The 57377-nt window shown below is 68.2% G+C and carries 50 protein-coding genes (2 of these 50 only partly in view); 20 read left to right on the forward strand and 30 right to left on the reverse strand.

The annotated features are described in order from the left end of the window. The 3 genes in view from ptsP to BLS81_RS07875 are tightly spaced (each overlapping or abutting the next) and all read right to left on the reverse strand, a layout consistent with a single transcriptional unit that may run on beyond the window. Positions 1-270: the beginning of a phosphoenolpyruvate--protein phosphotransferase gene (gene ptsP, locus BLS81_RS07865; RefSeq protein WP_093222814.1), read on the reverse strand. The gene continues 2244 nt to the left of window position 1, outside the view; the window shows 270 of its 2514 coding nt (coding positions 1-270); the start codon lies at positions 268-270; the stop codon falls past the left edge of the window. Further along, positions 267-1445, reverse strand: coding sequence for an N-acetylglucosamine-6-phosphate deacetylase (nagA, locus tag BLS81_RS07870; protein WP_093222815.1), 1179 nt, complete (start codon positions 1443-1445; stop codon positions 267-269). The genes ptsP and nagA overlap by 4 nt, the downstream gene beginning before the upstream one ends. Continuing rightward, positions 1442-2512 (reverse strand): SIS domain-containing protein, encoded by a 1071-nt coding sequence (locus BLS81_RS07875; protein ID WP_093222817.1) that lies wholly within the window; start codon positions 2510-2512, stop codon positions 1442-1444. Before BLS81_RS07875 ends, nagA begins: the two co-directional genes overlap by 4 nt. Before the next feature lie 623 nt (positions 2513-3135). On the opposite strand from BLS81_RS07875, the gene BLS81_RS07880 reads away from it, so the two are divergent. The 5 genes from BLS81_RS07880 to BLS81_RS07900 are packed head-to-tail and all read left to right on the forward strand — an operon-like array spanning position 3136 to position 12343. Continuing rightward, positions 3136-5832 carry a TonB-dependent receptor gene (locus BLS81_RS07880; RefSeq protein ID WP_176787071.1) on the forward strand — a complete coding sequence of 899 codons (2697 nt, stop codon included), beginning with the start codon at positions 3136-3138 and terminating at the stop codon, positions 5830-5832. A 37-nt stretch (positions 5833-5869) separates the two neighbouring features. Then, positions 5870-8146, forward strand: coding sequence for an alpha-N-acetylglucosaminidase (locus BLS81_RS07885; protein WP_256326128.1), 2277 nt, complete (start codon positions 5870-5872; stop codon positions 8144-8146). Then, a complete protein-coding gene (locus BLS81_RS07890) occupies positions 8143-9276 on the forward strand; it encodes an acyltransferase family protein (protein WP_093222820.1) in 1134 nt (377 codons plus the stop codon). The genes BLS81_RS07885 and BLS81_RS07890 overlap by 4 nt, the downstream gene beginning before the upstream one ends. Positions 9277-9309: 33 nt before the next feature. Continuing rightward, complete coding sequence (locus BLS81_RS07895) at positions 9310-10971, forward strand: alpha-L-fucosidase (RefSeq protein WP_093222822.1); 1662 nt, start codon at positions 9310-9312, stop codon at positions 10969-10971. Continuing rightward, complete coding sequence (locus tag BLS81_RS07900; protein ID WP_256326129.1) at positions 10964-12343, forward strand: family 43 glycosylhydrolase; 1380 nt, start codon at positions 10964-10966, stop codon at positions 12341-12343. Before BLS81_RS07895 ends, BLS81_RS07900 begins: the two co-directional genes overlap by 8 nt. Positions 12344-12353: 10 nt before the next feature. Here BLS81_RS07900 and BLS81_RS07905 read toward each other — a convergent pair whose 3' ends face one another. From BLS81_RS07905 to BLS81_RS07915, 3 genes are all read right to left on the reverse strand, one after another. Beyond that, on the reverse strand, positions 12354-14474 hold the full coding sequence (locus BLS81_RS07905; protein WP_218123100.1) for a right-handed parallel beta-helix repeat-containing protein: 2121 nt from the start codon (positions 14472-14474) through the stop codon (positions 12354-12356). Between the two features lie 82 nt (positions 14475-14556). After that, positions 14557-16560, reverse strand: coding sequence for a glycoside hydrolase family 97 protein (locus BLS81_RS07910; RefSeq protein WP_093222825.1), 2004 nt, complete (start codon positions 16558-16560; stop codon positions 14557-14559). Positions 16561-16622: 62 nt separating this feature from the next. Next, positions 16623-17627, reverse strand: a complete 1005-nt coding sequence (locus tag BLS81_RS07915; RefSeq protein ID WP_256326130.1) for a glycoside hydrolase family 43 protein — start codon at positions 17625-17627, stop codon at positions 16623-16625. Positions 17628-17800: 173 nt separating this feature from the next. Between BLS81_RS07915 and BLS81_RS07920 the strand changes: the two genes are divergently transcribed. Then, on the forward strand, positions 17801-18100 hold the full coding sequence (locus tag BLS81_RS07920; protein ID WP_093222828.1) for a hypothetical protein: 300 nt from the start codon (positions 17801-17803) through the stop codon (positions 18098-18100). Positions 18101-18151: 51 nt separating this feature from the next. Then, positions 18152-18754 (forward strand): septal ring lytic transglycosylase RlpA family protein, encoded by a 603-nt coding sequence (locus tag BLS81_RS07925; protein ID WP_093222829.1) that lies wholly within the window; start codon positions 18152-18154, stop codon positions 18752-18754. Between the two features lie 12 nt (positions 18755-18766). Here BLS81_RS07925 and BLS81_RS07930 read toward each other — a convergent pair whose 3' ends face one another. Next, entirely contained in the window at positions 18767-19570 is an 804-nt protein-coding gene (locus BLS81_RS07930; protein WP_093222999.1) for a SirB1 family protein, read from the reverse strand. A gap of 163 nt (positions 19571-19733) precedes the next feature. Here BLS81_RS07930 and htpG point away from each other — a divergent pair, with 163 nt between their 5' ends. Beyond that, positions 19734-21620, forward strand: coding sequence for a molecular chaperone HtpG (gene htpG, locus BLS81_RS07935; RefSeq protein WP_093222831.1), 1887 nt, complete (start codon positions 19734-19736; stop codon positions 21618-21620). 75 nt (positions 21621-21695) lie between these two features. Here htpG and BLS81_RS07940 read toward each other — a convergent pair whose 3' ends face one another. Further along, positions 21696-21896 (reverse strand): hypothetical protein, encoded by a 201-nt coding sequence (locus BLS81_RS07940; protein WP_143023320.1) that lies wholly within the window; start codon positions 21894-21896, stop codon positions 21696-21698. Positions 21897-22088: 192 nt separating this feature from the next. Between BLS81_RS07940 and BLS81_RS07945 the strand changes: the two genes are divergently transcribed. Both BLS81_RS07945 and BLS81_RS07950 read left to right on the forward strand, forming a co-directional pair. Then, a complete protein-coding gene (locus BLS81_RS07945) occupies positions 22089-23108 on the forward strand; it encodes an SDR family oxidoreductase (RefSeq protein WP_093223000.1) in 1020 nt (339 codons plus the stop codon). Beyond that, positions 23105-24142: a patatin-like phospholipase family protein gene (locus BLS81_RS07950; RefSeq protein WP_093222834.1), complete on the forward strand. Its 1038-nt coding sequence runs from the start codon at positions 23105-23107 to the stop codon at positions 24140-24142. Before BLS81_RS07945 ends, BLS81_RS07950 begins: the two co-directional genes overlap by 4 nt. A 20-nt stretch (positions 24143-24162) precedes the next feature. On the opposite strand, the gene BLS81_RS07955 is transcribed toward BLS81_RS07950, so the two are convergent. Genes BLS81_RS07955 through BLS81_RS07965 form a run of 3 tightly spaced genes read right to left on the reverse strand, consistent with a single transcriptional unit; the run spans position 24163 to position 27315 of the window. Then, positions 24163-24714 (reverse strand): hypothetical protein, encoded by a 552-nt coding sequence (locus tag BLS81_RS07955; RefSeq protein ID WP_256326131.1) that lies wholly within the window; start codon positions 24712-24714, stop codon positions 24163-24165. Beyond that, positions 24699-25928: an alginate export family protein gene (locus BLS81_RS07960; RefSeq protein WP_093222835.1), complete on the reverse strand. Its 1230-nt coding sequence runs from the start codon at positions 25926-25928 to the stop codon at positions 24699-24701. Before BLS81_RS07960 ends, BLS81_RS07955 begins: the two co-directional genes overlap by 16 nt. Positions 25929-25941: 13 nt before the next feature. Beyond that, complete coding sequence (locus tag BLS81_RS07965; protein WP_093222837.1) at positions 25942-27315, reverse strand: cation:proton antiporter; 1374 nt, start codon at positions 27313-27315, stop codon at positions 25942-25944. 225 nt (positions 27316-27540) lie between these two features. Between BLS81_RS07965 and BLS81_RS07970 the strand changes: the two genes are divergently transcribed. Together BLS81_RS07970 and BLS81_RS07975 are read left to right on the forward strand one after the other, a co-directional pair. Further along, positions 27541-28908, forward strand: coding sequence for an MATE family efflux transporter (locus BLS81_RS07970; protein ID WP_093222838.1), 1368 nt, complete (start codon positions 27541-27543; stop codon positions 28906-28908). Between the two features lie 58 nt (positions 28909-28966). Further along, complete coding sequence (locus tag BLS81_RS07975) at positions 28967-29467, forward strand: DUF4232 domain-containing protein (RefSeq protein WP_176787072.1); 501 nt, start codon at positions 28967-28969, stop codon at positions 29465-29467. Positions 29468-29580: 113 nt separating this feature from the next. On the opposite strand, the gene BLS81_RS07980 is transcribed toward BLS81_RS07975, so the two are convergent. Next, the gene (locus BLS81_RS07980; protein WP_256326132.1) at positions 29581-30168 is read right to left on the reverse strand and encodes a hypothetical protein; all 588 of its coding nucleotides are present in this window, start codon (positions 30166-30168) and stop codon (positions 29581-29583) included. A 121-nt stretch (positions 30169-30289) separates the two neighbouring features. On the opposite strand from BLS81_RS07980, the gene BLS81_RS07985 reads away from it, so the two are divergent. Both BLS81_RS07985 and BLS81_RS07990 read left to right on the forward strand, forming a co-directional pair. After that, positions 30290-30955: a response regulator gene (locus BLS81_RS07985; protein ID WP_093222841.1), complete on the forward strand. Its 666-nt coding sequence runs from the start codon at positions 30290-30292 to the stop codon at positions 30953-30955. Then, positions 30952-32295 carry a sensor histidine kinase gene (locus tag BLS81_RS07990; RefSeq protein WP_093222843.1) on the forward strand — a complete coding sequence of 448 codons (1344 nt, stop codon included), beginning with the start codon at positions 30952-30954 and terminating at the stop codon, positions 32293-32295. The genes BLS81_RS07985 and BLS81_RS07990 overlap by 4 nt, the downstream gene beginning before the upstream one ends. Positions 32296-32344: 49 nt before the next feature. Here the strand turns inward: BLS81_RS07990 and BLS81_RS07995 are convergent, their stop codons facing one another. Next, positions 32345-33199 (reverse strand): MlaA family lipoprotein, encoded by an 855-nt coding sequence (locus BLS81_RS07995; RefSeq protein WP_093222844.1) that lies wholly within the window; start codon positions 33197-33199, stop codon positions 32345-32347. Between the two features lie 292 nt (positions 33200-33491). Between BLS81_RS07995 and BLS81_RS08000 the strand changes: the two genes are divergently transcribed. The 5 genes from BLS81_RS08000 (at position 33492) to BLS81_RS08020 (ending at position 39059) form a co-directional block, all read left to right on the forward strand. Further along, complete coding sequence (locus tag BLS81_RS08000) at positions 33492-34283, forward strand: glycosyltransferase family 2 protein (protein ID WP_256326133.1); 792 nt, start codon at positions 33492-33494, stop codon at positions 34281-34283. A 151-nt stretch (positions 34284-34434) separates the two neighbouring features. Next, a complete protein-coding gene (locus BLS81_RS08005; protein WP_093222847.1) occupies positions 34435-34935 on the forward strand; it encodes an RNA polymerase sigma factor in 501 nt (166 codons plus the stop codon). After that, on the forward strand, positions 34932-35870 hold the full coding sequence (locus BLS81_RS08010; RefSeq protein WP_093222849.1) for a FecR family protein: 939 nt from the start codon (positions 34932-34934) through the stop codon (positions 35868-35870). The genes BLS81_RS08005 and BLS81_RS08010 overlap by 4 nt, the downstream gene beginning before the upstream one ends. Continuing rightward, positions 35848-38154, forward strand: coding sequence for a TonB-dependent receptor (locus BLS81_RS08015; RefSeq protein WP_176787073.1), 2307 nt, complete (start codon positions 35848-35850; stop codon positions 38152-38154). The genes BLS81_RS08010 and BLS81_RS08015 overlap by 23 nt, the downstream gene beginning before the upstream one ends. Before the next feature lie 77 nt (positions 38155-38231). Then, positions 38232-39059 carry a shikimate 5-dehydrogenase gene (locus tag BLS81_RS08020; RefSeq protein WP_093222852.1) on the forward strand — a complete coding sequence of 276 codons (828 nt, stop codon included), beginning with the start codon at positions 38232-38234 and terminating at the stop codon, positions 39057-39059. Positions 39060-39063: 4 nt separating this feature from the next. Here BLS81_RS08020 and BLS81_RS08025 read toward each other — a convergent pair whose 3' ends face one another. Both BLS81_RS08025 and BLS81_RS08030 read right to left on the reverse strand, forming a co-directional pair. After that, positions 39064-40038 carry an SDR family oxidoreductase gene (locus BLS81_RS08025; protein ID WP_093222853.1) on the reverse strand — a complete coding sequence of 325 codons (975 nt, stop codon included), beginning with the start codon at positions 40036-40038 and terminating at the stop codon, positions 39064-39066. Positions 40039-40188: 150 nt separating this feature from the next. Then, positions 40189-40971: a 2-keto-4-pentenoate hydratase gene (locus BLS81_RS08030; RefSeq protein ID WP_093222855.1), complete on the reverse strand. Its 783-nt coding sequence runs from the start codon at positions 40969-40971 to the stop codon at positions 40189-40191. Positions 40972-41081: 110 nt separating this feature from the next. Here BLS81_RS08030 and BLS81_RS08035 point away from each other — a divergent pair, with 110 nt between their 5' ends. Next, the gene (locus tag BLS81_RS08035; protein ID WP_093222856.1) at positions 41082-42119 is read left to right on the forward strand and encodes a LacI family DNA-binding transcriptional regulator; all 1038 of its coding nucleotides are present in this window, start codon (positions 41082-41084) and stop codon (positions 42117-42119) included. Between the two features lie 68 nt (positions 42120-42187). On the opposite strand, the gene BLS81_RS08040 is transcribed toward BLS81_RS08035, so the two are convergent. From BLS81_RS08040 to BLS81_RS08110, 15 genes are all read right to left on the reverse strand, one after another. Further along, the gene (locus BLS81_RS08040) at positions 42188-42403 is read right to left on the reverse strand and encodes a hypothetical protein (protein WP_143023321.1); all 216 of its coding nucleotides are present in this window, start codon (positions 42401-42403) and stop codon (positions 42188-42190) included. A gap of 184 nt (positions 42404-42587) precedes the next feature. Continuing rightward, complete coding sequence (locus BLS81_RS08045; RefSeq protein WP_093222859.1) at positions 42588-43589, reverse strand: NAD-dependent epimerase/dehydratase family protein; 1002 nt, start codon at positions 43587-43589, stop codon at positions 42588-42590. Then, the gene (locus BLS81_RS08050) at positions 43586-44887 is read right to left on the reverse strand and encodes a UDP-glucose dehydrogenase family protein (RefSeq protein WP_093222861.1); all 1302 of its coding nucleotides are present in this window, start codon (positions 44885-44887) and stop codon (positions 43586-43588) included. Before BLS81_RS08050 ends, BLS81_RS08045 begins: the two co-directional genes overlap by 4 nt. A gap of 67 nt (positions 44888-44954) precedes the next feature. Next, complete coding sequence (locus BLS81_RS08055) at positions 44955-46196, reverse strand: outer membrane beta-barrel protein (RefSeq protein ID WP_093222862.1); 1242 nt, start codon at positions 46194-46196, stop codon at positions 44955-44957. A gap of 14 nt (positions 46197-46210) precedes the next feature. After that, positions 46211-47362 carry a glycosyltransferase family 4 protein gene (locus BLS81_RS08060; RefSeq protein WP_093222864.1) on the reverse strand — a complete coding sequence of 384 codons (1152 nt, stop codon included), beginning with the start codon at positions 47360-47362 and terminating at the stop codon, positions 46211-46213. After that, a complete protein-coding gene (locus BLS81_RS08065; protein WP_093222865.1) occupies positions 47362-48363 on the reverse strand; it encodes a glycosyltransferase family 2 protein in 1002 nt (333 codons plus the stop codon). The genes BLS81_RS08060 and BLS81_RS08065 overlap by 1 nt, the downstream gene beginning before the upstream one ends. A 3-nt stretch (positions 48364-48366) precedes the next feature. Continuing rightward, complete coding sequence (locus BLS81_RS08070; protein ID WP_093222867.1) at positions 48367-49515, reverse strand: acyltransferase family protein; 1149 nt, start codon at positions 49513-49515, stop codon at positions 48367-48369. Next, positions 49512-50720: a glycosyltransferase family 4 protein gene (locus BLS81_RS08075; protein ID WP_176787075.1), complete on the reverse strand. Its 1209-nt coding sequence runs from the start codon at positions 50718-50720 to the stop codon at positions 49512-49514. The genes BLS81_RS08070 and BLS81_RS08075 overlap by 4 nt, the downstream gene beginning before the upstream one ends. A gap of 103 nt (positions 50721-50823) precedes the next feature. Beyond that, positions 50824-51693, reverse strand: a complete 870-nt coding sequence (locus BLS81_RS08080) for a glycoside hydrolase family 16 protein (protein ID WP_176787076.1) — start codon at positions 51691-51693, stop codon at positions 50824-50826. 88 nt (positions 51694-51781) lie between these two features. Next, positions 51782-53050, reverse strand: a complete 1269-nt coding sequence (locus BLS81_RS08085) for a glycosyltransferase (protein ID WP_093222871.1) — start codon at positions 53048-53050, stop codon at positions 51782-51784. A 280-nt stretch (positions 53051-53330) separates the two neighbouring features. Next, complete coding sequence (locus tag BLS81_RS08090) at positions 53331-54041, reverse strand: exosortase C-terminal domain/associated protein EpsI (RefSeq protein ID WP_093222873.1); 711 nt, start codon at positions 54039-54041, stop codon at positions 53331-53333. After that, complete coding sequence (locus BLS81_RS08095; RefSeq protein WP_176787077.1) at positions 54038-54931, reverse strand: exosortase/archaeosortase family protein; 894 nt, start codon at positions 54929-54931, stop codon at positions 54038-54040. The genes BLS81_RS08090 and BLS81_RS08095 overlap by 4 nt, the downstream gene beginning before the upstream one ends. Continuing rightward, a complete protein-coding gene (locus tag BLS81_RS08100) occupies positions 54931-55746 on the reverse strand; it encodes a tyrosine-protein kinase family protein (protein ID WP_093222876.1) in 816 nt (271 codons plus the stop codon). The genes BLS81_RS08095 and BLS81_RS08100 overlap by 1 nt, the downstream gene beginning before the upstream one ends. Next, complete coding sequence (locus BLS81_RS08105) at positions 55743-57137, reverse strand: GNVR domain-containing protein (protein ID WP_093222877.1); 1395 nt, start codon at positions 57135-57137, stop codon at positions 55743-55745. The genes BLS81_RS08100 and BLS81_RS08105 overlap by 4 nt, the downstream gene beginning before the upstream one ends. Before the next feature lie 15 nt (positions 57138-57152). Then, positions 57153-57377 carry the 3' portion of a polysaccharide biosynthesis/export family protein gene (locus BLS81_RS08110; RefSeq protein ID WP_093222879.1) on the reverse strand. Its footprint extends 591 nt past the window's final position, so 225 of the gene's 816 nt are visible here — the last part of the coding sequence; its start codon lies beyond the right edge, outside the window; the stop codon is at positions 57153-57155.

Here is a 57377-nt window from a genome sequence, read left to right on the forward strand (position 1 = left end):
CAGCGGCGTGAAACCGGCGCCGCCGAGGCGCACCGTATCGAGTCCGACGTGCATCAACACGACCGGCCCCGCGTCCAGCCGCAACGTCACCGCATGCCCCGCCTCATGGACCGAGACGATCACCCCCGGCGCGGGCGCGTGGAGCGTGTCACCGAGCGGGTCGATCGCGACGCCGTCGCCGAGCAGCCGGTCGGCGAACACCGCATCGGCCACGTCGGCGAGCGGGACGAGCCAGCCGTCGACCGGCGCGACGAGCGTCAGGCGTGTCATCGGCCGGTCAATTCCCCCTGAGCGTGCGCGTCGACCGGCTCGGCGGCGACCTTCACGCCGCCGATCCAGGTCTGGAGCGGTTGGAGATCGGCATCGAGCACGACGAAATCGGCGCGCTTGCCGGGCGCCAGCGTGCCGCGTTCACGATCGAGGCCGAGGAACGCGGCGGGCGAAGCGCTCGCCATCCGGCTCACGAGCGGCAGATCGGCGCCGGTCGCGGCACGCATCGTCCGAACCGCCTGCGCCATATCGAGATGCGCGCCCGCCAGCGTGCCGTCGTCGCCCTGGCACACCCCGTCACGCACCACCATCCGGCGGCCGTTGAGCAGGAACGAATCGTCGCCCGAGCCGACGCTCGGCATCGCATCGGTGACGAGCATCAGCCGGTCGGCGCCCTTGACGCGGAGCGCGACATCGAGCGCGGCGGGCGCGACATGCACACCGTCCGCGATCAGACCGCACCAGATCCGGTCGTCGGTAAAGGCCGCGCCGACGACGCCGGGCGCGCGGTGCAGCAGCGGCGACATCGCATTGTAGAGATGGGTGACGCCGGTGATGCCGGCGGCGAACCCCGCCCGCGCCTGTTCATAGGTGGCGTCGGTATGCCCCGCGCTGAGGATGACGCCCGCCGCCGCGAGACGCGACACGTCCTGAGCCGTCACGATCTCGGGCGCCAGCGTCATCATCACGACGCCGCGACGCGGCGCGCACAGCGCCTCGATGACCTCGCGATCGAGCGCGCGGATCAGCGACGGATCGTGGATGCCCTTGCGCGCGCCGCTGATGAACGGGCCTTCGATATGGACGCCGACGATCCCCGGCACCCCCGCCAGGATCGCCGCGTCGACCGCGTCGAGCGCGGCGCCGATCGCTGCATGCGTGTCGCTGATGAGCGTCGGCAACAAAGCGGTCGTGCCGAAGCGCGCGTGCGCCGCGGCGATCGTCGCCAATCCGTCGATGGTCAGCGCGTTGTTGAACAGCACCCCGCCGCCGCCATTGACCTGCGTGTCGATGAAGCCGGGCAGCAGCCAGCCGCTGGCGAGGTCGATCTCGATGTCGCCCGCGCCGGCGGGCTCGACCGCGCGCAGACGCCCGTCCGCCAGGACGAAAGTGGCGTCGGACAGGATTGCGTCGCCGACCAGGATGTGGCCGCCGTGGATCGTGATCGTGCTCATCGCGTCCGCGTCACTTTGGCGAGATAGGGCGGCTGGTCGGGATCATGGCCGCGCGCCAGCGCGAGCGCGTTGACCATGCGGTAGAAGCTGGCGATCATCACGATCGGCGCGAGTTCGGGTGACACCGCGAGCGCGGGCAGCCGTTCGATCCCGGCGTGCGACGTCTCCGCATTGCTGGCGAGCCAAACCCGCGCGCCGCGTTCGGCGAAGATATCCGCGAGCGCGCGAACGTCCTCGCCGGCGATTCCGCCGGTGTCGAAGGCGATCACCGGGAAGCCCGCGCGCACGATCGCCATCGGACCGTGGCGAACCTCGGCGGCGCTGAACGCCTCGCCGTGGAGCCCGCAGGTCTCCTTGAGCTTGAGCGCCGCTTCCTGCGCGATCGCGAGGCCGTACCCACGGCTGACCAGGAACAGATTGGTCGCGTCCTGCAGCCCGCGCGTCACCGATGACCAATCGAGCGCGAAGGCGATATCGACCAGCGCCGGCAGGGCGGCGAGATCCGCACGCAGCGCCGCGTCGTCGCGCCACGCGGCGACGATCGCGGCGATGCCGGCGAGCGAGGCGATATAGGATTTGGTCGCCGCGACCGATTTCTCCGGGCCGGCGCACAATGGCAGCACGACGTCCGCCGCGTCGGCCAACGGTGAGCCCTCGTCATTGACGAGCGCGACGACCAGCGCACCCGACGCGCGTTGCCGCTCCACCGTCGCGAGCAGATCCGGGCTGCGGCCCGATTGCGAGATGGCGATGCAGAGCGTCGAGACGCCTGCGCCCGCCCGCGCGGGCTGCGCATCATAGAGCGATACCGTCGAGAAGGCCGCCGAGGCGGTGGGCGTGCCGAGCAGCGTTTCGACCATGTATTTCGCATAGGTCGCCGCATGATCGGACGATCCGCGCGCGCAGGTGACGACGATCGCGGGAGCGAGCGCGCGCAGCCGCGCGCCGAGCGTGGCGAGCGTGGCTCGGTTGCGATCCAGAAAACGCGCGATCGTGGCGCCGGCCTCGCCCGCCTCCGCATACATCAGCGTCGCGGCGACTGTCGCGTCGGAGGCGTGGTCCGCCATCTGAAAGCTCACTGAGTACCTCCGCCTGACAGAAACGGCGCCGCGCGTCCAAGGAGACGCCCCGCCCCTCGGGAGGCAGCCGGCATGCGGGGCATTATGCATGGTTCGGATGTCATGACAATGGTATCTTATGTGTATTTTTTAGCGTTCGGCTTCGGGCGGACACGCCATTCCATTTTCGGACGTTGCGGGACGGCCCCGAACGAGTCCCAGCCAAACGACGGGCCGTCGATCGTAACTTTACGTCGCTGACGTTCACATAGTTGATACTTTCTGTGCGATTCGGTGACATATTCCCCTGTCCCCTGTACCGATCTGCCGTAGCCCAGCCCCGGCCGGGAGATGTTCCGCATCCGGCCATCGCCTTGATAGGGCGATTGTTTTCCTCGTGGTTGCGATACCAATTCGCGTTTTCGCTTTTAAATGTTATGTTTTTGTCTTTGTTTCCACTTGACAGGCGGCAGACTTCTCCGTGACACTCGCATTACAGCCGCAGGATTCCGGTGGGGCGAAAACGGGCGGAAGGTCCAGGCGCCGCACGTAACCGACGATAACGCAGAGGGGGTTTGACGATGTACGGTATGCGAGCAGGCAAGCGGGCAATCGGTGCGAGGGAATGGCTGTTGGCGACGAGTTGCGTCGCCGCGATCGCCGCGATCACGCCCGCCGACGCGCAGACGGTGCCGGCCGGCGGCGCGGTGGCGGCGGACGTCGCCGTGCCGGCGGGCGCGGGCGCGCAGAGCGACGAGACGGTCGGCCCCGACATCACCGTCACCGGCTTTCGCGAGAGCCTGCGCTCGGCCGCCGACGCCAAGCGCCGCGACATCCGCATCTCCGACGGCATCACCGCCGAGGATATCGGCAAGTTCCCCGCGCAGAACATCACCGAGGCGATCCAGCGGATCGCCGGCGTGCAGATGTCGAACATCAACGGGCGTGGCTCGACGATCAGCATCCGCGGCCTCGGCGCGCAATATGCGCGCACCACGATCAACGGGCAGACCTTCGCCAGCGCCGACTTCAAGGACGGCTTCCGCTACGACATCATCCAGACCGATCTCGCCAGCGCGATCCAGGTCATCAAGTCGCCGACCGCCGACATGGACACCGGCGGCCTTTCCGGCACGGTCAACATCGATACGGTCAAGCCGCTGGGCTACAAGGGCCCGCACTTCATCCTCGGCGTGAAGGGCTATGACTCGGATTACCGCGGCGGGGTGACGCCGAAGGTCAGCGGCGCCTATGTCAACCAGTTCGCGGGCGGCACGCTCGGCGTGATGGTCAACGTCGGCTTCCAGAAGCTGCGCGACCGCGGCGATTATCTGTTCATCAAGAACTGGTACGATCCCGGCGTGCTGCTGCCCGACGCCTATGTTCCGGGCAACCTGCGCTTCCGCCGCATCGACCGCGATACCGAGCAGTTGATGGCGAGCGGCGCGATCCAGTGGCAGCCAACCTCGAACTTCGAGGTGCTGTTGCAGGGCGAATATTCGAAGGACCACACCACCTACGACACGCGCCAGTTGGTGTTCGGCCGCTGGGCGACATCGGCGGTGACGGTCAACCACGTCGCGAACCGTGTCGCGGACAAGATCTCGATCAGCGACTTCAACGTCGACAACAACGACCAGCCCGAACTGCGCAACCTCGCGAGCCAGGCCTATACCGGCACGATCAACTGGGAACCGGCCGAAGGCTGGAAGATCCACGGCGTCGGCCATTATACGCAGGGCGACGCGCATCTCTATGAATGGGCGTCGATCGACGAGGTCCATTTCGCCGGCGGCGGCACGCTCGACATTTCCGATCCGAGCAACGTCAAGTTCAACACGCAGAGCGTCACCAGCGGCGCGCCCTACACGACCGCCAACCGCACCTGGTTCGCGTTCCTCGACGGCGCCACGCACATCCAGTCCGCCAAGGATACCGCCGGGCAGCTCGACGTGACGCGCGACATCGGCTGGCATGGCGTGAAGGCGCTGGTGTTCGGCGCGAAATATCACCACGAGAGCTTCCAGACCGACGCCTATCGCCATGACCGCGACGGCGACGTGAGCGACCGCGTCACCTACCCCGAATACGCCTATATCCCGGATCTGGCGACCACGGGCGTGCCGGTCACCAATTTCCTCGGCAATGCGATGGGCGTCCCCGGCACGTTCCTGTCGGTGAACGCGCCATTGTGGCAATCGGTACTCGCGCAGCACGGCATCACCGTGCCCGACACGCGCGACTGGCCGAACACCTACCGCGTCGACCGCTACATCCCCTCGGTGTACGGCATGCTCAACATCGACGGCGACCTCGGCGGCAAGCGGCTGCGCGGCAACATCGGCGTGCGGTATGAACACACGCATCAGAACGTCACGACCAGCATCACCAACGGCACCGACAGCAGCGCGACGCTGATCGGGCAGGAGCATGTCGTCCAGGACTACGGCAACGTCCTGCCGAGCGCCTCGTTCGCGCTCGACCTCACCCCCAAGCTGGTCGCGCGGGTCGCGCTCGCCAAGGTGCTGGTGCGCCCGCTGCTCAACAGCCAGACGCAAATGGCGGACACGATCAGCACCTCGACCAGCAGTTCGCGCCCCAGCGTTTCGGTGGCGCAGGGCGAGTCGCGGCTGAAGCCGCTGACCGCCAACCAGGCCGACATCAGCCTCGAATATTATTACGGCGCGGGCAATTCGATCAGCCTCGCCGGCTTCTACAAGGCGGTGAAGAACGGCACCTTCACCCAATTCTACTGCCCGACCTCATACAACGGCGTCGCGCTCAACGGACAGACCACCAACTGCCAGTCGGCCGACCTGCGCACCGACTACAGCTTCAGCCGCGTGCTGAACGACAGCAGCACGATCCACATCAAGGGCGTGGAATTCTCCGCATCGCAGAACTTCGATCCGTTCCTGCCGCTCAAAGGGTTCGGCGCGACCGGCAACATCACCTATGTCGACGCCGACAGCCCGGCGGCGGGCACCGGCTTCCACCTGCGCGACCTTTCCAAGCTGACCTGGAACCTGACGCCCTATTGGGAAAACGAGATGTTCAGCGTGCGCTTCTCGGTCAACCACCGCAGTTCGTACCAGCAGGATGCGGCCGACAGCTTCTTCGTCAACGGCGGCGAAATCCATACGGTGCGCGCACGCACGCAGATGGACCTCGCGCTGGGCTTCACGCCGACGAAGTTCCTGAGCTTCACCGGTGGCATCATCAACCTCAACAACACGCACGAAGACGCGTATCAGACCACCGAGGACACGTTCCAGTTGGCCAGCCGCACGGGCCGGACCTTCTATCTGTCCGCAACCGCCCGGTTCTGATCCGAACGTCCAGCCAAGAAGAGCGATCGCCCCAGCCGTGAGGAGGCCGTTTCCACCCTGTATCTATGGTCTCTTGCTGCTGGCGGCGGCCGGTGCCGCCCAAGCGCAACCCCGCGATACCTTCCCGGCGCGGGAGTCGCTTGGGCGGCTCGGCATTCCCGCCGGTCGGATCACTCTGGCGATCCGGCCGGCGGCAACGCCGTATTACCGGGTGCGGGTGGCGGCGGGCCGGATGACGGTCGAAGGATCGTCCGCCGTCGCGCTGGTACACGGCGCCGCGCAATATCTGCAGAGGCACGGCCGCCTGTCGGTCAGTTGGGAAGGGCGCCGCGTCGCGCCGCTCACCAATCTGCCGGCGGGCGATACCGGACCGGTCGCCTCTGCCTTCACGCTGCGCACATATCTCAACACCTGCACCTTCGGCTATACGACGCCGTGGTGGACGTGGCGGCGATGGTCCGACGAGATTGACTGGATGGCCGCGCGCGGCATCGATACGCCGCTGGCGATGGAGGGGCAGGACTACGTCTGGCGCGCGCTGTGGCGCGATCAGGGGCTGGACGACGCCACCATCGCCGCGGGCCTGTCCGCCGCACCGTTTCTGCCGTGGCAGCGGATGGGCAACATCGCCGGGTATCGCGCGCCGCTGCCGGCGGGGTGGATCGAGAAGAAGCACCGGTTGCAGCTTCGCATCCTCGCCCGGATGCGCGACCTGGGCATGAAACCGATCCTGCCGGCCTTCTCCGGCTACGTGCCCAAGGCGTTCGCGGAGCGGCACCCCGAGGCCCGCATCTACCGGATGCGCGCGTGGGAGGGGTTCGCGCCGACCTATTGGCTCGATCCGTCCGACCCGTTGTTCGCCACGCTGGCGAAGCGGTTCACGCAGCTCTACACGCAGACCTATGGCGCGGGGGACTATTACCTCGCCGATGCCTTCAACGAGATGGTGCCGCCGATCGCTGAGGACGGCAGCGATGCGAGCGCCGCCAAATATGGGGACAGCATCGCCAATTCCGCCGCGACCCGTGCCGCCGCCCTGCCCGCGCCGGTGCGCGACGCGCGGCTCGCGGCATATGGCGAGAAACTGTTCCAGTCGGTCACCGCCGCCGCCCCCGGTGCCACATGGGTGATGCAGGGCTGGCTGTTCGGCGCCGACAAGACGTTCTGGACGCCCGAGGCGATCCGCGCGTTCCTGAGCCGCGTTCCCAATGACCGGATGCTGGTGCTCGACATCGGCAATGATCGCTATCCGGGCATCTGGCGGACGAGCGGCGCGTTCGACGGCAAGAACTGGGTCTATGGCTATGTCCACAATTATGGCGGCAGCAACCCCGTCTATGGCGATCTCGGTTTCTACCGCGACGATCTGGCGGCGCTGGCGACGAGCCCGGTGCGCGGAAAGCTCACCGGCTTCGGGCTGTTTCCCGAGGGGCTGCACAGCAATTCGGTCGTCTATACCTACGCTTATGATCTCGCCTGGGGTGAGGATGCGCGGCGCCCGGTCGCGGAGTGGATCGCGGACTATGCTCGCGCGCGCTATGGAAGCGCGTCGCCCGGACTGATCGCGGCGTGGCGCAAGGTGATCGCGGGCGCATATTCCACACGCTACTGGACGCCGCGCTGGTGGCAGAACAAGGCGGGTGCGTATCTGTTCTTCAAACGCCCGACGCTGGCCGGCGCGGACTATCCCGCCGCGCCCGGCGATCCGGCGGCGTTGCGCGACGGCATCGCCGGCCTGCTGGCCAGCCGGCCACGCCAGCCCGCGCCGCTGTTCACCTACGATCTCGTCGATTTCGCGCGCCATTACGCCAGCCTCAAGCTCGATGCGCGGCTGCGCGGCGCCGTCGCCGCCTATGCGGCGGGCGATGTGACCCGCGGTGACGCCGCCGCCGCCGCCGCCGCGCGGCTGGCGCGGGAGATCGACGCGCTGATCGGCAACCAGCAGGAAACGCTCGGCAGTTGGATCGCGGACGCGCGCGCTTATGGCGACACGCGCGCCGAGAAGGATGCGTTCGAGGAACAGGCCAAGGCGATCGTCACCGTCTGGGGTGGCGAGGGCAATCTCTCCGATTACGCCTCACGCGCATGGCAGGGGCTGTACGCCGGTTACTACCTGCCACGCTGGCAGATCTTCCTCGCCGCGCAACGCAAGGCCGCGCTCGCGCATCAGCCGTTCGACGCGGCGGCGGCCACGGCGGCGGTCAAGGCGTGGGAGCAAGGCTGGCTCAGGGACGGCCGTGTGTGGCCACGGCGTCGCCCGGCGGCACCGCTCGCCGACCTCGGCCGGTTGCTCGCCGATGCGGACCAGCCATGACCGACACGCTCGCCCCTCCCAATCCGCGCCGTTTCACCGCGCTCGATGTGTTTCGCGGCCTCACCATCTTCCTGATGATCCTGGTCAACACCGCCGGGCCGGGGGCGCCGGCCTATCCGACGCTGGTCCACGCCAAATGGTTCGGCTTCACGATGGCCGACGCGATCTTCCCGAGCTTCCTGTTCGCAATGGGCAATGCGATGAGCTTCGCGAGCCGGCGGCGCATCGACACCGCACCGTATCTGGCGCGGCTGTTCAAACGCGGCGCGATCATCTTCGCGCTCGGGTTCCTGATGTACTGGTTCCCGTTCGTCGCGCGCGGCGAGGCCGGCTGGGCACCGATCCCGTTCACGCTGACCCGGGTGCCCGGCGTGCTGCAGCGGCTCGCCTTATGCTATGTCGCCGCCGGCCTGCTGGTGCGCTGGCTCGGCGCGCGCCAGATCCTGATCGCGAGCGCGCTGCTGCTGCTCGGCTATTGGGCGATGCTCGTGTTCCTGTCGCCGCCGGGCATGGCCTATGACAAGTTCGGCACGATCGGTACGCGGCTGGACCTGTGGCTGTTCGGGCCGGGGCACCTCTACAAGAAAGACGGCGGCTTCGATCCCGAAGGGCTGCTCGGCACGCTGCCGGCGATCGTCAACGTGCTGGCCGGCTATCTCGCCGGGCTGGCGGTGCAGCGCGGCGGCGATCTGTCGCGGACGACACGCACGATGGCGGTGATCGGTGTGGCGCTGATCGTCGCCGGACTGGCATGGTCGCCGTGGTTCCCGCTCGCCAAGAAGCTGTGGACCGGCTCGTACGTGCTGCTCACCATCGGCATCGACTGCGTCGCGCTGGCCGCGATCATCGCGCTGGTCGAGATCACCGGCGTGCGGCGGGGCACGCGCTTCTTCATCATCCTCGGCCGCAACCCGCTCGCGATCTATCTGTTTTCGGAACTGTTCGTGACGGCGATCAACATGATCGACACGGGGCCGGACGGCGGCCTTTACGGCTGGATCGGCATCGAACTGTTCCAGCGGATCGCGCCTGGCGCTTTCGGATCGTTGCTGTGCGCCCTTGCCTATACGATGCTGTGCTGGTCGGTAGGATGGTGGATGGACCGCAAGGGCCTGATACTGAAGGCATGAACCGGCGCCGCCGCGCCACGATGGAGGTTTCGCATGATCGTCAATCGTCGTGACGCGATCGGTACGGTCGCAGGTGCCGGTCTCGCCCTGCCGGCGGCGGCGCAGGGCGCGCGCGCGGCCGCCCCCGCCTTCACGCCGGACTGGGGATCGCTGACACAGGGCTATCGCGCGCCCGAGTGGTTCCGCGACGCCAAGTTCGGCATCTGGGCGCACTGGAGCGCGCAGTGCGTGCCGGAGGAAGGCGATTGGTACGCGCGCAACATGTACCTGCAGGGCACGCGCGCGAACAAAGCCCATGTCGCCAAATACGGCCACCCGAGCGAGGTCGGCTATCTGGAGATCATCGGCAAATGGCGCGCCGAACGCTGGCAGCCCGAACGGCTGCTCGATCTCTATGTCGCCGCCGGCGCACGCTATTTCGTCGCGCTGGCGAACCACCACGACAATGTCGATACGTTCGCGTCCTCGCACGGCTGGAACACGACGCGGGTCGGGCCGCGCCGCGACATCATCGGCACCTGGCAGCGCGCGGCGCGGGCGCGCGGCCTGCGTTTCGGCGTCTCGAACCACGGCGCGCATGCGTGGCATTGGCTGCAGCCCGCCTACGGCTATGACCCCGAGGGGCCGCATGCCGGCCAACGCTACGACGCCGATCGCCTGACCGCGCGCGACGGGCGTGACACGTGGTGGGACGGGCTCGACCCGCAGGCGCTCTACACCGGCCGCACCCTGCCGCTGCCGGCCGGAGTCCGCACGATCGCGGAAGCCGATGCCATCCACGCGCGCACCGACGAATTGTGGGTGGAGGAGGCGCCGGCGGCGAAGGCGGTGTTCGTCCGCGCCTGGGCGCAGCGCTGCCGCGAGCTGATCGACCGCTACGGGCCGGATCTGCTGTATTTCGACAATTTCGGCCTGCCCTTCGGGCAGACCGGGTTGGAGGTGGCCGCGCATTTCTACAATGCCAGCCGCACCCGCGCGAACGGCCGGCTGGAGGCCGTGCTCAACGCCAAGATGATGCCGGCCGAGCATCGCATGGGGCTGGTGGAGGATGTCGAGCGCGGCGGCAAGGCGAACATCGAAACCTATCCGTGGCAGACCGACACCTGCCTGGGCAACTGGCATTACGACCGCGCGCTCTACGACCGCGACGGCTACAAGAGCGCGGCGACGGTGGTGCATACCTTGTGCGATGTCGTGTCGAAGAACGGCAACCTCCTGCTCAGCGTGCCGATGCGCGGCGACGGCACGATCGACGAGAAGGAGGAGAAGATCCTCGGTGAGATCGCGGGGTGGATGCGGCTCTATGGTCAGGCGATCTACGGCACGCGGCCCTGGCGGATCCACGGGGAAGGACCGACCAAGCCGGTATCGGGCATGTTCGCCGAAAGCGGGCCGAAATCGCCCTATACGGCGCGAGACGTTCGCTACGTCCGCCGTGGTGACGACGTACACGCGCTGGTGCTGGGCTGGCCCGACGACGGCGTGGTGCGCCTGACGCTGTTCGCGAGCGGGAACGCGGTGGGGCGCGGGCGGATCATGCGCGTGGCGCTGCCCGGCGATCCGGCGCCGCTCGCGTTTCGCCAGACCGACACGGCGCTCGAGGTGACGGTGCCGGCGGCGCGGCGCAACGCGATCGGGGTGGCGCTGGTGCTGTCCGGGAGCGGGCTGACCGAAGGGAGTCTGCCGGATGCGTGACATGCGCCGCGTGGTGGCGTGGGCGGTCGGGCTGGCCATGACCGCACCCCTTGCCGGCGCGGCGGCGCCGCCGCCGGCGGCCCGGTGGGACGCGCCCGGCGCACGCAACCCGCTGTTGCCGGGCTATTTCGCCGATCCCTCGATCGTCCATGACAAGGGGCGATGGTATATTTACGCGACGATCGATCCGTGGGGCGACGACCGTCTCGGCCTGTGGACCTCTGACGATTTCCGCAACTGGACCTTCTCGACCCCGGCATGGCCGACCAAGGCCGCCGCGACCAGCCCGACCTCGGGCGACGCGAAGGTGTGGGCCCCCTCCGTCGTGCGGGCCGCCAACGGCCGGTGGTATATGTACGTCTCGGTCGGGAGCGAGATCTGGGTCGGAAGCGCCCCCTCCCCGGCTGGCCCGTGGTCCGACGCGAACGGCGGCAAGCCGCTGATCCCAGGGAACTTCCGCCCCGGCTATCACATGATCGACGCCGAAGCGTTCGTCGACGATGACGGCACGGCATATCTCGTGTGGGGATCGGGGCTGAACTGGGTCAACGGGCGCTGTTTCGTCGCGCGGCTCGACCGCAGCATGACGAAGCTCGACGGCGCGCCGAGGGATTGCACCCCGGCGCATTATTTCGAAGCGCCGTTCCTCATCAAATCGGGCAAATCCTACCTGCTGACCTATAGTTGGGGCAATACCACCAAGGATACGTATCAGGTGCGCTACGCGGTCGGCACGTCACCGATGGGGCCGTTCACCGAAGCGCCGAACAGCCCGATCCTGGAAACGCATGCCGACCGGCAGATCATCAGCCCCGGCCACCACGCCATCTTCCGCGACCACGGCCGCGCCTTCATCCTCTATCATCGGCAGAGCCTGCCCTGGCCGCCCGCCGATGGCGCGGTGCTGCGCCAGGTCGCGGTCGACGCGCTGACGATCACCGGGGACCGGATCGCGCCGGTGACGCCGACGCATGACGGTGCGGACATTCCCGACACGGCGCGGCGGCGCGATGCCGGGCTCGCGTGGCGCGCCAGCGCGTCGAGCGCGCGCGACGCCGCGCATTCGCCCGAGCGCGCCGCCGACGACTCGTACGCGACCGGCTGGGCCGCACGCGCCGACGATCCCGCACCGTGGTTGCAGGCCGATCTCGGGCGCGAACGGACGCTGCGGGAGAGCCGGTTACGCCCGCTTTTCCCGACCCGCCCGGTGCGTGTCACGCTTGAAAGCTCGCGCGATGGGCGGCATTGGAACACCGCCCTCGCCGAGGTGGCGCGGAACGGCTCGCCGATCGTGCTGCGCCATGCCGTTACGGCGCGTTACCTGCGCCTGCATGTCACGCCGGCGAGCCTGCTGGAGTGGACGATCGAGTGACGCCGCCCCGTCAGGGGTTCAGCCGGGGGTCGATCACCAGGGACTGCCCGCTGCGGAGATCGGCGAGTGGACCCGCGATTCGCATCGGACCGGTCGCCCTGCCGCGAATGTCGGTCTCGATCCCGCCCGGCGCACGCAGCCGGGGCAGACGAGCCGTGGTCGAGACGGTGAGCGTCAGCGTGGCGGGGTCGAACGCGATCCGCGCGTCGGCGGCGAGCGAGGTCCGGTCCCAGCCGTAGGCGCTCCGCCAGCTCGCCAGATCGCTGTACCGCACTCGGCGCCACGCATCGGGCGCGGAGGCGACGGTCTGCGGCTCCGGCAGAATGCCGAGGAAGTCGTTCGGCATGTCGACGTACACATTGCCGTCCGACCGATTGTTCGTGCTGAGGAAGACCATCGCCGACTTGCAGGCGACGAAAATGTTGTTCGCGACCGCGTTGTTGTCCGCGACCGGGCGGCGGCGATCGGGCCGGACAATGGTGAAGACGCCCGCGTTGTCGCACCGGCCGATCAAATTCTGCGCGATGACGAGGTTGCTGCTCGCATTGTCGAAGATGCCCGAGCCCGCGCATCCGCGCTGCCCCGGCGTACCGGGTTCGGCGTTGCGCACGTCCCAGATGATGTTGGTGTCGATCATGTTGCGCGCCGGCGTCATTTCGAAATGGACGGCGGCGCTGACCGTCAGCACGTCGGCGACGACGTTGCGGGTGACGCGGCAATTGTCGTTATCGACATCCCACCACGCCGCATTGGCATGGCGCATGTGACGGATGACGTTGCGGCGGAACAGCATGTTCTTCGCGCGGTGGAACTTGGCGCCCGCCGCCTCCCAGCCGCGTTCCGCATCGGCCCAGCCGCACCATTCGATCAGATTATCCTCGATCAGCGCATCGGTGGTGCCCATGCCGCCGATCCCCTCGACGCCGCAGTAGCGAATGGTGTTGCCGCGCACGACGATCGACGTGCCGGGCTGCGGCGCGCCGGCGCTGTTGCCGTCGCTGCCGATGGCCAGACCGATGCCGTTCGCCCATTCGAACGTATTGCCCTCCAAGATCCAGTGATCGCCGCCGGCGAGCGAGACCATGCCGTATTGCGGAAACGGATAAGCGTTTCCCGCGTGCCGGAAGGTGATCCCCTTGACCCGGATGAAGCCGGTGCCGCTGCGCGCGGGGATGAAGGCTTGCTGGCGGGTGGTGACTTCGATCTGGTGATCGGCGGGCGTGCCCGACGCAAGCCGCACGTACACCGCCGTGCCGGCATGATCGGCCCAGAAGCGCGCGGTGGGCGCGCCGCCGATTTCCTGCATGATCGGCCCGCCGCGCCGCCGCGCCGGCATTCCGTTCTCCGGCACCGCCGCGCGCGTGAAGTCGGGCATCGGCGGCAGATCGGGCATCGCGAGTTCGCGAAGCTGCTCCATCGGCTCGAGCGGTTTGCCATCGACGAACACCAGCCCGCGCCGGCGCAGATACGGCCCCAGATCGGCGGTCGCGCCGTCCAGCCATCCCCATGATCCCATGATGCTGGGGAGCGCGAACGGATTATAGGCATCCGGAAACAATGCGCCGGTGAGGTCGTGGCGCCAGACGGTGACGCCCGGCCCGGCCGGGCTGCCAGGAAAGGGGAAACCGGGCGTGACCGTTTCCTGCTGCCAGCCATCCTTCAGCACTTCCGAGCCGGTGATATAGACGGTGGCGCCCGGTGCGGCTTCGTAGCTTATCATCTGCGCCGGGCTGGTGCCGCCGCGCGCGGGACGGACGCATTCGCGGTAGGTGCCCGCCGCGATGACGACGCGCTCGCCCGGCCGGAGGATTTCGGCGGCCTTGCCGATCGTGCGGAACGGCCGCGCCGCGTCGCCGGGGCCGGCGTCGTCGGCGTTCGACGCGGTGTTGTCGACATAATAGGTCTTGGAGAAGGTCAACGGTTGCTCCCAGCGCCGGAAGCGCGAGCCATCGGGCAGGCGCGCGTCGTCCACGACGGTCTGGCCGCGCGGCGCGGCGGCGGCCTGATCCCAGGCACCGATACCGGCGAGCGCGCCGATCCACGCCGCGCTTTCCAGGAAGCCGCGCCGATCGACGCCCTCGCGCGCATCCGTGGCGGACGCGGCGCTTCGCTGCTCTTGCTCTGAACTCACCAATCCTGCTCCTGTTTTATAGTGCCGGCGCGGCCGGGTTCGTTCGCGAGATGTTGGAGGGTGGAAGGGGCTGGCCCGGCGCCTAGTCGCCCGCCGGCTCCAGCACCATTGCCGCCCCGCCCGATGGCGCGAGGGTGAGTTGGACATGGTCGCGCGACTGGACCAGCGTAGTGGACGTCTTGAGGTGGTTCATATCCGCGCCGTCCTGCCAGATGCGCGCGCGCCAGCGCTTGCCGGCTCCCAGCGTCGCCAGCGGCACGGAGATCTTGCGCCCCTGCTCGTTGGTCATCGCACCGATATACCAGCGATCGCCCTTGCGGCGCGCGAGCACGATCGACTGGCCGATCTCGCCCGAAATGAAGCGGGTCTCATCCCAGCTCGTCGGCACCTGCTTGAGAAAGTCGGCACCGTCGGTCAGCCGGCCATCCGCGCCGATATAGGCGTCCGGGCTGTCCGACAGCATCACAAGCGGTGATTCATAGACGACGTACATGGCGATCGCTTGCCCGCGCGTGGTCTGGACATAGGGGCGCAGCAGCCGGTGCTTGGTCGCGAACTCGGCCGGCGGCAGCGCGCGGAAGCCGCCGGGCGTATAGTCCATCGGCCCGAGCAACATGCGGGTGAAGGGCAAGGTGACGTTGTGCGTCGCGGTGATGCGCGCCCCGAACTTGTTATACTCGGCGCCGAGCACGCCTTCCTGGGTCACGAAATTGGGATAGGTGCGCAGCAGCCCGTCGGGCGGATAGGCGCCGTGCAGATCCACCATCAGGTGATGCGCCGCCGCCTTGGAGAGCAGTTCATGGTAGAATTCGACCATCTCCTGGTCGTTGCGGTCCATGAAATCGACCTTGATGCCCTTGATGCCCCATGCCTCGTACAACGGCAGAGCGGCATCGAGCTGGCGCTGGAGCTGCTTCCATTGCAGCCACACCCACACCCCGACCTTGCGCTCGGCGCCGTATTTGACGAGACCGGGGATATCGACCGCCGGCACGGGCACGGTGACGTCCGCCGGGCGCGGCCCTTCCGAACTGCCCTTGTACCAGCCCTCGTCGATCAGGATGTATTCGAGGCCCATCGCCTTGGCGAAATCGATATAGGCCCGGTAGGTCGCGGTGTTGATGCCAGGATTTGGGACGTTGACGGCCCAGCCGTTCCACCAGTCCCAGGCGGACTTGCCCGGCTTGATCCAGCTCGTGTCCGCGATCGCCGAAGGCGCGGCGAGAAGCTGGACGAGGCTCGATTCGATCAGGTCGCCGGGCCGATTGGCGATCATCACCGTCCGCCACGGCGTCAGCAGCGGCCCCTGCGTGAGCGCGGCGTGCGCGGACACTTTGAACGCGGGGCTGTCGGGAATGTTGTCGCGCCGCGACGTCAGCGCGACGTTGACGCCCAAGCCGGCATCGGCACGCCGCGCGTAATATGCGCCGGGATAGTCGCGTTTGTCGGCCTCGACGATGGCGAAGCTGGTCTCGCCCTTGCCGGTCCGGCACAGCAGCGGCGCGTCATAGAGGTGGAAGCCGCGCATCGCCGACGCCTTGATCGGATCGAACTCGGTCTCGTGCGAATTCTCGAACCGACCGCTGTTCGCGCCCCAGCACGCGTAATCGGCCGGGAAATAGAAGCCGGTCGTCTCCCAATACACGTCGAGGGCGTCGAAGCGGGGCTGCGCAGCGACCACGAAGCGGAAGGCGACGCCGTCATCATATGCGCGCGCGACGAGATCATAGGTGACGCCGTCCTTGCCGCGCGTGAGGTGCAGCACGACCTGATTGTAGCGGTCGGCGACGCGGCTGGCCTTGCCGGCGACCGGAACGTAGGTGTCATTGACCGCGCTCGCCTCCGACGCGGTGACGGCGGACTCGCTGGTGCCGAAACCGCCCTGGCTCGTCACCATTCCGATCGGCGAGGTGGCGATCACTTCGGCGCCGTCGCGCACGACGCGATAGCGCAGCCCGGAGGCCGCGTCGATCTCCAGCCGCGTGCGGCCATCGGGCGAGACCACGACGGGCGGCGTCTGCGCGTTCGCCATCGCCGGCGCGAGCGTGGCGACCGCCGCGAGCAGGATCGGTAGCAGTCTCATCATCTTCCCCCTCGTTCGAATCGCGGCGACGCCGGCCGGCTGTGGCGGCGCGACCTGCCGGCGCCTTACTTGGGCGGCACCGAGACGCCTGCCTCGGTCTGGACCACGGGCTTCATCGTGCCGTCGGGATTGTAATGGAGATATTCGACCGTGACCGCGCGCCGCCCGATCGCCCCGCTCTGGTCACCGATCGCGATGTTCGCATTGTGCAGGAACAGGTACCAATTGCCCTTGAACTCGGCGATGCCGGGATGGATCGTGAAGCTGTACTTGCCCGATCCGGTCAGTTCGCCGCGATACGTCCACGGCCCGGTGATCGCCGGGGCGGTGGCGTAGGAGACATGCTCGTCGCGCTGGGTCGCGCGATCGAGCGACGCGTAGGTGAGATAGTACATCTTGCCGCGCTTATGCAGCCACGGCCCCTCTTCGTAATGCGGCGGCGTGATCTCGGTGATCGGGCCGTCGAGCTCGATCATGTTGGGCTTGAGCTTGGCGATGTAGCAATTGCGGTTGCCCCAGGCGATCCAGGTGGTGCCGTCGGTGTCGGTCAGCACGGTGGGATCGATGTCCTCCCAACTGTGCGGCCCCTTGGGCGTCATCTCGTTGGTGATGAGCGCCGACCCGCGCGCATCGACGAACGGGCCGGTCGGCTTGTCCGAAACCGCGACGCCGATCGCCTTGCCGGGGTGCGTGTTATCGTGTTCGACGGGGGCGTAGAAATAGAACTTGCCGTTCTTCTCGATCGCTTGCGGCGCCCAGGCGTCTTTCTTGGCCCATTTGAAATCGCTGACCTTCATGACCGGGGGGTGCGCGGTCCAGGTCTTCATGTCGGTGGTCGAATAGACCAGCCACTCGCGCATGTTGAACATCTCGTCGCGCTGCGCCTCGTCATGATCGACGTAGAGGTAGAGCGTGTTGCCGACCACGAGCGGCGCCGGATCGGCGGTGAACTTGTCGCGGACGATCGGGTTCGATCCGGGAACCGGCCTCGGCTGATCCGCCGCACCGGACGGCCCCGCCGTCAACGCCGCCAGCACCACGATAGCCGTCGCACCGAATATCCGTCCCATCATCATCCCCTGTTCTTCGTTAGCGTTAACAATAGTCCGACAAAACGCCGCGTCAACAGGTGACGGACCGCGCGCGGGCATCTCGCGAACGACGATTTGTGCGATGATCGCACGGGACCAAATCGGCGCGCGCGCGTTGGCGCTGGCATCATCACGAGACCAGGGAGACTGACATGGCGACGATCACGGCGACCTTCGAAACGCGGCGCGAGGCGGAACTCGCGGTGGAACATCTCGTCCAGGAGCATGATATCGACCGCGACGATATCGTAATCGAGAGCGCGTCGGACGAGAACAGCGCCGGCAGCGAGGCGGGCGGCGCCGATCTCGAGACCGAATTCGAGGACGGCAGCGAGGAGGACGCGGCGTTGAACGGCGGCGTCAAAGTCACCGTCACGCTCGACGATGCGGATATGGCCGAGGATATCGAAGACGTGTTCCACGAGTTCGGGGCGAGCGAACTCCGCGACTGACCGCGCGCGGGACCGCTTTTCGCCGGCGCGGGGCTGGCCTACACTCAACCCATGTTTGGTCTCGCGTTACCCCGATCGACATGTCTCGCCGGCGCGCTCGCGCTCTCCGCATGCGCCGGCGGCACATTCCGACCCCCGAGCGACGTTCCGGTGCGGATCGGCAAACCCTATGTCGTGCGCGGCACGACGTTCGTGCCGGCCGCCGACCCCACCTATGACATGCTCGGCTATGCGAGCTGGTACGGCAGCGAATCAGGCAACCGGACCGCGAACGGCGAGCGTTTCCGCCCCGACTGGATCACCGCCGCGCATACGACGCTGCCGCTGCCGACCTATGTCGAGGTCACGGCGCTCGCCACCGGACGGCGGATCGTCGTGCGGATCAACGACCGTGGCCCGTTCATTCCGGGGCCGCGAATCATCGATTTGTCGCGCGGCGCCGCCGAGCGGCTCGGCATTCGCGCGGCGGGTCAGGCCGCGGTGCGCGTGCGCCGGATCGAGCCGTCCGACGCCGAGCGCCGGCGCTTGCTCAAGGGCAAACCGACCCCCGAGCTTCCGCCGGTGACACAGCCGGTCCTCGATACGCTGCGCCGACAATTCGAGGCCGCCGGGATGACCGTGACCGGGCCGACGCGGCGGGCCGCCGGGCGGTGACGGCCGGCCGCGTCAGGGCGCTACGAGCGCGGTGAGCGTCTCCGCGACGCGGGCGCGCAGTTCGGGGTCGCGCGTCACTTCGAGCAGGGACGTAAGGCTGTTCCTCGCCGCGGCCACGTCGCCGTCGATGCCTTCGAGCCGGGCGCGCTCCCACCATGCCGGCCCATGATCCGGCGCCATCATCGTCATGCGCGTGTAGAGTTCGAGCGCGCGACGCCCCTTCCCCGACCGCTCCGCCCGGATCGCCTGGTTGAGCAGCAGCCTGACCAGAACCGCACGGTTCGGCATGGCCGCTACGTGGCGGACGGCGGGCGACGGGCCGGGGCTCGCCGCCATCAACAGCGCGCCGAGATCCTCCGGTTCCACCAGAGCGCCGCCGCGAAACGGATCGACGATCACCGGCGCGCTCGCATCACCGACCAACACGAGGACATGGCCCGGCACGTCCAGCACGTTGGCCGCCCAGCCGAGCCGCCGCGCGGCGGACACGTACAGGATCGACAGGCTGACCGGCAGGCCGCGACGCCGATCGATCACGCGGATCAGATCGGCGTTCGCCGGATCGTCATAGGTCGCCTGGTCGCCCGCGAAGCCGAACGCGTCGGCGAGCACGGACGACAGCGCCGCCGCGCGCTCGTGCGCGGTGGCGGCGCCCTCGCCGATCGTCTCGAGCCGGACCGCCACGGCTTCGAGCAGGCGGTGGTATGGTCCTTCATCCACATCCGGGTGGTCCAGCCGCGCCAGCGACAGCGCGGCTTCATCGAGCACGATCTCGTCTTCATCGACGAGGCCAAGGCGGATCACATCTTCGAGCATGGCCGATAGATGGGGGCGCGGCCGGCGCGCGCCAAGCCGGGTCGCGGACCCGACCGGCGTGGCCTGAAAACATGACGCGCGATGCCGGGGCGCGACCTTGAAAGGTGCGGGGTCATCGGCCATCTGCTGCGCGACCCACCTTTGGAGATCATTGGGAAACAGCATGACCACGACGACCGAAGCCGCGCCGGAAACCCGTTCCTTCGAAGCCGATGTCGCCAAGCTGCTGCACCTCATGGTGCATTCTGTCTATTCGGACAAAGACGTCTTCCTGCGCGAACTGATCTCGAACGCGGCGGACGCGTGCGAGAAGCTCCGCTACGAGGGGCTGAGCGACCCCGCCCTGCTCGGCGACGACGGCCAGCCGCGCATCACCGTGACGCTCGATGCCGAAGCCCGGCGCCTGACGATCGAGGACAATGGCATCGGCATGAGCGAAGCCGAACTCGCCGATGCGCTCGGCACGATCGCGCGCTCGGGCACCAAGGCGTTCATGGACAAGATCGCCGGCGCCAAGGACGCGCAGGAGAGCCATCTGATCGGCCAGTTCGGCGTGGGTTTCTATTCGGCGTTCATGGTCGCCGACCGGGTCGAGGTGATTTCGCGCCGCGCCGGCACAGATACCGCCGCGTCCTGGGCGTCCGATGGCCTGGGCACCTATACGATCCAGCCGGTCGACACCGCCGATGCGCCGGCGCGCGGCACCCGCGTGCTGCTGCATCTGAAGGAGGACGCGACGAGCTATACCGAGAGCTACACGGTCGAGCGCACCATCAAGACCCAGTCGGGCCATGTGCCGGTGCCGATCTTTCTGAAGGACGCACCGGACGCCGAGCCGAAGCAGATCGCCGACGGCGCGGCGCTGTGGACCAAGCCGAAATCCGAGATCACGGCCGAGGACTACAAGGATTTCTATCGCAGCGCGGCCGGGCAGTTCGACGAGCCGGCGCTGACGCTGCACTACCGCGCCGAAGGGCTGCACGAATATACCGTGCTCGCGTTCGTGCCCGAGACCAAGCCGTTCGACCTGTTCGATCCCGACCGCGCCGGCCGCATGAAACTCTATGTGCGCCGGGTGTTCATCACCGACGAGGCGCAGATCCTGCCGCGATACCTGCGTTTCGTGCGCGGCCTGGTCGATTCGAACGATCTCCCGCTCAACGTCTCGCGCGAGATGATTCAGGAAAGCCCAGTTCTCGCCGCGATCCAGAAAGCCGTAGCGAACCGCGTCCTGTCGGAACTCGACAAGCTCTCGACCAGCGATGCCGACCGCTACGTCAAGCTCTGGGAGAATTTCGGCGCGGTTCTCAAGGAAGGTCTCTACGAGGATTACGCGCGGCGCGAGACGTTGCTCGGGCTCGCGCGCTTCAAGACCACCGCGTCGGGGGGCGAATGGCGTTCGCTCGAGGACTATGTCGGCGGCCTGAAGGACAATCAGACCGCGATCTATTATGCGACCGGCACCGATCTCGATCGTCTTGCCACCTCCCCGCAACTCGAAGGCTTCCGCGCGCGCGGGATCGAGGTCTTGCTGCTCGCCGACCAGGTGGACAGCTTCTGGGTCGCCTCGGGGATGGACTATGAAGGCAAGCCGTTCAAATCGGTGACGCAGGGTCTCGCCGATCTCAGCCTGATCCCGCTGGCGGACGGCGAACACCCGGCCCCAGCCGCTTCCGAGGCGGTGAACGGCTTCATCGCGTTCGTGAAGGAGACGCTGGGTGACGCCGTCGCCGACGTGCGCGCGTCCGATCGGCTCACCGAGAGCGCGGTCTGCCTCGTCGCGCCCGAACATGGCATGGACCGCCAGCTCGAGAAGCTGCTTGCCGGCGCCGGCAGACTCGACGCGGCGGCGAAGCCGGTGCTGGAGATCAACCCGCGCCACGCGCTCATCGAGAAGCTGAGCGGACTCGAGACGGGCGACGCGGACGCGCGCGCCGACGCGGCGCACCTGCTGTTCGACGAAGCCCGGATCGCCGACGGCGAACTCCCGGTCGATCCGCGTGCGTTCTCGGCGCGATTGATGCGCGCGTTGCAGCGCGGCATCGGCTGATCGGGGCGGCGACCGCTCGCCGCCCTGAATAGCGCTTTCGGCCCCGACGCCCGCGTCGGGGCCGGACTCCCGCGCCTATTGGTAGCCGCCGTTTTCCTCGCGTTCCTCGGCGGCCTCTTTCTGGACCTCTTCCATCTCCTCGGCTTCATCGGCCGCGTCGCTGCCGTCCTGCTGCCCGCGCGTGAGGTCGTTCGTCGTCGTCCCGCCGGGGTTCTGCTTGTGGATGTCGTTCGAGGGATCCGCACCCTCGTTCGTGTTCGCTCGATCGTCGGACATGCTACACTCCCATATCGGTGAGCCCTCAACGAGCGGGCGCGCGGATCGGGCCCGGCCGATGCGGAAACGATCGCGCGAAACGATCATGCCCCCTTTCGGCGACGTTGATCGTTGGGGCGACGGGCGCGTCTGCCGCCCGCATCGACCGACACCGCGCGGCGCACGCCGCACCACACCGGCCAAGGACATGACATGGCGATCCAATTGAAGCCGCTCCGCGAGCAGGCGCTCGTCGTGACGGGGGCGACCAGCGGCAACGGCCTCGCGACCGTCGAAGCCGCGACTGCCCAAGGCGCCGCCGTGGTCGCCGTGGCGCGCGACCGTGCCGCGCTCGACGCGCTCCACGAGCGGCTTTCCGCCAAGGGCGCGCGTATCGCCATCTGCGCCGCCGATGTGAGCGACCCCGTCGCGGTCGAGCGGATCGTCACGGTCGCCGTCGCGGCGTTCGGTGGCTTCGATACCTGGGTCAACAACGCCGGCACGGGTACCTACGGGACGCTCGAGCAAGTGCCGATCGCGGACCATCGCCGCGTGTTCGACGTCAATTATTTCGGCGTCCTCCACGGCTCGCTGGTCGCGGCGCGGCATCTGCGGGCGCGCGGGGGCGGCGCGATCATCAACGTCGGCTCGATCCTCGGCGACCGCGCGATCGTGCAACAGGGGCCATATTGCGCGACGAAGCACGCGGTCCAGGCGCTTACCGACACGCTGCGCATGGAACTCGAACAGGCGGGCGCCGGCATTTCGGTGACTCTGATCAAGCCGGGCGCGGTCGACACACCCTTCCCCGAACACGCCCGCAACTTCATGGATGAGCCGGCGCGCTTGCCGCCGCCGCTCTACACGCCGGAGGTCGTCGCCGATGCAATCCTGTTCGCCTGCGCCACCCCGCGCCGGACGCTATATGCCGGTGGCGGCGGGCTGCTGTCCTCGCTGCTCGGACGCGCGGCGCCGCGCCTTACCGACGCGATCATGGCGGTGGCCGGCACGCGGCAGCAACAAGAGCCCGGCGATGCGGGAGACCCGGCGCGGTGGGACAATCTCTACCATCCCCGCGCGAACGCCCTGCGCGGCAGCCGGCACGCCAGCGCGCGGGGTTCGAGCGTTGCGTTGCAGATCCAGAAAGCGGCATCGCCGATGGTGATGCTGGGGATACTGAGCGGGGGAGCGGCGCTGGCCCTCGGCGCGCGCATGATGCGGGCGCGGCGATGACGCCCGACACCGCCGCTCCGAAAGCGGAACGCGACTTCGATGTCGTGCTCGTGCTGAGCGGCGGCAACGCGCTCGGGGCGTTCGAAGCGGGTGTGTACGAGACGCTGCACACGCACGGCCTCCAGCCCGATTGGGTGGTTGGCGCTTCGATCGGCGCGATCAACGGCGCACTGATCGTCGGATCGGCGCCAGACCGAAGGATCGAGACGCTGCGGGCGTTCTGGCGCCCGAACCCGCTGGGCGCGACGGGCATGGCGACGCCGTGGCTTCCATCCGCGATCGAAACCGCCCGACGGACCACGGCGGTCGCCTGGACGGCGGCGGCCGGACGGCCGGGCGCGTTCGGACCGCTTCTGTCCTCGCTCACGCCGTGGACCGACGCCAAGCCGTCCCTCTTCGAGACCGACCAACTCGGCGTCACGCTCGCGCGGCTGATCGATTTCGATCTTTTGAATGCCGGCCCGTGCCGGTTCACCGCGACGGCGGTCGATCTCGAGACCGGAGCCGATGTCGCCTTCGACAGCCGGCACCGGGCGATCGGACCGGATCACATCCTTGCCAGTGCCGCGCTGCCGGTCGTGTTCCCGCCGGTCGAGATCGACGGCCGCTGGATGGTCGATGGCGGGCTGTCGGCGAACCTCCCGCTCGATCCCGTGCTGGCCGATGCGCCCGCGCGGCCGACCCTGTGCATCGCCGTCGATCTCCTGCCGTTGTGCGGGCCGCTGCCGGCGACGCTCGGCGAAGCCGCCAACCGCATGCAGGATCTGATCTTCGCGGCACAATCCCGCCGCACGATCGCACGGTGGCAGGCCGCGTATGACCAGCACGGCGAGAGCCGGTTAGCGTTGCTGAGGGTCGCCTATACCGAGCAGGACGACGAGGTGGCGGGCAAGGCGCTCGACTTCTCTGGATCGACGATCGAGCAGCGTTGGGCGGCCGGGCGCGCCGCTGGCCTGCGTATCGTCGCGCGCATCCAGGCCGGGGCCGTGGCGATCGGCGCGCCGGGGTTGAACGTCGTCGACCTGGAAGGCTGACCCGGCCGCGGCCGCGGCGGCTAGCCGCGCCACCGCCGCATCGCCGCGTCATAAGTGGCCTGGGCCCGCTCGGCCTCGTCGCGCAGCTTCGCGAGCTCCGCCGCCTGGCGCCGTTCGGTCTCGCGCCGTTCGCGGGCCAGCGCCGCCTCGCGCGCGGCGAGCGCGTCGATCTCGCGACGGTGGCGGGCGGCGGCGGCGTCGAGCGCGGCGCGTGCCGCGTCGCGTGGTGCGCGATCCGGTTTGGGCTTCGGCTTGGGCTTGGTGGTGGAAGGCGGCGATGGCTCTACCGCCGCCCGAGGTGCCCGCTTCGGGCGATCGGCGGGAAGCGCGGCGATCTGTTCGGCGGTGGTGCCGCGTGAGCGGCGGATCACCTCGCCGGGCCGCGCGAGCGGCTCGCGGGTGAGTTCGGGATCCTCGACGCGCTCGGCGACCCCGCGCGCGAACAGATCATGCTCGCTGCCCCAGGCCGCCAGCGCCGCTTTTTGACTTGGCGCCGCGACATAGGCGTCATGAAACCCGATGGGGGTACGATAGACCTTGAGTTTCGCCGCGCGCGTCAGTTGAACACCCATTCCACCGACAGCCACAGCTTGTCGGTATCGGTCGCAAACGCGTCGGCACGATAATGCGCGTAGCGTGCGCCGACCGTATAGCGCGCGATCTTCGCCTGCGCGACGACATCCAGTTCGTCACCATAATGGCGCGACATGCGATCGCTGTCGAAGCGGTGGAAGCTCGCGCTGATGCCATAGCCGCTCAGCGCCCCGGCATGTTTCCAATTGGCGCCGACCGTCACATAGCCGTCGCGCACGCCGTCCGGCGGGGTGGTGGCGAACTTGTCGGCCCACCCCTGGAAGCCGAAGATCGACCCGAGCGGCGTCTGCACGCTGGTCAGCGCGCGCCCTGCGGCATCACCGCGCGCGGCGCCGAGCGCCTCGTAGCCGACCGTGCCGCTCAACGCCTTGCGCGACAGGGTCGCCTCGCCGAGCCAATAGGTCGCCGCATAGCGGTTGGGGTTGCGTGCGTAATCGCTCTGCCGTGCGACGCTGGCGATATAGCCGAGCTTCCATGCGCCGCCGAACGTCTGGGTGCCCGCATAGCGTCCGCCATAGGTTTGGCTCGACAGGCGGGCGCCGGCGATGCCGTTCGATCGCTCGTCGAGCAGATAGGCGAAACCCGAGAGCGTGCCGAGCGGCGCCGTATAGGCGACAGTGCCGAACCAGAAATTGCCGTCGATCGCCTGGGGGCGCTCGGGCGTTCCCTGGATACCGGTGATATCGCGCACCGACCAGGAATAGGTCGCATCCACGGCGAGGCGGGGCGACACTGCCCACTGCCCGCGCACCGCATCGAAGGTGCGCCGGTTCTGCCGCCAATTCGCCGAGCCGACGAAGCGCTGGTCGCCGAGTTCGACCAATTGCCGCCCGGCGGTGAGGCCGACGCCGTGATCGGCATAGCGGAGTTGCGCGCGGTTGAGTTCGATGTTCTCCGCATCGCCCACCACCGGCAGCGGCTTGCCGTTATAACCATCGTTATAGTGCGGGCCGATCGCGAGGGTGCTCTCCGACTCGACCAGCGCCGAGAACGGCCCGGTGCTCGCCTGCACGCCGCTGCGCACGCGCAGCGTCACCGCGTCGGCGGTGTCGGCGATGCCCTGCTGATCGACATGTTCGTAGCGCAGCCGCGCGTCGATCAGCGGCTTGAGCACGACATCCTGTGCCCGTGCGGCGGACGCACCCGCCACACAGGCCGCGAGCGCCAGCGCGCCCGCAGCCACGTTCTTCATGCAATTCCCCGATTCAGGCGGCTTTGGCCACCATAAGCGTGTCGAGCGTGCCGATTTCGCCCTCGGCGCGCGCGCGGCGGCCATAGACGAGCTCGAACAGCGGTCCGGCCATCATCGTCGTGACGATCGCCATCAGCACGAGCATCGCGAACAACGTCGGGCCGATGATGCCCTTTTGCAGCCCGATGTTGATGATGATGAGTTCCATCAGCCCGCGCGAGTTCATCAGCGCGCCGATGCCGAGCGCGGTGCGATTGTCCTCCCCCGAGAGCCGCGCCGCCGCCCAGCACGCGCCGAACTTCGCCAGCACCGACACCGCGAGGACGACGAGCGCCACCAGCAGCAGTTGCGGCGAATTGACCATGTCCATCCGCGTGTTCAGCCCCGAATAGGTGAAGAACATCGGCAGCAGCAGCACCACCGCGAGCGGCTCGACCTTGCGCTTCAGCTCGGCGACGAACAGCCCGCGCGGCATGCATGCGCCGAGCAGGAAGCCACCGAAGATCGCGTGGATACCGATCGCGTCCATGAGGAAGGCCGACAGGCAGAACAGGGCGAGCGTGATGGCGAGCACCGACATGCTCATCTCGCCCCGTGCCTCGACCGCCCGGCCGAGCAGAGCGAGCAGCCGCCGCCCGACGAGGAACATGAAGGCGACATAGAGCAGCGCGCCGCCGATCGCGAGCAAGGCGACGCCGGGCCCGCCGCCGAAGGTCGCCAGCACCACCGCCAGCACGCACCAGGACGCGGCATCGTCGAACGCGCCCGCGGTCAGCGACAACGTGCCGAGCGACGACTCCGCCAGCCCGCGTTCGTTGATGATCCGCGCGAGCATCGGAAAGGCGGTGAGCGCGATGCACGCGCCGAGGAACAGCGTGGCGTTGGCGGGGCTGATGCCGGGGGCGAACAGACCGTCGATGCGGGTCAGCCACGGTGCGAGCAGCGCGGCGAGCAGGAACGGCACGATGATGCCCGCCGCCGAGACCATGCTCGCGCTGCGCAGCTTGCTCTGGACGTGATCGAGCCGGAGCGTCAGCCCGACCAGGAACATATACAGGCCCACGCCGAGCTGCGCACCCGCATAGAGCACGTTGCGCGTTTCCTTGGGGAACAAGGCGAGCTGGAAATCGGGAAACAGCAGCCCGAGCAGCGACGGGCCGAGTATGACGCCCGCGATCATCTCGCCGACGACCTGCGGCTGGCCGAGCACTTTCTGCCCCAGCCAGCCGGCCACACGACACGTCAGCAGGATCACCGCCAGTTGCAGGAAGAAATGCACGCTGAAGTCGCCAGGCGTATAACTGCTGGCCGCCTGCACCGCCGGCCCGTGCGGCGAAAGAATTTCCGCCAGCGTTTTCGACAGACTTCCGATCGCGTCCTGCGCCATATCCACCCCCACAGCGTCGGCGTCGCGATCCGTTCACCGCGACGCGGCGCAAGGGACACCAGACTTCGCGGAATCGCAAGCGGGAAATGGTAGCGCTACAGTCATTCGTCCAACCATAGCCGCGCGCATGTTGCCGGTGCGTTGCCGATACTTGACGTTATGTATCTGCTTTCGCTTCGTCATGGCGGACTTGCCCCGATCGCTCGACCCGTCCATCGGCGACGCATGGCACGGGACGAACGACATTGGTGGCGGCGCGAGGCACTGGCGATGGTGGTGCTCGCCTATCCCCTGGTGCTGACCAATCTCGCGCAGGCGCTGATCGCGACGACCGACGTGGTTCTGCTCGGCTGGGCCGGGCCGCATGCGCTGGCGGCGGCGTCGCTCGGGGTGAATCTCGTCAATGCCTGCGTGTTCTTCGGCACCGGCCTCGTCACCGCTGCAGCACCGATGATCGCGCGCGCGCTCGGCGAGCGCAGCACTGCGGTGCGCGACGTGCGCCGCACGGTGCGGCAGGCGCTGTGGGTCTCGGTGACCCTGGTGGTGCCGATGTGGCTGGTGCTGTGGCAGGCCGAGCCGATCCTGCTCGCCTTTGGCCAGCAGCCCGATCTCGCGCATGACGCGGTGCGGCTGGTCCGCCCGATGATGCTCGGATTGCTGCCGCTGATGGGATATTATGTGTTGCGCGCGTTCGTCTCGGCGCTGGAGCGGCCGATCTGGGCGTTCATCATCGGCGCGGCGGCGGTGCTGTTCAACGCGGTCCTCAATTATGCGCTGATCTTCGGACGGTTCGGCCTGCCCCCGCTCGGGCTGTTCGGCGCCGGGCTCGGCAGCGCGCTGTCGAACCTGTGGATGTTCGTCGGGCTCGCCGTCGTGGTCTCGCGGCACAGGCGCTTCCGCCGCTACCACCTGTTCGGCAACTGGTGGCGCGCCGACTGGCCGCGGTATCGCGCGCTGTGGCGGCTCGGCCTGCCGATCGCGGTGACGGTCGGGCTGGAGGTGACGATCTTCAACTGCGCGGTGTTCCTGATGGGGCTGATCGGCGCGCCCGAACTCGCCGCGCACGCGGTCGCTATCCAACTCGCGGCGCTGTGCTTCATGATTCCGCTGGGGCTCGCACAAGCGGCGACGGTGCGCGTCGGGCTCGCGTTCGGGCGGGGCGACGCGGCGGGCGTGTCGCGCGCCGGGCGGGTCGCGCTCGCCATCACGATGGCGGTCATGGCGTGTACCGCGACGATCCTGCTGACGTTCCGCCATCCCCTCGTCGCGCTGTTCCTCGCTTCTAACACGCCGGCCGAGGCGCACGTCGTCTCGCTGGCGGTATCGTTCCTGATCGTGGCGGCGCTGTTCCAGTTCTTCGACGGCGCGCAGGCGGTCGGCGCCGGGATGCTGCGCGGGCTGCACGATACGTTCGTGCCGATGCTGCTCGCGCTGATCGGCTATTGGATCGTCGGACTGGGGACGGCGGTGGCGCTCGGCTTCTGGCTTGGCTGGGGCGGTGTCGGCGTGTGGATCGGACTTGCCGCCGGGCTCGGCACGGTCGCGGTGTTGATGGTCGCGCGCTGGGCGATGCGCGCGCGCCCCGCCGGCTAGTCATCGCGCGTTCACGCATCGCGCTTCAAGCCGGGCACGTAGCTCCAAGGAGACGATGATGCCGCTGATCGCGCTGATGATCGCCGCGCAAGCCCTCACCGGCACGCCGGCCGCACCCGCTTGCCGTCCGGCGCAATTGCGCGTTTCGCTCGATGGACGCGACGGGGCGTTCAACGGCATGTCGCACGCGGGCACCCAACTTTCGATCCGCAACACCGGGCGGGATTGCGCCCTGCCCGCGCTGCCCACGATCCAGTTCCGCGATTCGCGCGGGCGCGTGCTGCCGGCGGTGCGGCGCGCGCCGGTCGGGATGCACCCCGGCCCGGTGATGCTGCCGCTGCGGCTCGCCGGCGGGCACCGCGCCACCACCGATCTGCGCTGGGTGGCGAGGCCGGTGTTCTCGCGGAACCGTGGCGTCCACGCCGCCAGCATAACCGTGAGGATCGGGGCGAGCACAGTGCGCGTGCCGACGACGGCGGTGCTGTATGGCGAGACCGGCAAGAGCATCGGCTTCGAGCAAAGCCCGCTGCATGCCGAAGAAGGCATGGCGGCGGGCTGAAGTCACCCTCACCCTTCCCACCCGGCTGCGCCGGGCGGGCCCCTTCCCTCTCCCATTGGGAGAGGGAGGGAGGCGCCGTAGACGCCGGAAGGGTGAGGGCGAGCCGGCTTCCGTCAGTTCGCGTTCTGCACGGCTGGCGCGGGTGCCGGTGCGGGAGCCGTGGGGCCTGCCGATACTGGTACGGGAGTCGTTCCCGCCTGAGCGACACCAGCCGGCGGCGGCGGGGGCGGCGGGGCGCGATCCGGACCTTCATCGCCCGGGCCGGGGCCATGCGGACCAGGGCCACCCGGACCGCCGGGGCCATGCGGCGGACGTCCGACCGCCACGACCTTGCCCGAAGGATCGACGAGGAACATCGGATGCAGCGTGCCGCGATCGAAGCGGCCCTGCACGCTGACGATCGCCCCCTTCGGCGCGAGCGATCCGTCCTCGACCGCCGGGCCGCCATCGATCAGCGCCTTGCCGGTGCCGTCGTCGATGGTGAACTGATTGCCATAGGTCTCGGCGACGCGACCCTTCACCGTGACGATGCCGCCGTCATCGGCGAGACTCTTGATCGCGACCGCATGGGTCGGCGCCATCGCGATCGACGGCTGGATGGCGTGACCGGCGACCGCACCCGCGGCACCGCCCACGGCGAGCAATACAATGGCGGCGGCGCCGAGGCCTAGCTTGCGGCGTGAAGAGAAAGACGTGGTCATAAGTGTCTCCGTTCGTGGTTGATGTCCGCTTGTACGGCGACCACGCCGACGCAGACTGAACCAGGGCGTTCAGTTTCGGTTTAACCCCGTGGCATAACGCGGCCGGCAAGGAGGCGAGACGATGCGGGTGTTGCTGGTCGAGGACGATGTCGCGCTGGCCGAGTCGATCGCGCGCGCGTTGCGCGCCGAGGCGTTCGCGGTCGATGTCGCCGACAATGGCGAGGATGGCGGCCATCTCGGCGCGACCGAGGCGTATGACGTGGCCGTGCTCGATCTCGGTCTGCCGCGCCGCGATGGTCTGTCGGTGCTCGCCGAATGGCGCGGCGGCGGGCGCACGCTGCCGGTGCTGATCCTCACCGCGCGCGATGCCTGGTCGGACAAGGTGCTCGGCTTCAAGGCCGGCGCCGACGATTATCTCGTCAAGCCGTTCCGCGTCGAGGAACTGGTGATGCGGCTGCGCGCGCTGGTCCGCCGCGCCGCGGGCCATGCCGCGAGCGTGATCCAGTGCGGACCGCTCAGCTTCGAGGCGCAGACCGGCCAGTTCCAGCTCGATGGACTGCCGCTCAAGCTGACCGCGTTCGAATGGCGCGTGCTATCCTGTCTGATGCTGCGCAAGGAAGCGGTGGTCGAGCGGCTCGACCTGCTTGAACGCGTCTACGAAGGCGATGCCGATGTCGATTCGAACTCGCTCGAAGTCATCATCGGCCGGTTGCGCCGCAAGATCGGCGCTTCGTTGATCGAGACGGTGCGCGGCCTCGGCTACCGGTTGACGGCGGGGCCGGCATGAGGCTGCTCCCGCGCTCGCTGGCGGGCCGGCTGCTCGCGACCGCGGCGGTGACGATCCTGATCGCGCTCGCGCTCGCCGCCGCCGCGATCGGCCATGTCCTCGAACGATTCGTGATGAGCGGCCTCGACGACCGGCTCGACGCGCAGATCGCGGTCGTCGCGCGCGCGGTCGGGCCGGACGGCACGCTCGACCCGGCCAAGGCCATCGACTTGCCCCCGTTCGATCAACCGGGCTCGGGCTGGGCATGGGAGGTGATCGGCCCCGGCGCCACGCTGCGCTCCGCTTCCCTCAATGGAACAAACCTACCGCTACCACCAACGCCAGACGATCGGTTCGGCCCAGAGCGGCGCGAGCATATCCCCGAGCGGCCGCATCCGCTCGAAGGCGTGGATGCCGGAGGGCAGCGCATCCACTATCGCATCGCGCACGTTCCGACGCTGCGCGGCGATGCATTGGTGCTGGCGGCGGGGCCGCGCGCGATCGTCGATCGACCGATCCGCGCGGCGATGGTGCCGCTGCTGCTGTCGGTGCTGCTACTGGGCGGGTTCCTCGCGGTAGCGTTGGTCGTGCAGTTGCGCATCGGCCTGCGCCCGCTCGCCAAACTGCGCGACCGCGTGGCGGAGGTGCGCACCGGCCGCGTGCGCCACATCACGGTCGAAGAGCCGACCGAATTGCTGCCTTTGGTCTCCGAACTCAACGCGCTTATCGACGCCAACGAAACGGCGGTCGCGCGCGCGCGCGGCCACGTCGCCAACCTCGCACACGGCCTCAAGACTCCGCTCGCGACGCTCAAGCTCGATCTCGCCGAGGGCGACGGGCGCCTGCGCGAACAGGTCGAGCGGATGGAACGCCAGATCCGCCACCACCTCGGCCGCGCCCGCGCCGCCGAACCGGGTGCGGCTGCGGCGCGCGTCGAACTCACCCCCCATCTGAACGACCTGATCGCGGCGATGGCGCGAATCCATGCCTATCGCGATATTACCCCACTGGTCGATCTCGCGCCCGCTCTGGAGGTGCGATGCGACGCGCAGGATCTCGACGAGATGCTCGGCAACCTGCTCGACAACGCGTGGCGACACGCCCGCAACCAGGTCCGCATCAGCACACGCGTAACAGACCGGATGGTGCGGATCGACATCGCCGACGACGGCTCCGGCATGACGCCCGCGCAAATCGCCGAAATCACCCGCGGCCACCGCCTCGACGAGCGCGGCGAAGGCCACGGCTTCGGCCTGGCGATCAGCCGCGAACTCGCGGAGTTGCACGGCGGCACGCTCGAACTTGGCGCAAGTGCCGACGGCGGGTTGGCGGTCGTCCTGAACCTACCCGGCGCGGTTTAGCCGGAACAAACTCCCCTCCCTGACAGGAAGGGAGGGAAGGTCGGGCGCCTCAATACGGCTTCACACCTCCAGCCGCCGGCGTGTCCTTGCCGCGCAGATGGTCGATCTCGGCCTTGCGCCCGTTCAGGTAGAAATCGCGCCGCGCGCTATACGGGTCGCTGGTCGCGCGGAACGCCTTTAGCTGATCGTCGAATTTGACGCGGCGATCGAGCGTGACGCCGGTGCCGGTGCCGATGTTGTAATAGGGGCTGGTGAACGGCGAGCCGACGATCGTCGGCAGGATCAGCCGGTCGAGCGTGCCGCCGATGAGATCGCGCAGCGTCGTCGGCCCGGCGATCGGCAGGAAGAAGAACGGTCCGGTTCCGACCCCGTAGAAGCCGAACGTGTCGGCGAAGCCATTAGGGCGACGCGGCAGATGGAAGGGCTTGCGTCTGGCGATGTCGAACAGCCCGGCAACGCCCACCGTCGAATTGATGACGAAGCGGCCGACCGTCTCGGTCGCCTTGCCGATCTTGTGCTGCAACACGAAGTTGATGAACACGGCGGGTTCGCGCAGGTTCTTGATGAAATTGCCGAGTCCGTCGCGCATCGGCTCCGGCACCACCGAATCGAACCCCATCGACACCGGCTCGACCACCGCCGTGTCGAATTTCTGCGTCAGTTCGAAGCTCTTGGCGTTCAGAGCGACGAACGGATCGCCGGGCACGTTGCGGCGCGCGTTGACGACGATGTCGGCCGGTTCGGCCTGGTGCGGCGCGGGTTTGTCGGCGGGTTCGCGAACCGGTTCTTGCGGCGGGACGGCGGTTTGCAGCGCATCGGACGCGATCGCGCCGGGCGCCGGCGCGTTCGCGGCGGGAGAGCCGGGTGTCAGCATCAACGCGGCGATCGACAGTGCAACGCTCATCCGGGGGTGTTCGCCATCGTCGCTCGCATCATTCGTGCCCCCTGATCTTGGTCTCGTGCTTCTGCCAAGACGCCACCGACTATCATGTCCGCAGTTTGCGACCATGACAAATTCTTCATCGATGCCGGGCTGCGGTTTGTTTCGGGTGCGGCGTCTCTCGCTTGGGGCAAGGGTGGGCTGATCCACCCGACAGAGCGAGTGGGACCGAATGTATCAAAGTTTCGGGAGCGACGAGACGGCGTCGCCTAATCGGAGCGGCAGCGTGCGGGGGCACGTATGCGCTTGGAGCGTCGTGCTTCCTTTCTTCAACGAAGCGGAGCATCTCGCCGACACGATCGCGGGGCTGGCGCGGCAGAGCGTGCCGTTCGAGCTGATTCTGGTCGATAACGGCAGCACCGATGGCAGCGGCGAGATCGCAGGTGCCGCCGCGCGCCAGTTCGGGCTCGACTGGCGGCTGCTGGTGCAGCGGCGGCCGGGCAAGGTCTCGGCGCTGGCGATGGGGCTCGCGGCCGTCACGACGCGCTGGGTGGCGACCTGCGACGCGGACACCTGGTATCCGCCCCACTATCTCGAAGCCGCCGGCGCTCTGCTCGCACGGCCGGGCTGCGTCGCGGCGGGGGCCTATTACGTTCGCACCGATCAGCCGGTCGGGCGCGCCGAGCGGGCCGCGCGGAAGATCCTGCTCGCCTCGCGGCTGCTGCCCGGCCAGTGCCATACCGGCGGCGCGGGCCAGGTGTTCGACACCGCCGCGCTCCGCCGCGCGGGCGGCTTCGATCCGGCCCGCTGGGATCTGGTGCTGGAGGATCACGAGATCATCCACCAGATGGTCAAACATGGCCGTGTCGACTATGCGGCGGCACTGTGGTGCGCGCCCTCCCCGCGTGAGCGCAAACGCCCTTCGACGCGCTGGACGCTGATCGAGCGTATCGCCTATCACATGCTCTCGGATCGCGCCGGCGACTGGTTCTTCACCGCGTTCCTCGGCCCGCGCCTGGCTCGCCGCCGGTTGACCAGCGAGCGCCTGCGCGAGAGCCCCGCGCCCGCGTGGCTTGAGGCGAGCATGCTCCAGCAGGCGGCGGCGTAGCGCGGTGCGTGCCGGGCATGCCATATCCACGGACCAGGACGGGACGCATGACGCCCTGCTATGGTCTTGCCCGGCACCGCAAAGCGCGCCAAACACCGCGTCCTTGTTTGTCGAGGGATACCGGCCCGTTAGCACGCAATCGTCCGGACTCATGCAGATCTATCAGGAGTCGCGTGGCGAACTGCTGCGTTTCCTGACGGCGCGCGTCGGCGACCGCGCCGAGGCCGAGGATCTGCTCCACGACCTTTGGCTGCGCATCCAGAGCGCGGACGCCGGGCCGATCGCGAACGGTCGCTCGTACCTGTACCGTGCCGCGCAGAATCTGGTGCTGGACCGGGCGCGGGCGCGTCAACGGCGACTGGTACGCGAAACCGCGTGGTCCGAGCGCGGCGACGATCACACCACCGAACCGGCCGATCCGCGCGCCGATATCGAGGCGGAGATCGCCGCGCGCGAAAATGCCGCCGCGCTCGCCGCCGCGATGGCGAAGCTGCCCGAAAAGGCCGGGCTGGTGTTCAGGCTGCACAAGATTGACGGGCTGCGGCACGCCGAAATCGCCGCGCGGCTCGGCATCAGCCGCAGCGGCGTGGAAAAACATATCGCGACCGCCATGACGCATCTGCGCCGGGCGCTGGACGGGGGCACGACATGACCGACGCGATCACGGAGGCCGCCGCGCGCTGGCACGCCGCCCAAGCGGATGACGCAATGGACTGGGATGGCTTCACCGTCTGGCTGGAGGAGAGCCCGGCGCACCGAACAGCCTATGACGCGGTCGCGCTGCTCGATGATCGGATCGATCGCGCTGTTCCGGCGCTGCGCGATCTTATGCGAGAGGACGAGCCCGTCAGGCCGCGCGGACGCCTGCGCCTGGTCGGCTGGGGCGCTGCGGCGGCCGTGCTGCTGGTCGGAGCGATCGGCCTCGGCACCTGGCACACCGCGCGGCCCGGCGCCGCCGAGGTCGCGCTGTACCGGGCGCCCGCCGGGCAGACCCGCGCGGTCGCGCTCCCCAACGGCTCGCGCGCGACGCTCGCGCCCGGCGCGACGCTGCGCGTCTCCGCCGGCGCGCAGGTCGCGCTGGAGGGCAAGGGGTATTTCGAGATTCGGCACGATCCCGCGCACCCGTTCACGGTGACGGCCGGTGCCTATCAGATCCGCGATATCGGCACCCGCTTCGAGCTGGTGTCGGACGCGGGCATGCTGCGCGTCGCGGTCGCGGAAGGGACCGTGGGGGTAACCTCCCGCGCCGCGAACGGCGAAGTGCTGGTTTCGGCAGGCAGAACGCTCACGGCGTTCGCCCCGGATCAGTTCGCCGAAGTGCGCACCACCCCGCCCGCGCCAATGGCCGCGTGGCGGGGTGGACGCTTCAGCTATGACAACGAACCTTTAGGGTTGGTGGTGGCGGACATATCCCGCTACGTGGGCGCTCCGGTGCTGATCGACGGCGCCCCGGCGCGGCGGCGATTCTCCGGGATCATCGCGCCGGGATCGCGGGCGGTCATGGTCCGCAATCTGGAGCAGTTGACGGGTCTCGATGCTACGACCGAAGGCGACGCGATCCGTCTTGGCGACCGTACTGGCGGTTAGCGGCACGTTCCATGCGCACGGCGCGGCCGCGCGCGAGGCACGGTACCGCGTGACGATCGCACGCGGCGATCTGGCCGCCGCGCTGGAGACGCTGGGCGCACAGACCGGAATCTCGATCGGCTGGGACGGGCCGCTGCCAAGCGCCGCCGCCGCCGCGGTGAGCGGACAGATGACCGCGCGCGCCGCGCTCGAGCGTTTGCTGCGCGAGACCGGCTTCCACGCCGTCCGCGCCGGGCCGACCACGTTCCGGCTCGTCCCGACCGGCCCCGGCGGCGCGCCCCGCACGGACATTCCCGAGACGATGCCCGACGTGATCGTCACAGCGCGCAAACAGCCTGAGGCGCTGTCCACCGTCGCCGCGCCGGTCGCGACCTGGGTGCCCGGTGCCGACCCCGCCCCGTCCCGAAACAACACGCACGGCGTCGCCGAGGATGTCGAGGGGATGGTGGTCACCCACGCCGGTGCCGGCCACGACCGGGCGTTCATGCGCGGCATCGCCGACAGCCCGTTCAACGGCTTCAGCCAGGCGACGGTCAGCGTCCAGCTCAACGACGCGCGCATCACCTACGACGCCGCCGAGCCTGGGCTGAGCCTGATCGACGTCGCGCGGGTCGAGGTGCTGAAGGGACCGCAGGGGCCGCTCTACGGCACCGGCTCGCTCGGCGGCGTGTACCGCGTCGTCACCAATCCGCCGGTGCTCGGCTCGGTGGCGGGATCGGCGGGCATTGGCGTCACCGCGATTCAGCACGGCGGCGTGGGCGCCTCGTCCGAAGCGACGTTCAACCTGCCGGTGATCGACGACCGCGCCGCGATCCGGCTGGTCGGCTATGCATCGGTGATGCCGGGCTGGGTGAATGTGGCCGGTGGCGCGCGGGGCACCAACCGCAGCGAAACCTACGGCGGCCGGGTGTCGGTCCGCATCGCGCCCGCGTCGGGCTGGATGATCGACGTGGTCGCGAACGAACAATCGGTGGCGGCGCGCGACAGCGCCTATGTCGATGTCGGCAGCACGGATCTCACGCGCCACGTCGCCTTTCTGGAGCCGCGCGACGGGCGCGTGCGCGTCGCCGAGGGCAAGGTGACCGGTCAGATCGGCGCGACCCAGCTCACGCTCGTCACAGGATATACGCGGCAAGACCAACGCGAAGTCTATGACGCCACGGCTTCGGCGGTGGCATTGGGCCTGCCGCGCGGATCGTCGGCCAGCTATCAGGACACCCGCGCCTACAGCGTGTTCGATCAGGAGGTGCGGCTCTCCGCGCCGTCCGGGCACAGCTTCAACTGGGTGGTCGGCGCGTCCTATCTCTCCGCGACCACCGCCGCCGATGGTGAGTTGTCGCAACCCGGGCGGCCGCTGCGCCCGATCTTCGCGCTCTCTCGTTGGGCGACCGAGATCGCGCTGTTCGCCGACACGTCCTTTCCGCTGCTCGATCGGCTGCGCGCGTCGGTGGGCGCGCGCGCGTTTCGCGCCACCACCGAGGACAGCCGGCGCGAGCGACGCAAGCTCGAAGCCGACGCCAAGGCGACGTTCGGCCTCACCCCCAGCGCGTCGCTCGCGTACCGCTTCGCGCGCGACCAGCTCGTGTTCCTGCGTTTCGGATCGGCGTTCCGGTCGGGCGGGCTCGATTCGACCAATACGGCCACGGGACGCTATGCGGCGGACAAGGTGCGCACGCTCGAACTCGGCGGGCGGCTGCGCGTCGGCGATCGCCTCTCGATCGAGGCCGATCTGTTTCGCTCGGTGTGGACCCATCTGCAATCGGACTATCTCGAGCCGAACGGGCTGACCGCCACGCACAACGTCGGCGACGCGGTGATTCCGGGCGGGGAACTCGCGGTGGAATGGCGGCCCATAACCGCGTGGCACATCAAGAGCGGCGTCACCTGGCAACGCCCCCGTCTTGACCGCGCGATGGACGGCAAGCATCTCATCAAGGACGCCCGGCTGCCGGTGGTGCCCGACCTGTCGGCACGGATCGAGGTCCGGCGTGACTTCACCGCCGGGGCGTGGCGCATCACGCCCTATGCGGCGGCCAATTACGTCGGCGCGTCGCGCCTGAGCTTCGATGCCGGGCTCGACCGTCACATGCCGGGCTACGGCCTCGCCCGCGCCGGTGTCGCCGCCGTCTCGGACCCGCTGACGGTGCGGCTCGACATCGACAATCTATTCGATGCGCGCGCGGACACGTTCGCGTTCGGCAACCCCTTTTCGGTGCGCACCGCCCCGCAGTTCACGCCGGCCCGCCCGCGCGCGATCACCCTCTCGGTCTCGCACCACTTTTAGCGGCATCGCCATCTCGCTATGACCGGCCCGACCGACAGCGCCGGAACGGCGTGATTTCATCGCATGAGGAAACCGGGATGAGCAAACCGATGGTTGGGCGCGACACGAAATTGTGCATGTCGCTGGCGGCGCGGCCGGGGACGTTCGGCTCGCGCTTCCATAACCGCCTCTATGACATGCTCGGGCTGGATTTCGTCTACAAGGCGTTCACCACCACCGATCTGCCCGCCGCGACCGGCGGCATCCGCGCGCTCGGCATTCGCGGCTGTGCCATCTCGATGCCGTTCAAGGAAGCGGTGATCCCGCTGCTCGACGGTCTCGAAGCCTCCGCCGCCGCGATCGACAGCGTCAACACGATCGTCAACGATGACGGCCGGCTGACCGGCCATAACACCGACTATAGCGCGGTGCGCGCGTTGCTGGAGGAGAGCGGGCTGGCACCGGACACGCCGTTCCTGCTGCGCGGTTCGGGCGGGATGGCGAAGGCGGTCGCGGCCGCGCTGCGCGACGCCGGCTTCACCACCGGCACGATCGTCGCGCGCAACGCCGACGCCGGGCGCGCGCTCGCGGCCACCTATGATTTCGCGTGGCGCGCCGAGATCGGCGATGAAGGCGCGGCGCTGCTCGTCAACGTCACCCCGCTCGGAATGACCGGTGCGGACGCCGACACGCTCGCCTTCCCGCCGGCGATGATCGAAGCCTGCGCCGCGGCGTTCGACGTGGTCGCGCTGCCGGCCGAGACGCCGTTCCTCAAGGCCGCCGCGGCGGCCGGCAAACAGCGCATCACCGGCACCGATGTCGCCAAGCTGCAGGCGCTCGAACAGTTCGTGCTCTACACCGGCGTCACGCCCACGCCCGATCAGGTCGATGCCGCCGCCGCCTTCGCGCGCGGCGAGACCGACTGAGCGCTCAGATCACGCCGGTGCCGCCGTTCGCGCCGAACACACTGCCCGACGTGAAGCTGGTGCCGCTCTCCGCCAGCGTGACGTAGAGCGACGCGAGTTCGGCGGGCTGGCCGGCTCGGCCAAGCGGGGTGTCCTGTCCGAACTCGCCCATCTTGCCCGGCAACTGCCCGCCCGCGACCTGAAGCGGCGTCCACACCGGCCCCGGCGCGACCGCGTTGACGCGGATGCCTTTGGGGCCGAGCTGCTTGGCCAACCCCTTGGTGAACACCATGATCGCGCCCTTGGTGGTCGCGTAATCGAGCAGTTCCTCGCCCGGATTGACCGAATTGACCGAAGCGGTGTTGATGAAGCACGCGCCCGGCTTCATCAGCGGCACCGCCGCCTTGCTGATGTGGAACATCGCATAGACGTTGGTCTTCATCGTACGATCGAATTGTTCGGCGCTGATCTCGGCGATCGATTGCTTCGATTGCTGATAGGCGGCGTTGTTGACCACGATGTCGAGCCCGCCCAATGCCTTTGCCGCCTTGCCCGGCAGGCTGTCGCAGAACGCCACGTCGGTGAGATCGCCGGGGATCAGCACGACCTTGCGACCCTCACCGCGCAGCAGCCGGGCCACATCCTGCGCATCGGGCTCCTCGGTGGGATAATAGTTGATCGCGACATCGGCGCCCTCCCGCGCGAAGGCGATCACCGCCGCGCGGCCGATCCCCGAATCGCCGCCGGTCACCAGCGCCTTGCGGCCAGCCAGCCGCCCGCTGCCCCGGTAGCTCGCCTCACCGCAATCGGGCACCGGCTTCATATCGCGCTGGAGCGCCGGCCAAGGCTGCCGCTGTTCGGGGAAAGGTTCGCTGCGGAACTTCGTCTTGGGGTCGGGCGCGGGGCGGGCCGCTTGCGCCAGCGCGGGCGCGGCGGCGAGGCCGGCACCGGCAACGGCCGCCCCTTTGAGCATCGCGCGGCGGGTGGTGTCGTCGGTCATGAAGGGCCTCGTCATGTCGGGGGACAAGGGCCGCGAGGCGGCGCCGGCGTTGCCCCCGGCGCGCTCGAAAGCCTGTGTCCTCAACGGTTTGCCGCGTTGCCCGTTCCGAACGACCTGGTTGATCTGGCCTGTTGATCTGGATTGTGTTCGCTACCGCGCGACGATCGCGCACGTCACCGCCAGCCGCGCGTCGAAACGCGCCCGTACCCGATCTCCCGCGACGACGCGATGGACACCGGTAACCGCGCCGGTGGAGATCCACTGCCCCGCCTCGACCGGAATACCGCGCGCGGCGAGCAGTTCGAACAGGAACCGCGCCGCGCCGAACGGGCCGTCGAGCATCGTCGCGGTCGTGGCGCTGCCGATCAGCGCATCGTTGATCCACAGTTCGACAGGCCATGTGTCGAGATCCACGTCACGCCAATTCTCGATCGCCGCGCCGACGATCAGCCCGTTGTTGTTGCCGAAATCCGAAACGGTGACGGTCGGCCCATGATCGTTGATGCCCGGAAACGGCGAACTCGCGATTTCGATGCCGACATGTACCGCGTCGATCAGCGCGGTCGCTTCCGCGATCGTGTAGCGTGTCTTGGCGGGGTCCGGCGCGGTGCCGACGCGCAGCAGGAACTCGGCTTCGGCGGCGCCGAAGCCCTGCGCGAAGATCGGCATGGCGAGATCGTCCGTCGCCGGCACGACATGATCGGCGAAGATCGGGCCGGCGAGGCGATCAACCCCGTCGAACGGCGGGCTGATCTTGCCGACCTTCCACCCTCCGATCCGCGCATCGGACAAAGCGATCGCCCGCTCCTGCACGGCATAGGCTTGCGCCAGCGACTCCGGGATACGGCCGGGGAACTCTGGCAAGGCCATCCCGGCGCGGCGCGCGTCGGTGAACGACCGTGCGATCCGCTCTGCATTGTTGTCCGGCGTCACCGCATCCCTTTCCCGATCCGTACTGCGGTAATGTGTATTGGAAACCGGTGTCAGTGACAAGCATCCCGCTAAGACTGGCTCGCACGGTCACCAGCGACTATGCAGGTGCGATGGAGAAGACCGGCCAGCCAACCATCAACGATGTCGCGCGCGTCGCCGGCGTGTCGAAAAAGACCGTGAGCCGCGTCATCAACCGCTCTCCCCTGCTCAACGAGGACACCCGCCGACGCGTGGAGGAGGTGATCGGTGACCTCGGCTACATCCCCAACCCGCAGGCGCGCGCGCTCGCGCTCGGGCGCAATTTCCTGATCGGGCTGGTCCATGACAACCCCAACGCGCAGACGGTGATGAATGTGCAGCAGGGCATGCTCGAAGCCTTGTACGATACCGAGTTCGAGATGATCGTGCGCCCGCTCAACCGCGGTTCGCCGACCATGCTCGAGGATCTGCGCCACTTTCTCGAGCGCCAGCGGCTGTTCGGCGTGCTGCTGATGCCGCCGATCAGCGAGAATGACGCGATCGCCGAATTGTGCGTCGAGATCGGCTGCCGCTATGTGCGGATGGGATCGACCGAACTCGACACCGACGAGCATATGGTCGCCTCGAACGATCGCGAGGCGGTGCGGGACGCGACCCGCTATCTGATCGAGCTTGGCCATCGCCGCATCGGGCTTGTGTCGGGGCCGCACGGGTTCCGCTCCGCGCGCGAACGCCGACTCGGTTTCGAGGACGCGCTGCGCGACGCTGGTATCGCCCTGCCCCGCAGCATGATCGCCGACGGCGATTACCGCTTCGAATCCGGGCTTGTCGCGGCCGACCGCCTGCTCGATCTGGTGCCGCGGCCGACCGCGATCTTCTCGTGCAACGACGAGATGGCGGCGGGCGTCATCCACGCCGCCTGCCAGCGCGGCCTCACCGTTCCGCGCGATCTCTCGGTGATCGGCTTCGACGACACGCCGATCGCGGCGCATATGTGGCCACCGCTGACGACGGTGCGCTGGCCGATCGCGACGATGGCGCGTTCGGCGGCGTTGAAACTGATCGCGGGGGTGAGTTCACAGGAGACCGAGGCGGCGGTGGCCGAACCGTCACTGTTCCGCTCGACATTGATCCGCCGCGCCTCGGTCTCAGCACCTGCGGCGGAGTGACGCCCCCTTCGCGACCTGACGCGCTCTGACCGCGCTGGGAAACGACGATCTGGCGCGTCTCTCGCGGATCAGCGCAGCTCGTCCTTCTTGCGGCTGACGAGGCGCACCGCGATCGACAGGCCGACGAGGATCGCGGGATAGAGCAATGTACCGCGAACCGATGTCCACATGCCGCCGGGCTTGCGCTGCGACAGCCGCGGCGGCTTCGACGAGGTGCGCGCCGAAGCGTCGCCGGATTGGCCGAGGCGCGGCAGCCGGGCGACCGCCGACTCGGCTGGAGACATGGAGCCATTCCGCGACTTGGCCATTCGATACCACCATTCTCGACGCGTCCGTTACGCTGGGGCGTTCGTACGGCAGGGATCGGATGATATCCACACCCAAAACCGTCCACACGGCCTGAACCGATCCGCGGCGCGGGGTGCGGGTGCGGGTGCGGGTGCGGCGGGGTATCGAACGCTTCCGGTCTCAGCCCGGCTGCGCGTAGAACGCGCGATACCAGGCGGCGAAGCGCTTCAGCCCATCCTCCAACATCACCTGCGGGTGATAGCCGGTCAGCGCATGCAGCTTCGACACGTCGGCATAGGTCGCGGTCACGTCGCCGGGTTGCATCGGCCGCATGATCTTGCGCGCGGTCCGCCCGAGCGCGGCCTCGAGCGCCTCGATCATCTCCATCAGCCCGACCGGGCGGCTGTCACCGATGTTGAGGACGCGGTGCCCGCCCGTAGCGGGCGGATGATCGAGCGCGCCGATGATGCCGTCGACGATGTCGTCGATATAGGTGAAATCGCGGGCCATCCGGCCTTCGCCATATACCTCGATCGGCTCGTCGTTCAGGATCTTCCGCGTGAAGCCGAAATAGGCCATGTCGGGCCGGCCCCAAGGGCCATAGACCGTGAAGAAGCGCAGCCCGGTCTGCGGGAAGCCGTAGAGCTTGGCGTAGCTCTGGCTCATCAGCTCGCACGCGCGCTTGGTGGCGGCATAGAGCGAAACCGGGTCGGTCGCCGGCTCATCCTCGGTGAACCCCGCCCCGCCCATCGGCTTGTCGCCATAGACCGACGACGAGGAGGCGTAGACGAGATGTTCGAAGCCCGGTGCGTGCCGGCTCGCCTCCAACAGCGACAGATGCCCGGCGAGATTGGAGCGTTCGTACGCGAACGGGTTTTCGAGGCTGTAGCGCACCCCGGCCTGCGCGGCGAGATGGACGATCCGCCTGACGCCGTTGTCGCGCACCAGCGCGGCGATCGCGGCCGCATCGGCGATATCGCGCTTGTGGAAGCTGAAGTCCGCAATCCCCGCGAAGGTCGCCAGCCGCGCCTCCTTGAGCGCGGGATCGTAATAATCGTTGACGATATCGAGGCCGATCACGCGTTCGCCGCGCGCGAGCAAGGCATGCGCGGTCGCGTGGCCGATGAAGCCGGCGGCGCCGGTGACGAGAACCGGGTCGCCGTTGGCGCGCGGGCCGCTCATCGTCCCACCCCCGTATAGGTGAAGCCGGCCGCCTCGACCATGTCGCGCGGATAGATGTTGCGCAGATCGACCAGGATCGGTCGCGCCAGCAGGCTTTTCACGCGCTCCAGATCGAGCGCGCGGAACGCATCCCATTCGGTGACGATGACGAGCGCATCGGAGCCCTCCATCGTCTGATAGGCGTTGCCGCAATATTCGACGTCGCTCAGCACCCGCTTGGCCTGCTCCACCCCTTCCGGATCATAGGCGCGTATCGTCGCGCCGGCATCCTGCAAGGTCTGGATCACGGCGATCGCGGGGGAATCCCGCATGTCGTCGGTATTTGGCTTGAAGGTGAGGCCGAGGACCGCGACCGTCTTGCCGCGCACGTCGCCGCCCATCGCCGCGATCACCTTGCGCCCCATCGCGCGCTTGCGCGTGTCGTTGACGGCGACCACCGCCTCGACGATCCGTTGCGGCGCGTCATAATCCTGGCTGGTCTTGAGCAGGGCGAGCGTGTCCTTCGGGAAGCATGAGCCGCCGTATCCCGGCCCGGCATGGAGGAATTTCGCGCCGATCCGATTGTCGAGCCCGATGCCGCGCGCGACCTCCTGCACATCGGCGCCGACCTTCTCGCACAGATCGGCGATCTCGTTGATGAAGGTGATCTTCACCGCGAGGAAGGCGTTGGCGGCATATTTGGTCAGTTCCGCGCCGCGTCGGCTCATCTCCACGATCGGCGAGCGGTTGAGGTAGAGCGGGCGATACACCTGCCGCATCACCTCCATCGCGCGCGGATCGTCCCCGCCGATGACGATCCGGTCGGGCCGCTTGAAATCGTCGATCGCCGCGCCTTCGCGGAGGAATTCAGGGTTGGAGACGACCGCGAATTCGGCATGGGGATTGGCCTCGCGCATGATCCGTTCGACCTCGTCGCCGGTGCCGACCGGCACGGTCGATTTGTCGACGATGACGGTGAAGCCGGTGATCGCCTGCGCGATCTCGGCGGCGGCGGCATAGACATAGGACAGATCGGCATGGCCATCGCCGCGCCGCGAAGGCGTGCCGACCGCGATGAACACCGCGTCCGCGCCCGCCACGCCCGCCGTCACGTCGGTCGTGAACGACAGCCGCCCGGCCGCGACGTTGCTCGCGACGAGTTGGTCGAGTCCGGGTTCGAAGATCGGGATGCGCCCCGCCCGAAGCGCGTCGATCTTCGTCGCATCCTTGTCGACGCACACCACATCATGCCCGAAATCGGCGAAACACGCTCCGGATACCAGGCCGACATAGCCTGAACCGATCATCGTAACCTTCATGGAATAGCCCCCGGTTGAATGTGCGATATGTGCAAAAGGTTACCGATTTGACGCGAGCCGGCGCGCATCACGAACCGAACGCGCGGGTGACGGAAAACGTCACCGCATCCGCGACATAGGGAAACGCGACCTTGGTCGATTCGCGCTGGGCATGTTCATAGGCGAGGCTCAGCGTGAATTTGGACCCCGTCACATAGGATAGGCCGGCGCTGACGCGCGTCGTCACCTCGTTGCGGTTTAGCGCGAGCGGTGCGGGCGCCTGCACGTCGTAGCGGAAACGCCGGCTCCCCCGGCTCACGCCGAGATTGAAATCGACCCTGCCGAACAGCGTCTCGCTCGCGCTGATGCCGTAGCTCGTCACCTGCACGCCATTGGAGAAGACGCGGCTCTCGGTCGAAAAGCCACGGCGGAAGGTCGGCGTGATGACGAGGTTGGGCAGCGGCGACCAGACCAGCGCGATATCCGCCTGGATGCCGCGCCCATCCTTGTTCAAGATCGAACGATCGTCGTGCCAAGTATAGCCGAAGCTGCCGCGCAGGCTGGTGATGCCCGTCAGATGATAATCGATGTAGGAGATCACCGAGCGTTCCCGGAAATCGCTGCGATAGGGCGCCAGCCCGCTCCCGGTCTGGATTTGCGTGGTGGCGAGGCCGTCGGCGCGCTGCTCCGAATATTCGAGCGTGACGCTGTTGCCGGTCGGAGAGAAATAGCCGAGCCCGCCCGAGAAGCGCACGATACGGGTGCCGTTCGCCTCAAGCTCTCGGCTGTCGACCGCCGAACGCTGATAGCCGGCCCGCCCGACCACGCGAAAATTGCCGAGCAGATCGCGCGAAGCGACCACACCGACGTCGGCGGTCGACCGCAGCGTCTTGTGGGTGATGAACGCATCGTCGAACAGCACCGGTTCGCGCAGATAGGATGCGGTCGCATTTACCTCGCCTTGCCCGGTCTTGTATGTCGCCGCCGCGCTGCCGGCGAAATTGAATGCGTTGAAGCGCGGATTATAGGCATGGATGCGCTGCCCGGCCGTGCCTTTGAGGTCCACCGCGACCACCCCGATCCGGGTCGCCACCCCGCCGCGCACGACCAGATAGGTCACGACTTCCTCGCCGCTGTCGGGCAGCGTTTTGCGCAGCGCCGAGGGAACGCGATAGAGGTTGTCATCATAGCGGATCGACGCGGAGGCCGCGAGGTCGTAGCTCTGCGCTTCGGCCTGCGCCGGCAGCGCGACCCAGGCGACGCCGATGAGCAGACAGGCCGCGCGGGCGGTGGCGGCGCACCCCATCACGCCGCTGACCGGCATCGGCATTCGACCCCCTACGATCATGCGGAAACCCCGCCGAGCAGTTCTGGAAAGCTGTCCCGCGCGCACTTCGCCCAAGTGAAGCCGCTCGCCCGCCCCCGCGCGGCCGCGCCACGATCAGCGCGCAAAGCCGCATCGCCCGCATAGGCCGCGATCGTCGCGGCGAAGCCCTCGATATCCCCCTCGGCGACGAGCGATCCCGTATCCCCCAATACCTCGGGAATACCGCCGGTCGCGGCGGCGACCGAGGGACAGCCCTGCGCCGCCGCTTCGAGCAGGACGAGGCCGAACCCCTCGATCTTACCTGGCAACGCGCGTGCGAACAGCAGATGCGCCGCCGCACGGCGATAGATGCGCTTGATATCGTCGATCGAGAGCCGCCCCGGCATCGCGATCCGCACCCCCACATCGCTCGCCGCGGCGCGGATCGCGCGCGCATAGCCGTCATCCTCGGCGCGGCCGATCACGACATACACCGGATCGGCCATGCCGTGCCGGTCGCGCGCGAGCGCAAGCGCGGCCAGCGTCTCGACATGGCCCTTGCGCGGCTCGAGCCGCCCGACGCTGCAAAACAGCGGCGCCCCGTGCGGCAGCGCGGCGAGCGCCGCATCGTCGAACGCACCGCTTGTCGGTGGATCGAACCACTCGCGGCCCACGCCCAGATAGGTGATCGCCTCACGCCGTGGGCGGCCGAGCTGCGCACGGAAGATGTCGCGTGTCGCCCGCGAATTGTAGGCGACCAGCTCGGCGGCGAGATAGGCGTTGCGCGCCGCCGCTAAGATCACGCCGCCCTTGCGGACCTTGCTCGCCTCGCTGCCGTGAACCATCACGCGGTAGCGGCGGCGGTGCAGCGGTTGCAGCATCCGCACCAGCAGCAGGCTGCGGATATCGGCGGCGAGGACGATCGCACCGGTGGGCAGGCCACGCAGGATCGCCGGCAGCGCCCGCACCGCGCGCGGCGGAACGGCGTGGTGGCGAAGGATGAAATGATGCTCGACGTCGGCTGGGAGCGCCGCCGCGCCGGCGTCATAGGCGGGCGCGACGACGACGACCCGGCAACCGGCGGCCGCGAGCGCGCGCGCCAGCTCCACCGAATAGGTGCCGATCCCGCCCGCGAACGGCGGATATTCGCAGGTGATGATGGCGACGGTTCGCGCCGGCCGCTGCAACATCACGACACCCCCAGCGCGGCTTGCCGCGCGCGCCCACCGCTGCCGAGCAGCCGAAGCGCCAGCGCCGGAAACAGCGTCGCGGCGAGCAACGACTGCCACGCGCGGCGGTTGAGCGGATCGAGCCGCACCGCCAGCCGTAACAGCCGCACCGCCCCGGCGCGGTCATTCAGGAGGAAACGCTGGTTGCCGAGCTTGCGCGCCCGCTCGGCCAGCCGGCGCGGCACGAGCGGCAGCAGCGCCGGCTCGTCGGCCGCCGCCTTCAAGGCGACGAATGCGTGATGCGCCATCAGATCGGCGCGGCCGCCGGTGATGCTGCTGCCGCGCTGGCGCTTGTGGAGGAGCGGCGCTTCGACCAGGGCGAACCGCGTGACGCGGGCGAGCCGCAGGTAGAAATCGGTATCCTCGAACACCCGCACCGCCGCATCGAACCCGCCGGCCGCGTCATAGGCGGCGCGGCGCAGCAGCGTGGTCGATGGGATGATCGGGGGATCGTTGAGGAAATAGCGGCGCGAGAGCCGCGTGTCGCCGGTGATGTCGAGCACTCCCGCCCGCCGTGCGGCGCCAAGGTTCTGATCGGGGAAGACGCAGAAATCCGCATAGACCAGCCCGATAGCCGCATCGGACGCCAGCACCGGCAATTGTCGTTCGAGCTTATCGGGCGTCCACAGATCGTCGCCGTCGAGTATCGCCAGCACCGGCGCATCGGTTTCGGCGATCGCCTTGCGCCGTTGCCCCGGCAGGCCGACACCGCCCGGCCCATATAGCACCCGGATTCGCGTGTCCCACGTCTCGATGTCGCGCAACACCGCCAGCGTCTCGCCGTCCGATCCGTCGTCGGCGATCACGATCGCGTCGATCCACGCGGCGCGGCTCTGGTCGAGCACGCTGCGCACCGCCGCGCCGATATACGGCCCCTCATTATAACACGTCATGATGACCGCCACGCGCGGCGGCGCGGCCTGCTCCGGCGTGGGCCGGGGATCTGGCGGGGATACTGCCATCGCTCAGGCGACCGGCGCTTCTACCGGTCGCACCGGCGTGGTCGGGTTGGGCTGGGCGAACCGCTCGAACAGCCGCTGTCCAGGCAATTCGATCCAGCGGTGGCTCAACACCGCCAGTCCGATCACCATCGCGGCACAGACCAGCGCCAGCAGGTCCATCGTCCCCGGCGGGCCGAAGTCGATCAGCGTGGCGCCGCCGACGTCGCGATACAGCGGCACGTGAAGCAGACTCTGCGCCGCCCGCACCACCCCGCCGAGCGCCGAGAAGAGCACGAAATGCAGCAGGTAGATCGAATAGGAGAGCTTCCCGAGCAACGCCCAAGGCCGCCCCGCCAACACACGTGACACCGCGCCGCCATCGAACGCGAACACCAGCACGACCAGCGCGAAGATCAGGATCGACGAGAAGCCATCGACGGGCGCGAACCAGTATAATCCGGCGACCAGGACGACCGCGCCGGCCTCCCACATCGTCGCATGAGGCAACCGCGCGCCGCGCAGGCTGTGAAAGATCCGGTACACGAGATGCCCGGTGAAGAAGCCGCAGATACAGCTCGCCAGCCCTTTGAACTGCGTCTCGGGCCAATCCGGGCGATAGAGTTCGAGTGCGACCAGCGCGGCGCCCCCCGTCGCGACCAGCAGCACGGCGGGCACGATCGTCCGGCCGCGACATGCCACGGCAACCGCGCCGAACACCAGGCAGGTGTAGAATTCGACGCTGATCGACCAGCTCGGCCCGTTCCAGCTATAGTCGCGAAGCGGGGTGATCGCTTGCAGCAGGAACAGATTGACGACCAGCGAACCGATCCCGTTCGCGCCGACGAACGGCGGCTGGCCGCTCGGCACGCCGGCTTTCACCATCGCCCATTTGACCAGTTCGAGCGCCACCAGCGCGCCGAGCGTCACGACGTGCAACGGGTAAAGCCGCCCGATCCGCCGCACGACGAACCGGCGTGCCTCTCCGCCAGCCGCCAGCCGGGCGCCGTAGGCGTGCGTGATGACGAAGCCCGACAGCACGAAGAAGAACGGCACCGACAGCCCGCCATGCCGGATCGGCGGAAACGCGTAAAACGCGCCATTGGCGGACAAATGGAAGAACAGCACGAGCAGCGCCGCCAGCCCGCGCCAGGAATCGAGCGCGCGGAACCTCATACCCCGCCCTCCCCGATCAACAGGCCGCGCGCCGACCGTGACATTGCCGCCGACGGGCCATGTCGCACGCTGGCGATCGCCGCCAGCGTGCGTTCGGCAATCGCGTCGATACCAATATTGTCCTGTGCGAAGTCCCGCGCGGCGAGCGACATGCTACGCCGCGCCGCCGGGCTGAGTGCGAGCGCGCGGCGCATTGCCCCGGCGAAAGCGGCCGGCGTCGCCTCATCGACGATGACGCCATTATGCCCATGCGACACGACCTCCGCCACGCCGCTCGCCCGGAACACGATCGGGATGACCCCCGCCGACATCGCTTCCAGCAGCGCGTTCGACTGGCCTTCACGCCGCGACGCGCACACGAAGAAGTCGCTCGCCTGCAACTCGGGGTAGACATCGGCGACGAAGCCCGCGAACGTCACCGGGGATCCCGCGGACGCGAGCGGCGCGAGCCGGTCCCGCTCCGGCCCGTCCCCGACGAGCCGCAAGCGGAAGTCGATTCCCGCCGCCGCCAGCGCCATCGCGGCTTCGTACAGCACATCGACATTCTTGTCGGGGTGAAGCCGCGCGGCATAGATGAAACCGCGCCCGTCGCGCTGCGCGAGCGCCAGGTGCAGATCGTCGAGCGGCGGCAAGGCGACGCCATTCGGAAACTCGGCGATCCGTGCCGGTGCGACCCGCGCCTCGCGCAGTTCGTTCGCGATCTGGCTGCTGTTCGCGACGAACATATCGACCCGCCGCCGCAGCAACCACTCGACCAGCCGCCCGTATAGAAACTTCTTGCCGCGCAACGCGGCGAACTCGGACGCGTCGCCGCCGCCGCCGAGCTTCACCAGCAGCGGCGCGGCATTCCACCATGCCGCCAGCGCCGGCCCCAGCGCGTGCAGCCGCGCATGGAAGACATAGACGGGAACGCCGCGCCACTCCGGGCCGCGCAGCCGCCACGGCACCCACATGCTCCACGCCAGGAACGACAGAATGTTGCGGCCACCGAGGTTGGGCCAGGCGCGCACGCGTTTGCGCACGATCCGTCCGAACTCGGTCCGCTCCTCGAGCCGCACGTCTCGCGAGCGCGTCGGCGCGACCAATGTCACCGCCACGCCCTTGCGCCCCAGCGCTTCGGCGAGGATGCGTGCCTGCCGCTCCGCACCGCCGTAGCTGTCGGGGAAATAGGTCGCCACCGCGAGGATCAACGATCGCTCAGCCATCATACCCGCCGCTCGCGTGCGAGGGAGCGCGCGCCGCGCCGCCTTCGCTGCCGTCGTATCTCGCGCGCATCGCCGCCCCCACAGACGAAACCAGGATTCATCACTATTTGTAGACCCGCAGGTCATCGAAGGAGACCGTCTGCGGCAATGTCCGCACACTATCCTGAGGATTGATGGACAGCGTCATGTTGAAATAGAAAGGACGCGTGAAGAAGTCGGCATCGGCCGCGATGCGCGCGACTTCCTTGCGGTCCATGTACACGACCAGCGCCGGCTTTCCGTCGATCTCGGCGATCCCGCGCAGATCGACACCGTAAAGATGCCAGCCGAAGTCGGCGATCGCATCCATGCCGGTGTAATCGGATCGTTTGGCATGCCCGCCCGGCTCTTGCGGACCCCAACGGTGTATCGAGTGATGATGGCCGCGCTTGTCGCCCGCGCCGAAATATTCGATCGCATCGACTTCGAGATGGCCGCGGCGGCGTGGGTCGTCCGGCGTCAGCAGCCAGAAGGCGCCCCAGGTACCGCGTGCGTTGGGGAACTGCGCGCGCACTTCGAAATAGCAGCCGACACAGGTGAAACCGTTGCGTCCGGGCACGATCTGCGCGCCCTGATAGGCTTGGTTGGCGTTGGTCGATTGCACGTTGCCGCTGTGGATGCCGTCCGCAGCCTGGTAGGCGCGCAGTTTGAGAACGCCGCCGGCAATGCTGTATGCGGCCCCGCCCGCCGGATCGAACCTCTCCAGCCCCACGTCGGCATGTTGCTTGGCCCACAGGATCGGGCCGCTCAGCGTATGGGGGGTGTTGAAAAGGTCTTCGAACACCAGCTTCGACGTGCTCAGGACGAGCGGGCTGCCGCGCTGGGCTTCACTCCAGCCATTGTCGGCGTAAGCGACACCCGGCAACAGGATGAGAACCGGCGCGAGAAACAGCGCGACCGGCGATGATGCCGCCCGGCCGCTCAGCCTCCGCATCTCCAATGCCCTCATCACCTGGAACCCCCGTCACCGTGGCCTTTGCCAATCGGCATCCTCTCCTGAGCCTCCGCTTCGGTGCGCCGCTTCACGCCCAGCGGTAGACCACTTGCTCCCCCCGCGCCGCGTCGCGCGCGGCCAGACGCTCCGCGACACGCGGCAACGCCAGCGTCTCGCGATATGCCTGGTCGAGCTGCGCGAACATCGCCGCGAACTTCCAGTCTTCGACCGGCGCACAGGACGCCGCGTGCGACATCCGCGCGAGCCGCACGTCGTCCCGCAACAGACCCACCGCCTCGTACGCGACCGATTGCGCGTCGGTACGCCGCACCACGATGCCGTTGACGCCGCTCTCGATGATCTCCTCGATGCCCCGCAGCGGGCTGACCACCGCGGGCTTGCCGCCGGCCAGGCTTTGCACGATCGTGCGCGGCAGGCCCTCTCGAAGCGACGCGAGCGCACAGACGTCGGCGAGCGCGACGAGCCGCTCGGGGTCCGAGCGATGCCCGAGCAGTTTCACCCGGTCGCCGACATCGAGCCGCTCGACCAGCGCCGCGAGCGTCTCGCGCTCGGGCCCGTCTCCGGCGATCAGCAACCGGATATCCTCGCCTGGCCGCGTCACCTCCGCGAAACCGGTGATGAACTCGGCCTGCCGCTTACGTGCTTCCAGCACCGCCATCATCAGGATCGTGCGCGGCTTGGCGGCGTCGGGTCCGACACCGATCAGGCCACGCCAGTCTTCGGGCCATGGCGCATTCTGGTAGCGCTCGACATCCATTCCCGAGCGGACCACCGAGTGCAGCCGGTTCCCGCCGAGCCGGGCGAGCGCATAGGCATCGCGCGTGCCATGGCTGACGTGGATGAAATGGTCGGTCAGCGGGGCGGCGATATGTTCCGCCGCCAGATAGATCGCCTTTTCCGCGAGGCCAACGTTGCTGAACGGCAAGATGTGGACCCCGTGAATGACCGCCGGCACCTTGGCGTTGCTCGCGGCGAAGCGACCGACGATCCCCGCCTTGCTGGTATGGGTATGTACGACATCGGCCCGGATTTCCTCGAACAGCGCCGACAGGCGACGGTAGGCGGCGATGTCGCTCTTCGCGGACACCTCACGGACCATCTCTTCGACGAGATGCACCCGGACCGGAGTGCCGCGCCCGGTATATTCCTCGACATCCGACGAGCGCCCGCAAAACAGATGCACGATGTGGCCGGATTGCGCCTGATGGACGCACGACGCCCAGGTGTTCTCCTCGGCACCGCCCGACCGGTTCATTCGGGTCTGGACATGCGCGATAACGAGCGGCTGCTCGAAGCGCATCGATCTTGCGACATTCTCCCGCGCCCGCTGCATCATGACGGATTTCCCCAAATCCCGCGCACCATCATCCGCAATCTCACCGCGGAGACTTACGCAAACCACCCTTACTTCATCGAGATTTTTACGATCATCCCCACGGTGATCGTGGCATCATTTCTATGCGCGGCGCGCTATCGCGTCAATATTATGATCTATACTTACGTATATGACGTGTCCGTTTCGGATTTATATGGAACTTTCTTTAGAGCGCGGGATATGGCCCTGAAATCCGGGGCCTCACCTGGTCCGCATCATCCGCTCAACATCGCGCAGCCGCTCACGCCGATCGGAGCGCCTCACCGACCAGCATCTTCAACAATGGCCGCCCCGCATCGGCGAGCAGCTTCTCGAAGAAGCTCGCGAGCACGGCGTCCGCCGCAGCCGGGTCATCAGTGGCGAGCTCGTCGGTCAGGAACGAGGCACGCACCATCACCCCATCGGGCAGGCGCAGCGCCAGGCTTTGACGGAACAAGGCCGCACGCACCGCCAGCGAGCCCGCCGGCAGCGCATCACCGATCCGCATGAAATACCCGACCAGCTCGTTGCGCCCGAAGCGATCGCCGAGGAACCGTGTCACCACCGGCCCATCCGGCAGCGCAAGAGGCGCGAGGCGGCGGACCTTGAAGCCCTGGGTGGCGTAACAGAATTCGGGCCAGTGAAACCGGTCCTCCTGCCGAAGCTCGCGCTTGTAGACGATGCTGAGCATGATGCGCGGCAGCGCCGGTGCGACATAGTCGCGCTCGACGATGCGATCGTACATGTCCAGCGCCGCCGCGAAGGCGGCGTCGAGTTCGATGGGATCGACCATGTCCGCGCGGGAGGGCTGCAGCCGCCACGCGCCGAGTTGCGGCGGCAACGCCGTGAGCACCACGTCCCCCCCCGGCGGCACCGCGCGTTGCGCGCGCCGAAAGCCGATCGCCCCGACCGACGTGGCACCTGCGAGACCCGCGAACAACGCCGCGCCGAGCACGTCGCGGCGCTGGATCATGCCCGCGCCTCCACCGGGCCCAAGGCGCGGCCGAGCAGCATGAAGGCCGTCAACACCACACCCACCTCGACATAGGCGGCGACATCATGGACGATCGCTTCGCCCGATACGCCGAACAACGCGGCGGTGACGATCAACGCAAAGATCCGGATGAAATTCGCCGACAGGGCGATCACCGGCATCAACACCACGAACAGCAGTGCGGCACCGCGCGACCGTGCCGGGAAGAAATGCAGGAAAAGAAAGCCGATCGCGGTCATCGACACCATCGCACGCAACCCGACGCAGGCGCCCGCGACGTTGAGCCGGACGAAGCCGACATAGATGAGCACGCCGGAGGTCGTCACCGGGAAGCCCAGCGCGGCGGCGAGCCGTGCCGCCGAATGCGTCAGCGCCAGCCGCAGCGGCACCAGCAGCGCATCCGCGATCGGGCCGAACCACGGCACGATGAAGATCAGCAGCGCGGCGAGCAGCAACCAGCGCCGCGCGAGCGCCGTTCCGCCGGTCGCGAGCGCGAGGCTGGTCATCACGATCGGCAGCGACACGCCCTGGAGTTGCACCGAATCGGTGACGCGGCCGATGAAGTAGAGAATCAGGGCAACGAAGACCCCAGACGCGCCGACCACCCGTTCGCGCCGCGTCGCCGACCAGGTGAAGGCGCGCCGATCGCGCCAATACGCGAACAGCACCAGCGCGAGCAGCAACCCGCTGTGATTGTCCTCCTCGCTCCACAGCAACAGCGCGCCATATTCGACCAGCACGGGCACGTAGAGCGCGACCAGACCGAACAGGATCAGCGCCAGCGCGACACCCTCGGTTCGATGCACGGGCGCGCCCGCCGCACCCTCGCGCACATGGGCCGGTCCCGGCGTGGCGGTCGCGGCCGTCATCATGGCCGCAACATCACGCCGCCGACGATCACGATGCCGGCGTCTTCGCACAAATCGAGCATCCGCGACGAGCGGCGGGCGCGGGTGACGCCGGCGCGCGTCACGCACAGCGCACCCGTCGTCGCGAGCGCGGCGACCTGATAGTCGTTCGAGGTCGCGGCCGCGGGCGTATCGACGAAGATCACTTCGAACTCCTCGCGCATCGTCGCGATCAACGATTGCAGCGCGGACTGCATGAAATGATCGTGGCGCAACGCGGTCAGCGTCGCCGCCGGTATCACCCACAGGTTCTCGACGCCACGCACGGGCCGATGGGTCGCCCCCGGGGGGGCATCCGCGATGCTGAACTTCGTGTGGATCGCGGGGTTATGCAGATCCGCGTCGATCAGCAACGTGCGGACCCCCGATTGCGCGAAGATGCAAGCGAGGTTGCTGGCGACGGCGGTCCGGCCCTCGCGCCGGTCGGCACTGATGATCGACAGCGCCTTATGCTTTGGCTCGGCCAGAAACCAGCGCATCGCGAGGGTCTGCGCGACACGACGCAGTTCAGCGACGCGGGGCGAATGCGGGCTTTTGAGCGCGAACAGATCGTCGGCGAAGCCTGGTCCGGCCGCGGGCGGCCAGACGCTCTGCACGGTGCCGGCCGCGGCCGAAGCATCGCCGAGCATCGCGGCGGCGCGCCGGAACAAGAAGGTACGATCCCGCGACAACCTTGCCGCTTCCTCGGGCAAGGTATCGCCAACCCGAGCCTCCGCGACGAGCAGATCGGCGATCCGCACCGACAGTTCATCCCATTCGCGGCTGTTGTACTTCATTCCTCGACCCTCATGTTCGGCAACAGGCCGGCTACCATTCGCGGCAGGCGGAGCGGTCGCGGCGGGCTGATGCGAATGGTGCCGAGATCGGGAATGCCGAGCCAGGTCTCCATCTCGCCACTGAAGCGGATGCGGCGGTCGAAGAAAGCGATGCCGATCACGAGCACCGTCCCCGCGGCCAAGCCGAAGGCGAGACCGAACGCCATCGTCACGAACCGCCGCGGCAGCACCGGCTTCTCGCTGGGCGTCGCCGGGGACAGAATCGAGATGTTGGTCTGCGCGGTGGCGTCGAGAACCTGCAATTGCGCGCGACGCTGCGCGATCTGATCGTAGGATGCCTGTTGATTGGCGATATCCTGCTGCAATATCGACACTTCGTTTTGCGCCGCGCGGACCTTGGTGACGCGGTCGCGCTGCGCCGCCACCGCGCCGCTCAGCCCGGCCTGCACCGTTCGCGCCTGTGCCGCGCTCGCCGCAGCCGTCTTGCGGATCAGCGCCTCCTGCCCGGCGAGCTGGCCGCGCATCGCGGTGATCTGCGCGACGAGCTGACGATAATCGGGATTGTTGGGCCCGGCGGTCGCGCTGAGCTGGCTGCGTTGCGCCTCCAGCCGCGCGATCTCGGTTTGCAGGCCCATCACCACCCCGCTCGCCATCGTGTCGGGCAGCGCCGCGCCCCCGGCGTGCGACGAGGCCGCGACGCTCTGCGCCTGGGCGGCGGCGAGTTGCGTCGACAAGGCATTGAGCCGGGCGCTGTCGGGATCGGCCTCGCCCTTACCGGCAACGAGATTGAGCGCGCGTTCCTTGGCGGCGAGTTGCGCCTGCATCCCGTGCAGCGTGCGGCTCATGTCGTTGAGCTGCCGAGTATAAGACGCGACCGTCCGCCGCGCCGGATCGGCCTGTAGCTGGATGTTGACGTCGATGAACGCCGCCGCGAAGGCGTTGGCCATCGTCGCGGCGAAGCGCGGGTCGCCGCTGAGAAAGCTGATCTCCATCACCCGGGAATTGACCGCGCTCGAATCGATCATCAGCGAGGCCCGCAGCCGGCGCGCGAGGAAATCGGGCAGCGCCCCGTCCTTGGGTTTCCAACCGAACTGACGTGCCGCATCGGGCATGGTCGCCAGCCCGGTGTCGGTGACGACCTGGCGCGCGACACGATCGCTCTTGAGGATGTCCTCCTGCGTCAGCAGATAATCGGCCGAAAGCTGCTCTGCGACCGATTGCGGCCCGATCGTCTCGGGCGCGCGCACCCCCGCCACCACCGTCGCGGTCGATTTGTAAATCGGGCGCGTCATCACCAGGCTCAGCACCGCGAACGCGAGCGATACCACGACGCACGCAGCGACGATCCGCCACTTCTCGAACAGAACCCTGCCGATATGTCTGGGAGTCACGCTCTCGCCCCCTGCCTAGAACAGACGCGCGCCGACCAGGATGAGGTCGCGCGGCTTCACCGGGTCTTGCGGTTTGGCACGGATGATCGCGTCGGCGGTGCCTTCGTGCCGCGTCACCTTGAGCCGGCTACGCGCGCCGCGCTGCGTGATGCCGCCGGCGAGCGCGATCGCGCGCTCCATCGTCAGCCCCGGTTCGAGCGGGAAGTTGCCGGGCCGCTGCACCTCGCCCGAAATGTAGAA

It is taken from the genome of Sphingomonas sp. NFR15 (assembly GCF_900103265.1).
Classification (GTDB): domain Bacteria; phylum Pseudomonadota; class Alphaproteobacteria; order Sphingomonadales; family Sphingomonadaceae; genus Sphingomonas; species Sphingomonas pollutisoli.

What these genes read in the sequence shown, in the direction of transcription:
- nagA (WP_093222815.1), bottom strand. Translation starts at nt 1,445, where the DNA reads ATGAGCACGATCACGATCCACGGCGGCCACATCCTGGTCGGCGACGCA.
- BLS81_RS07875 (WP_093222817.1), bottom strand. Translation starts at nt 2,512, where the DNA reads ATGGCGGACCACGCCTCCGACGCGACAGTCGCCGCGACGCTGATGTAT.
- BLS81_RS07890 (WP_093222820.1), top strand. Translation starts at nt 8,143, where the DNA reads ATGACCGACACGCTCGCCCCTCCCAATCCGCGCCGTTTCACCGCGCTC.
- BLS81_RS07895 (WP_093222822.1), top strand. Translation starts at nt 9,310, where the DNA reads ATGATCGTCAATCGTCGTGACGCGATCGGTACGGTCGCAGGTGCCGGT.
- BLS81_RS07900 (WP_256326129.1), top strand. Translation starts at nt 10,964, where the DNA reads ATGCGTGACATGCGCCGCGTGGTGGCGTGGGCGGTCGGGCTGGCCATG.
- BLS81_RS07910 (WP_093222825.1), bottom strand. Translation starts at nt 16,560, where the DNA reads ATGATGAGACTGCTACCGATCCTGCTCGCGGCGGTCGCCACGCTCGCG.
- BLS81_RS07915 (WP_256326130.1), bottom strand. Translation starts at nt 17,627, where the DNA reads ATGGGACGGATATTCGGTGCGACGGCTATCGTGGTGCTGGCGGCGTTG.
- BLS81_RS07920 (WP_093222828.1), top strand. Translation starts at nt 17,801, where the DNA reads ATGGCGACGATCACGGCGACCTTCGAAACGCGGCGCGAGGCGGAACTC.
- BLS81_RS07925 (WP_093222829.1), top strand. Translation starts at nt 18,152, where the DNA reads ATGTTTGGTCTCGCGTTACCCCGATCGACATGTCTCGCCGGCGCGCTC.
- BLS81_RS07930 (WP_093222999.1), bottom strand. Translation starts at nt 19,570, where the DNA reads ATGCTCGAAGATGTGATCCGCCTTGGCCTCGTCGATGAAGACGAGATC.
- htpG (WP_093222831.1), top strand. Translation starts at nt 19,734, where the DNA reads ATGACCACGACGACCGAAGCCGCGCCGGAAACCCGTTCCTTCGAAGCC.
- BLS81_RS07940 (WP_143023320.1), bottom strand. Translation starts at nt 21,896, where the DNA reads ATGTCCGACGATCGAGCGAACACGAACGAGGGTGCGGATCCCTCGAAC.
- BLS81_RS07945 (WP_093223000.1), top strand. Translation starts at nt 22,089, where the DNA reads ATGGCGATCCAATTGAAGCCGCTCCGCGAGCAGGCGCTCGTCGTGACG.
- BLS81_RS07950 (WP_093222834.1), top strand. Translation starts at nt 23,105, where the DNA reads ATGACGCCCGACACCGCCGCTCCGAAAGCGGAACGCGACTTCGATGTC.
- BLS81_RS07955 (WP_256326131.1), bottom strand. Translation starts at nt 24,714, where the DNA reads ATGGGTGTTCAACTGACGCGCGCGGCGAAACTCAAGGTCTATCGTACC.
- BLS81_RS07960 (WP_093222835.1), bottom strand. Translation starts at nt 25,928, where the DNA reads ATGAAGAACGTGGCTGCGGGCGCGCTGGCGCTCGCGGCCTGTGTGGCG.
- BLS81_RS07965 (WP_093222837.1), bottom strand. Translation starts at nt 27,315, where the DNA reads ATGGCGCAGGACGCGATCGGAAGTCTGTCGAAAACGCTGGCGGAAATT.
- BLS81_RS07970 (WP_093222838.1), top strand. Translation starts at nt 27,541, where the DNA reads ATGGCACGGGACGAACGACATTGGTGGCGGCGCGAGGCACTGGCGATG.
- BLS81_RS07975 (WP_176787072.1), top strand. Translation starts at nt 28,967, where the DNA reads ATGCCGCTGATCGCGCTGATGATCGCCGCGCAAGCCCTCACCGGCACG.
- BLS81_RS07980 (WP_256326132.1), bottom strand. Translation starts at nt 30,168, where the DNA reads ATGACCACGTCTTTCTCTTCACGCCGCAAGCTAGGCCTCGGCGCCGCC.
- BLS81_RS07985 (WP_093222841.1), top strand. Translation starts at nt 30,290, where the DNA reads ATGCGGGTGTTGCTGGTCGAGGACGATGTCGCGCTGGCCGAGTCGATC.
- BLS81_RS07990 (WP_093222843.1), top strand. Translation starts at nt 30,952, where the DNA reads ATGAGGCTGCTCCCGCGCTCGCTGGCGGGCCGGCTGCTCGCGACCGCG.
- BLS81_RS07995 (WP_093222844.1), bottom strand. Translation starts at nt 33,199, where the DNA reads ATGAGCGTTGCACTGTCGATCGCCGCGTTGATGCTGACACCCGGCTCT.
- BLS81_RS08005 (WP_093222847.1), top strand. Translation starts at nt 34,435, where the DNA reads ATGCAGATCTATCAGGAGTCGCGTGGCGAACTGCTGCGTTTCCTGACG.
- BLS81_RS08010 (WP_093222849.1), top strand. Translation starts at nt 34,932, where the DNA reads ATGACCGACGCGATCACGGAGGCCGCCGCGCGCTGGCACGCCGCCCAA.
- BLS81_RS08020 (WP_093222852.1), top strand. Translation starts at nt 38,232, where the DNA reads ATGAGCAAACCGATGGTTGGGCGCGACACGAAATTGTGCATGTCGCTG.
- BLS81_RS08025 (WP_093222853.1), bottom strand. Translation starts at nt 40,038, where the DNA reads ATGACCGACGACACCACCCGCCGCGCGATGCTCAAAGGGGCGGCCGTT.
- BLS81_RS08035 (WP_093222856.1), top strand. Translation starts at nt 41,082, where the DNA reads ATGGAGAAGACCGGCCAGCCAACCATCAACGATGTCGCGCGCGTCGCC.
- BLS81_RS08040 (WP_143023321.1), bottom strand. Translation starts at nt 42,403, where the DNA reads ATGTCTCCAGCCGAGTCGGCGGTCGCCCGGCTGCCGCGCCTCGGCCAA.
- BLS81_RS08045 (WP_093222859.1), bottom strand. Translation starts at nt 43,589, where the DNA reads ATGAGCGGCCCGCGCGCCAACGGCGACCCGGTTCTCGTCACCGGCGCC.
- BLS81_RS08050 (WP_093222861.1), bottom strand. Translation starts at nt 44,887, where the DNA reads ATGAAGGTTACGATGATCGGTTCAGGCTATGTCGGCCTGGTATCCGGA.
- BLS81_RS08055 (WP_093222862.1), bottom strand. Translation starts at nt 46,196, where the DNA reads ATGCCGATGCCGGTCAGCGGCGTGATGGGGTGCGCCGCCACCGCCCGC.
- BLS81_RS08060 (WP_093222864.1), bottom strand. Translation starts at nt 47,362, where the DNA reads ATGTTGCAGCGGCCGGCGCGAACCGTCGCCATCATCACCTGCGAATAT.
- BLS81_RS08065 (WP_093222865.1), bottom strand. Translation starts at nt 48,363, where the DNA reads ATGGCAGTATCCCCGCCAGATCCCCGGCCCACGCCGGAGCAGGCCGCG.
- BLS81_RS08070 (WP_093222867.1), bottom strand. Translation starts at nt 49,515, where the DNA reads ATGAGGTTCCGCGCGCTCGATTCCTGGCGCGGGCTGGCGGCGCTGCTC.
- BLS81_RS08075 (WP_176787075.1), bottom strand. Translation starts at nt 50,720, where the DNA reads ATGGCTGAGCGATCGTTGATCCTCGCGGTGGCGACCTATTTCCCCGAC.
- BLS81_RS08080 (WP_176787076.1), bottom strand. Translation starts at nt 51,693, where the DNA reads ATGCGGAGGCTGAGCGGCCGGGCGGCATCATCGCCGGTCGCGCTGTTT.
- BLS81_RS08085 (WP_093222871.1), bottom strand. Translation starts at nt 53,050, where the DNA reads ATGATGCAGCGGGCGCGGGAGAATGTCGCAAGATCGATGCGCTTCGAG.
- BLS81_RS08090 (WP_093222873.1), bottom strand. Translation starts at nt 54,041, where the DNA reads ATGATCCAGCGCCGCGACGTGCTCGGCGCGGCGTTGTTCGCGGGTCTC.
- BLS81_RS08095 (WP_176787077.1), bottom strand. Translation starts at nt 54,931, where the DNA reads ATGACGGCCGCGACCGCCACGCCGGGACCGGCCCATGTGCGCGAGGGT.
- BLS81_RS08100 (WP_093222876.1), bottom strand. Translation starts at nt 55,746, where the DNA reads ATGAAGTACAACAGCCGCGAATGGGATGAACTGTCGGTGCGGATCGCC.